Source organism: Micromonospora sp. NPDC003197, from assembly GCF_053590565.1.
The window spans coordinates 55640-113310 of the sequence record NZ_JBSFTE010000009.1; the positions used below are offsets into that span (position 1 = coordinate 55640).

The window sequence follows — 57671 nt, forward strand, 5'->3', positions numbered from 1 at the left end:
GAACGGGTCACCCTGTACGGCATTCCGCTGGTCACCGGGCGGAAGGTGAACTTCGGCCGGATCGACCCGGCGCTCTCCCGCGAACTGTTCCTCCGGCACGCGCTGGTCGAGGGTGACTGGCAGACCCACCACAAGTTCTTCCAGGAGAACCGGGCCCTGTTGGACGAGGTCGAGGAGTTGGAGAACCGGGCCCGTCGGCGCGACATCCTGGTCGACGACGAGACCCTGTTCGAGTTCTACGACCAGCGGGTACCGGCCGACGTGGTTTCCGGCCGGCACTTCGACAGTTGGTGGAAGAAGACCCGCCGGGAGCAGCCCGACCTGCTCACCTTCGACCGGGAAATGCTGGTCAACCAGGGCCGGACCGGGGTGGCCGCGACCGACTACCCCAACACCTGGCACTCCGAGGGGATGGCGCTGCCGCTGACCTACCGATTCGAGCCGGGCACCGCCGCCGACGGGATCACCGTCGACATCCCGCTGCCGATGCTCAACCAGGTTCCGGCGGAGAGCTTCGACTGGCAGGTACCGGGGCTGCGCGAGGAGTTGGTCGTCGCGCTGATCCGGTCACTGCCCAAGGCCGTACGGCGCAATTTTGTCCCCGTGCCGGACTATGCGCGGGCGGTGCTGGCCCGGCTGCAACCGGGCGCGGAACCGCTGCTCGACGCGCTGGCCCGGGAGCTGCGCCGGATGACCGGGGTGACCATCCCCCGCGATGCCTGGGACCTCGACCGGCTGCCGGCCCACCTGCGGCTCAACTTCCGGGTGGTCGACGAGGAGCAGAAGCCGGTCGCCGAGGGCCGGAATCTCACCGCGCTCCAGCAGCAACTCAAAACGGAGGTACGCCGGGTCGTGGCAGCCGCCGCACCGGACGTGCAGCGCACCGGGTTGCGAGAGTGGAGCATCGGCACCCTGCCCCGCTCGGTGGAACAGACTCGGGCCGGCTACCTGGTGACCGCCTATCCGGCGCTGGTGGACGAGGGCGACAGTGTCGGGGTCCGGGCGTTCGAGACCGAGGCCGAGCAGCAGTCGGCGATGTGGGCGGGCACCCGTCGACTGCTCCGGCTGACCATTCCCTCCCCGGCGAAGTTCCTCCAGGGTCGGCTCTCCAACGAGGCGAAGCTGGCGCTGAGCCGTAACCCGCACCGCAACGTGGTCGACCTGCTCGACGACGCGGCCGGCGCGGCCATCGACAAGCTGGTCGCGGACGCGGGTGGGCCGGCCTGGGACGCCGAGGGCTTCGCCGCGCTGCGCGACCGGGTACGCGCCGACCTGGTGGACACCGTGGTCGAGGTGGTCGACCGGGTACGCCGGGTGCTGACCACGGCGTACGCGGTCGAGCAGCGGTTGGGGCGGACCAACAGCCTGACCATGGTGGCGGCGTTGGCCGACATCCGGGCGCAGCTCTCCGGGCTGGTGCACCAGGGATTCATCACCGAGACCGGATACGGCCGGCTGGCCGACGTACCCCGTTATCTGGCGGGCATCGAGCGACGGTTGGAGAAACTGCCGCAGAACCCGCAACGGGACCGGGAGCAGCAGACCCGGATCGAGCAGGTGCAGAAGGAGTACCAGGAGATGCTGGCTGCCCTGCCGCCGAGCCGCCGCAACGACGACGCGGTCCGGCAGATCCGCTGGATGATCGAGGAGTTGCGGGTGAACGTCTTCGCTCAGGCGCTCGGCACGCCGTACCCGGTCTCCGAGCAGCGGATCTATCGGGCGATGGATCTGGCCGAAGGGCGCTGAACGGATCTTGGCCGGTGTCCTGAATCGATGGCCGGCGGCTACTGCTAATTAGCATGGCCGCCATGCAGCACGAGACGGTTGGCGGACCCAGCAAACGATCACCCTGGCGACATGTGGTTTCCGCCGTACTCCTGATCGCTCTGCTCGGAGTCTTCTGCTCCATCCCGATGGACAACGTGCTGCGGGTGGTCACCGGGGCAACGGCGACGGCGCAGGTCGAGGGCTGCGCCAGGAGGGCAAGTACAACGTCTGCCGGGGCTCCTGGGCACGACACCCGCGCTCTTCGGCACGATCCTGCTGGCCCTGGTCATCGCCGTCGGCGCGTCCTCACTCAAGCGGAAGCGGACCACGGGCTGACCGCAGGAGAGATGTTGGCGTCAACTGGCCCCTCCAGGGGCCAGTTGACGCCAACATCTTTCAGTCATCCCAACTGACGGAACGTAATTCCCGTGGCCTGGACGAGTACGGGCCGGTCCGGCACCACGGGAGATCGACCAGTCCTGGGCAAGAGCCCGACCGGGCGCAGGTCCCTGCGGCAAGGCAAGGGTTGTCCATCAAGGAGTCCGAGTACCGCCAACCGGTGTTGTTGGTAGCAGGGCAGGTATGGCGTTTATCGGATCCGCAAAGTTGATCAGGGTCCGCCAATTGTGATCAGGGCCTCTGGAGGTTACGACCGGTTGAATCGCCCCACCGTAGGCAGCACCTGATGGTTGGCCATCACGATCCACACGAGCGACCTAGCATGGCGGCTATGCGGCACGAGAAAGTTGGCGGGTCCACCAGTCTCTCCCTCTGGCGAGATGTCGTTCGCGCCATACTCCAGGCCGCCCTGCTCTGGTTCCTCTGCGCCATTCCGATGACCAGCATGATGTGGCTGGCCTTTGGGGAGGCAGTAACGGCACAGGTCGAGGGCTGCGCCAAGGAGGGCACGTACAACGTCTGCCGGGGCTCCTGGACATTCGATGACGGACGCAGCTACAACGGCTCCATCGACGGCGCCACAGGGGACGACGTCGGTCGTACCGTCGAGGTCTGGGCGACCGATGACCTGGCCACTACCAACCGACTCGCTTGGGCGGCACCTTACGCGCTCTTCGGTGCGATCCTGGTCGCCCTCGCCCTCGCCCTGGCCGTGGCGGTGGCCCGCTCCCGACGGGCCCGGGCGCGTTCCTAACGGCGCGCAACCGCGAGCCCGACGAACGCCCGCCACGTAGCCGGGTCGAAGGCCAGCGTGCCGCCATCGCGGTCCTTTGTGTCCCGGAGCACCACACCAGGCAGGTTGTCGGCGACCTCGACACAGTCACCCGTGTTACCGCTGCTCTTGCCGGACTTCCGCCAGACCGCCCCGGTCAGGTCCATGTCTGGTAGGCGAGCGTTCGATGCTTCAGCGTGGCGAGCGCCACTTTTTCCGTGCGGCGGAACAGTCCGACCGCGATGCTCCAGCCGATCGGCCGGGCCGGCGGTCTCACCCGTGCTCAGAGCCACCGTGCTCAGAGCTACCGCGTTAAGGGTTACCGCGTTAAGGGTTACCGCGTTAAGGGTTACCGCGTTAAGGGTTACCGCGTTAAGGGTTACCGCGTTAAGGGTTACTGCGCTCGGCACCTACTACACCCCCCAGCGATGGGCAGCAGTTGTGGATGGAAATCGCGGCGGTCGGCGAGGTGCGCCGGATCGACGGCCGACGGTGTGTGGAGGTCACCGGATGGGACATCGTGCAGCGCATACGCGGTCAGGAGACAAGTCATCCGGTCTACGTGTGACTGGACGTACTGACCTGTCCGGGCGTACTGATCCATCCGTCGGTGCCGACGATATGAGCATTCCGCACACCCCGATCCGTCGGCTCTGGATCTGCCGCAACTGCGCTGGCCCGTGGCCGTGCGGGGCTGCCCGGCTGAGCCTGCTCCGCGAGTTCGCCGACAACCGGCCGGGGCTATGCGTATACCTCGCCGGCCAGTACGTGATCGCGGTAGATGACCTCTACCCCACGCATCCCGCGCTGATCTACGGACGGTTCCTTGGGTGGGTGCCAAGAAGATCCTGACCGACGTTCCAGAAGTCGGCGTAGCGGCCACCTCTGCGCAACAGCTCGTCGTGGGCGCCCTCTTCCACGATCCGGCCGCCGTCCAGGAAGACGATGTGATCGGCACGCTGGACGGTCCGTAGCCGATGCGCCACCAGCACCACCGTACGGCCCGTCATCAGGCGCTCGATCCCCTCATGTACGGCGGCCTCGTTGACCGGGTCCAGTGCGGAGGTCACCTCGTCCAGCAGCACGATGGGCGCGTTCTTCAGCAGGGCCCGCGCGATCGAGACGCGCTGGCGCTCACCGCCGGACAGCAGGGCACCGCCCTCGCCGACGTTCGTCGCCCATCCACCGGGCAATCGCTGAATCACTTCGTCCAGCCGCGCTGCGGTGGCTGCCGCCCGTACCTCGGCCTCGCTGGCGTCGGGACGACCGAGTCGTACGTTCTCCTCGATCGTGCCGTCGAAGAGATAGACGTCCTGGAAGACGATGGCGATCTGCGCCATCAGCACCTCGGCCTCGATGTCACGTACGTCCACACCGCCCACCCGTACCGCGCCGGCGTCCACGTCGTAGAAGCGTGCGATCAACTGCAACAGGGTGCTCTTACCCGAACCCGACGGTCCGACGACGGCGAGCCGCTGTCCCTGCGGTAGCGACAGCGACACGTTGTCGATCACGGTGCGGTCGTCATGCCGGAAGGTGACGGAGTCGAACTCCAGGTCGTGGCGTTGCGGCCGGATCGGTTGGCGAGCCGTCGGCAGCGGCGGGGTACGCAACACCGCGTCGAGTCTGGTCAGCTCGGCACGCGCGACACGTAGTTGACCACCGAGTTCCGCCAGCGACAGCAGCGGATCCGCGCAGCGGGCGGCGAGCACCAGAATCGCCAGGACCTCCGCCGCGCCGATGCCCCCGCCGAGTGCGAGGTAGCTGCCCAGGACCAACAAGGCGGTGAAGGTCGCCTGCACCGTGAGCGCCAGGCCCAGTACGCCGGGCAGCGTCGCGAGCGTGGTACGACGGGACGCGCGCTGGAGTTCCGTCAGCGAGTCGTCGAGCAGTCGGAAGCGTTCGCCGGTCCGGCCGCCGGCTCGCAACACCGGCTGGGCCTGAAGATATTCGATGACTCGCCCGGTGGCCTCCTGCTCCCGTTTGGCGCGCTCCGCGTCGGCGGTGGCCATCGCACGTCCCGTCCACACCTGGATGGCCGCCACGACCGGTACGGCGACCAACGCGGCCAACCCCAGCTGCCAGTTGAAGGCAAGCATCACGACGACGATCGTCAGGGGCGTCACCGAGGCGGAGACCAGTGGTCCCAGCAGATGCGCGATGACGCTCATTGCCTCCAGGACACCCCGGCTGGCCAGGGTGGACACCTCCCCGATCCGGCCTGCGCCGTGCCAGCCAATCGGCAGTCGGGCCAGGTGCTCGCCGAGCCGGTGGTACATGCCACGCAACAGGGTGGTGCCGGCACGGAAGCCGAGCAGATCGCTGGTGTAGCGCAGCACGGCGTAGACCGCGACCGCAGCCCCGAACGCGATCAGCCAGGGCCACGCGTTTTCCGGGTTGTTTCCGAGCAGTGCTTGCAGGACGGGAACAAGCAGTGCGTAGGACAGCCCTTCGACCACTGCGGTAATCGTCATCAGGGCGACGGTGCGGCGCACCGGCGGGGCGTACCGGTGTCCCAGCACGCGTAGCAGCATTCGGATCATCGGGGCTCGTCTCCTTGCCGTACGCCACCGGGAACTTCGTACCCGTCGGCGATCGCCGATCGGTGGGATTGCCAGAACGCGGCGAACCTTCCGCCTCTGGCCAGTAGTTCGGCGGGCCGGCCGCGCTCGACGATCGCCCCGTTCTCCAGCATCACGACGGTGTCGGCGTCGGCGATCGTCTCCAGGCGGTGGGCGATGACCAGGATCGTCCGGTCGCCCTGCAGCGTCTTGAGCGCCTGGCGTACCGCCTGTTCGGTGTGCGGGTCGGCGAAGGCGGTCGCCTCGTCGAGCACCAGTACGGGCGCGTCGGCGAGCAGCGCGCGGGCGATGGAGATCCGCTGTGCCTCGCCGCCCGACAGTTTCGCCTCGTCACCGAGCACCGTGTCGTATCCGCGCGGCAGCTCAAGAATGCGGTGGTGAATGTTGGCCAGCCGGGCGGCACGAACCACGTCGTCAAGGTCGGCGTGCGGTACGGCCAGGGCGATGTTGTCCGCGACCGACGCGCGCAGCAGGCGAACGTCCTGGAAGACGAAGGCGACCCGCTGGTGGAGTTCCCGGCTGCCGATCTCGCGCAGGTCGACGCCGCCCAGGCTGATCGAGCCGTGGGTCGGGTCGAAGAACCGTGGCAGCAGTTGGACCAGTGTTGACTTCCCACTGCCCGACGGCCCGACGATCGCGGTGACCGTCCCTGGTTCGAGCGTCAGGTCGATGCCGCGCAGCACCTCGCGATCGGCTTCACGCTCGGGCTCGGCTCGCCCCACTCGCTGGTAGCTGAACCGGACGTCACGCAGTTCCACCCGGTGTCCCTGTGGTGCGATCGGGCGTGCTGGCTCCGGCAGCGACTGCACCGCGAGCACGTTCCGGATCCGTTCGACCGCACGCCGGGCAGCCTGCATGTCGTCGAAACCGTGACCGAGTGCCGCCACCGGTGCGGTCAGGCCCAGGCCGAGCAGCAGGAAGGGCAACAGGTCGGCCGGGGCCAACGTGCCGGACGTGATCAGGGCCACGCCGCCGGTCAGCACGACCAGCAGCACGAACGGCGGCGACAGCGCCAACTGCATCCCCGCGCCGATCCCGGCCATGCCGCGTACCCACCGGTTGAAGGTGGCAACGAAGTCTTCTACGGCCGTAAGGAACTTTCGGTGGGCACGCTCGCCGCCGCCGAACGCCTTGACCACCGAAATACCCTGTACGAACTCGATCACGGAACTCGCGATCCGCCCCATGGCCGCGTCGAACTCCTCCTGCTCGCCCAGCCGAGTCGGGGTCATCATCAGCGGGACCAGCGCCACTGCCAGCAGCACCGGAATCAGGGTGATCAGCGTGAGTCGCCAGTCGATGGTGAACAGGTAGACCAGCGACACCAGCGGCACCACAAACGCGGAGACCAGTTCGCCGGGGGTGTGGGCGATGAACGGGTGCACGGCCCCCACGTCCTCCCCCACCACCTTTGCCAGTTCGCCGGTCCGGCGCTGGGAGAACCAGCCGATCGGTACGTTCCCCAACCGCGCGGCCAACTGCCGGCGGAACGACAGCTGCACCCGGTCGTCGAGAAGATGCCCGATTCCGGACGACGCGGCCGCGAACAGCAGCCGCACCAGCAGACCCGCCGCACCCGCGATCACGACCAGCCAGACATGGCCGTGCTCGATCGGGCCGGGCGACAGCAGGGTACGACCCAACTCGACGACCGCCAGCAGCGGCGCCAGGCCCGCGACGGCACCGATCACCTGCAGCCCCACCACGGCGGCGAAACTCCACAGATGGGGGCGCAGCAGCCGCGCAACGCTCAGATCGGTGGTGCTCATCCCTCTCCTCGCAAGCGGCCACGCAGAAACGCCAGGATCTCGCGGCGGGCGGGGCGGGCGGCTGGGACCAGGCCGGGCATGCTGAGGAAGCTGTGAATCGCCTTGGGGTAGCAGGTCACGCGGGCATCGGTGCCGTCGACGCGGAGCCGTTCGACGTATCGACGTCCGTGGTCAGCTGCGGGATCCAGCCCGCCGGTGATGACCAGCGTCGGTGGCAGATCGGCGAGATTGTCGAACCTCATCGGAGACACGCTGTGCGGGTCGAGGGCCGGTGGCAGGCTCAGTTTGCGGGATGTGCGCAACCGAGACAGCGAGAGCCCGGGGTTGCCAGCGTTCGCGGTGACCGAGGGGTAATCCTCCATGGTGTCGGACCAGTCCGTGGCCGGGCAGGTCAGCACCTGGGCGCGTAGCGGCAGCCCGTCCTTGCGAGCGTACAGCGCAATGAGCGCGGCGATCGTGCCGCCAGCGCTTTCGCCGAGGACCGCGACGGCTGCGGGGTCGATGCCCCAGCCGGTGGGATCGTCGAGCAGCCGGACGAACGTGTCGTAACCGTCGTCGATCGCTGCGGGCAGCGGGTCCTTCGGGGCGAGGCGGTACTCCACCGACACGACCACCGCTGGGCAGCGGGCCGCGAGGTGACTGTTGAGCCAGTCGTTCTGCGCGCCGGTTCCCGCAATGAAACCGCCGCCGTGGAACGAGAGGATCAACGGCAGCCTCGGACCGGCGTTCTTCGGACGGTGTACCCGCAGCTGTAGGCGACGGCCCGGAAGGTTGATCGTGCGTTCCTCGATGCGAGCGCGACGATCGGGCAGGCCGGTGAGGAGCCGTATTGCGGGAGACGATCGCAGGCGCTTGGCCTTCTCGCTCGCGGCGATCACCTGATCCTCGGTGAGTGCCTCCCAGTCCAGGGTGTCTTTGAGGACGATCCGGGCACGCAGTGTGGCCTTGCTTGTCATGAGGTTTTCCTAGGTTAATTGCGCCGACCGCCTTCGCGGTCGTGTTGCGCACGGTGTACGAGCGTGGCTATGCGGGTGCGGCGACCTCAGGCGTCCATGGCACGGCGCAGGGCTGCACCGAGTTCCGCAATCTGCCGCTGCGAGACCTCGGCGGACGCGATCGCCTGCGAACCGTGGAAGGTCCCCGCCCACTGATGCAGCTCGACAGACACACCTGCCTGCAGCAGACGAAGCGCGTACAGGATGTCCTCGTCGCGGTTCGGGCAGAACTCGGCGCTGGCGATGTGGGCGGGTGGCAGGCCGGAAAGGTCCTCGGCCCGAGCCGGAGCGGCGTACGCAGTAGCGGGCGTCGAGCCGAGGTAGAGCCGCCACGCCGAGGTGACCTTGTCGCGGGTCAGCCAGGGCGTGTCGGTGAAGTTCCGCTGCGACCATGTCTCCTGCCGGTCGTCGAGCCCAGGCTCGTTGAGCAGCTGGAAGTGGATCGACGGCCCCTGCTCGTCACGTGCGCGCAGCGCCAACGCCGCCGCGAGCGTTCCGCCGGCGCTGTGGCCGCCGACCGCGATCCGGTCCGGCTCGAGGCCGAGCTCGGCCGCGTGCTCGGCGGCCCAGGTCAGGACGGCGTAGGCGTCGTCCAGAGCGGCCGGGAACCGGTTCTCGGGTGCCAGCCGGTATCCGACCGAGATCACCACCGCACCGGAGCCGGATGCGAGCCGAGCGGCCCACGGGTGCTCGGAGTCCAGGTTGCCCATGGCGAATCCGCCGCCATGGAACCAGAGGATGGCGCCCCGCGCCTCGCGCGGTCGGTAGATCCGTACCGGTACCTCCGGATCGGCGGGCACCATCCGGTCCTCGATCTCCAGGTCCGAGGTGTCCGGTGCCGGCCTCGCGGCCGCCAGCTCGGCGTACTTCCTGCGATCGGTGACCGGGTCGGTCAGGTCGGCCTGGGGGAACAACGGGATAAACGCTTCCAGTTCGGGATCCACGCCAATGACCCTAAAGACGATCATCGTCGAAAACGTCCGCCAGCTGTCGGGCATCCTACTCAGAATGCGCACCAATCGTTGCCTACACTTCCGCCATGGAAGCCTTGGCCCATCGACTGTCGCAGCTGGACACACACGTCGAAGGCGCGATCCGCGTCGTCGTCTACTACGACACGCTGATGCGCCGACGGGTGGACCTCCCGGCGCTCGCCCGGGCCTCGGCGGGCCTGGCCGAGTGCCCGGCCGGAATCCGGTTACACGGCACGGGCCGTACGATCCGCACCTCACCCGACGGCCGGCAGGTGCCTGTCCCGGCACCGCAGCCGTCTTCCACGTTGCCAATCACCCTCGACGAAGAGGAGATCGGCATGGTGTGGCTGGAACGTTCCGGCCCGCCCCGCGCGCTCGACGACGTGCTGCTGGACCGGCTCGCCATCGCCGCCGCAGCGGTCGTCGAAAGGTACGGTCCGGCCCGCACCACCATGGCGGACCCCGCCCTCGTCGAACTCGTGATCAGCCCCGACAGCAACGAGGCAGCCAGGGCCCGAGCGCTACGACTCCTGGGTTTCCCCGCCGACCAGCCCGTCCACGTCGTCGCCACACGGTCACCGTTTCCACTTGACCAGGTCGGCGGCCTGATCTGTCCGGCACACCTGGCGAAGGCAGCCACTCTCGCCGATGTGGGCGTCATCCTGGCCACCGCCGTGGACCCCACCCTGTTTCCGGCCGGCGTACGCGCGGGCATCGGCGCCGCCGATAGCCCCGACCGATCCTGGCGGCACGCCCGCACCGCCCTCCGCTTCACCACCCCACGCGAACCTGTCATCCGCCACGACGACCTGGGTGCGCTGGCGCTTCTGGCGGAGATACCCCAGGACGGCGTCCGAGACAACGCCGATGTAGCCGCGATCGCCCGCATGGCTGTCAGCCCGGAAGATCTGGAGACCCTGGACGCCTACTGCGCCACCGGCTCGCTACGCCGGGCCGCCGCCCTTCTCCACCTGCACCACACCAGCGTCGCCCGCCGACTCGAACAGATCGGAAAGACCCTGGGCATCGAAATCACCGAGCCCACCGGACTGATCCGGGCCAGGCTCGCCCTGACCGCATGGCGGCTACTCAACGACTGAGGAAGAAGCGACGTCTCGTCACCCCAGGTAACCGGTCTCCGGGTAGGGGGTGACCCGGAATCCGGTGGCGATCTCCGGCCGGATACGCAACACACAGTCAGCCGGGTCGGCCACGCCGCAATCCAGCAGCGCTTCGTAGCGTGCTCGGTCCAGCGGGTCCCGTACCAGCTGGGCGACACCGGTGACGACCACGCTCCATCCCGTACGGGTGTCCGCGTCGATGTCGTCGGCCTCGTAGGCGACCACCGGATCGGACTGATCCGTCGTCCCGATCATTGGGCTGGTCAGGCTGGTGCGGATGATGACGTCGCCGTCGTCCAGGATGTGGTTCACCGGGGGAATCGCCGGCAACGCCCGCTGGGTGAAGACCACCCGGCCCATGGTGACGCTGGCCAGCAGCCGCAGGGCCTCCTGTCGAGGCAGCTCCTCCAGCATCCGTCGGTCGTCCATCGTCCTCCTCCACCCCGCCACCACCGCTCACCATCCACAAAGGATCTGGCAGAGGTGGATCGCCGGGTCGGTTCCAGCCTGCCGGGACGCAGCGGCCCCGAATATGGCCAGAGGGCCCGAGCGGGGGGGACCAAAGGTCCCGTGCGTGTACATGGGCTGCGTTGCGGGACCTTGGGCCCGGCAAAGGTGCCCTCGGTCCCCTGGTCAGGCAGCGATCCGACCGCCCAGGGTGGAGAGGTGGCGCTGACACCAAACCGGGGCACCCACGCCCGCGACGTACGGACGCCCGGCCGCGAGGTACGGATGCCGAGGCACGACGCTGCCGACCGGCCGTTCATCGTGATCTGGGAGGCGACCCAGGCATGCCCGCTGGCCTGTCGGCACTGCCGTGCCACCGCCCGCCCCGAGCGTGACCCCGGCGAGTTGACCACCACCCAGGCAACCGAACTCATGGCCCAGGTGGCCGAGTTCGGCCGCCCGGCACCCTTGTTCGTCATCACCGGCGGTGATCCCTTCCAGCGGCCCGACCTGACGACGCTGGTACGCCGGGGCACCGAACTCGGGCTGGCCGTGTCGGTCTCCCCGTCGGGAACCCCCACGCTCACCCGCTCGGCGCTGGCCGAGCTACGGCAGGCCGGTGCCCGCGCCATCTCGCTGAGCCTGGACGCGGCCGGCGCCCCGGCCCACGACGGCTTCCGGGGTGTCCCGGGCGTGTACGAGCTGACCACCCGGGCCTGGGCGGAGGCCGTCGAACTGGGGCTGAAGGTCCAGATCAACACCACCGTCACCCGGGACACGGTCGGCGACCTGCCCGAAATCGCCGCTCAGGTGCGGGACCGGGGTGCGCTGCTGTGGAGCGTGTTCTTCCTGGTTCCCACCGGCCGAGGTCGAGCCCTGGCCGGCCTCGACGCGGCCGAGACCGAGGACGTGCTCAACATCCTGTACGACCTCGGCGAGAACGTGCCGGTCAAGACCACCGAGGCCCACCACTTCCGGCGGGTCTGCCTGCAACGTGCCGTGCTGGCCCGACGCGGGATCCCCGCCATTGAGGTTCTCGATCTGGGGCCGCTGTACCGACGACTGCGCACTCGGCTGGACGAGTTGGGTCTCACCGACCAGCCACGTCGTGCCCGACGTCCGCCCATGCAGGTCAGCGCCGGCAACGGCTTCGTCTTCGTCTCCCATCGGGGCGAGGTGCATCCCAGCGGTTTCCTGCCGGTGGGTGCGGGCAACGTACGACGGCAGCCGCTGACCGACATCTATCGCACTGCCGGGCTCTTCACCGGCCTGCGGGATCTCACTCGGCTGGGTGGCCGGTGCGGCGACTGCGAGTTCCGGGCCGTCTGCGGGGGTTCCCGCGCTCGGGCGTACGCGGTGACCGGCGACCTGTTCGCCGAGGAGCCGGCCTGCGGATACCAGCCCGGCTCGTTCCCGTACGCCTCGGACCTGGCGGAGCTGCTGTCGTGACCGCTGACGATCTCGATCTACCTACCGGTAGAGCGGGCTCCACCGCCCGGGAGAGAACCGGCAGGGGCACCCGGCCGGACGGTGACAAGCCACTGGTCTACTCCTGCTCGGGGTGTTCCAGTGCCGCGCAACTGGCCAACACCCTGGCGATCCGGCTGGATCGGTTGGGGCTGGCAGAGATGTCCTGCATCGCTGGCCTGGGCGGGGACGTACCGTCCCTGGTACGCCTCGCCCGGTCCGGCCGACCGATCCTGGCCCTGGACTGCTGCCCGCTCGTCTGCGTCCAGGCGACCCTGCGCCGGCACGACATCACACCCGACGGCCATGTCATCCTCAGCCGGTACGGCGTCCGTAAGCGTCGGCACGCCGACTTCGACGAAGAGGATGCGCAGCGGCTGTTGCCAGTGGCGACGGCAGCCACCGCCGCCCTTACCGCGGTGACGGCCGCCACCAACGGGTCGTCGGATGACGAGGGGGCAGGGACAAACCCGGCGAGCGGCTGGCAGAAGTCGTCACAACAGGACCTGTGACCATGCCGATCCCGGGACGTCGGGCTCTGCCCCGCGCGCGGGAGATGGCCTTCATGGGGCAGACCCTGCGCGGCGCGCTGCTCGGCGCCTACCAGGCCTGGCAGGTCACCCTCCTGGTGATCGGACTGGGCGCGCTGTTCACCGCTCTGGGGTTGGCGTTCCTGGCGCTTGCCCTGCTCGGGTCGTAACAGCGCCGAACCCGGTCGCACCGCCGGCAGACCACAGGCAGAGTCGCGTGACCGGGTGAGGTCCGGGCCGACCGACCCGAAGGACATCCGGCGACGGGACCTATGACTCTGCCGCACAGAGCCGGCGGGCCAGCACACTGCACCTGGCGGGTGTGCGGCCCTGCGGGGCGGGCGCAGCGCGGACATCGTGGTCGCGTCCTGCGACGCGGCGGCAGGAGGGACGAGAATGGCGGATGGCGCGGCAGCTGTGGCGATGCCCGGCCGTACCGGAGGAGAGCTGGCGGATGTGTGGCGGCTGCGGCACCGGCTGGCCACGCACTCCACCGACGATCGGGGGAACGGCTGATGTCCGCTGTCGAGATGGCGACGCCCGTCGCGCCACCGGCTGTCATCCAGGGCGGCATGGGTGTCGGGGTCTCCGGCTGGCGCCTCGCCCGGGCGGTAGCCAGTACCGGGCAGCTCGGTGTGGTCTCCGGCGTCGCCCTCGACGTACTGCTCGTACGTCGCCTCCAGTGCGGTGACGAGGGCGGCCACCTCCGGCGGGCCCTGGCCCACTTCCCGGTTCCCGCCATGGCGCAGCGAGTCATCGAACGGTACTTCGTACCCGGCGGGGTGCCGGACGACCAGGCCTTCCCGCCGGTGCCGAAGCTCGGGTTGCGTCCCCGACGCCGCCAGGAGGAACTGGCGGTACTCGCCAACTTCGTCGAGGTCTTCCTCGCCAAGGAGGGCCACGGCGGGCCGATCGGGGTGAACTACCTGGAGAAGATCCAGCTGGCCACCCCGGCGGCGCTGTACGGCGCCATGCTGGCTGGGGTGGACTACGTGCTCATGGGCGCGGGCCTGCCTACCGAGATTCCGCAACTGCTGGACGCTCTGGCGGAGCACCGCCCGGCCCGGCTGTCCGTGGCGGTGCACGCGGCCGAACCCAACGAGCGGCACCAGGTCACCATCGACCCACCGGATCTGCTCGGCGAGGTGCCGGCCGCACTGCGGCGGCCACAACTGCTGGCCATCGTGTCGTCCGCAGTACTCGCCGCCTATCTGGCCCGGGACGTGACCACCCGCCCGGACGGTTTCGTCCTGGAGGGCCCGGTCGCCGGTGGGCACAGCGCCCGCCCCCGGGGACCGCTGACCCTCAACGCCGACGGGGAGCCGGTGTACGGGCCCAAGGACCAATTCGACCTGGCCAAGGTTGCCAAGCTGGGGCTGCCGTTCTGGCTGGCCGGTGGGCAGACCGGCCCGGAGCGGCTGGCCGAGGCCCGGGCAGCGGGTGCCGCCGGGGTACAGGTGGGTACGGCATTCGCGCTGTGCCGGGAGTCGGGACTGGACCCTGCCCTACGCCGGCGGATGCTGGACGACGCAGCACAGGATTCGCTCGTCGTACGCAACGATGCCCAGGCCTCCCCGACCGGCTTTCCGTTCAAGATGGTGCACCTGTCTGGCACCACCGCCGACCCGGGCGTCTACTCAGACCGGCCCCGCAACTGCGACCTGGGATACCTGCGTACGCCGTTCCGCCGGCCCAACGGCCGGGTCGGTTTCCGCTGCCCGGCGGAACCGGTCGACGACTACGTAGGCAAGGGCGGATCGACGGCGGACACAGTGGGTAGCCAGTGTCTGTGCAACGGCCTCGTCGCTACGGTCGGTTTCGGCCAGCGTCGATCGGGCGGCTACGTCGAGCCGCAGTTGGTGACGCTCGGGCAGGACCTCACCTTCCTGCCTCACCTGAGGCTTTCGGGAGACAACGACTACACGGCGGCCGATGTCGTCGCGTACCTGCTCGGCCAGGCGGCGGCGGACACCGGGCGGCCGTGACCGGATTCGGACGGGCTGGGACCGGACCGGTCGGGCCGCCTGGACCGGACCGGTCCGAGTCGGTCAGCCGGTGGCGGCCAACGGTTCTACCCCCGCCGGCAGGTTGCCTCGTTCCGCTGGGGTACGGACGTAGTCGAGCAGGATCCGGCGTAGCGCCCGGGCCGCGTTGGTCGGCTCGGCCTCCCGCCGGCGGGCGACCGCGATGGTGCGCTGCACTCCCGGCGGGGCGAGCCGGGTGACCCGGATGGCCGGCCGGCGGGCGACCACGATGCCGGGCACCAGGGCCACGCCCAGTCCGGCCTCGACGAAGCTGAGCACGGCGTCCATCTCGCCGCCCTCGACGGCCAGGGTCGGCTCGAACCCGGCTCGGCGGCAGGCCTGGAGGGTGACGTCACGCAGGTCGTACCCGGCCCGGAACATGACCAGCGGCTGGTCCCGTAGATCCGCCAGGCGTACGGTGCCGGTGGGGCCGACCGTCGGCAGTTGGTGGACCGAGGCGACCACCAGGCTCTCCCGCAGGATCGGCTCGACCCGCAGTGCGGGGTCCAGGCCGTGCGCGGGCAGGATGATCAGCGCCAGGTCGAGTTCGCCTCGGAGCAGGTCACGGACGAGGTCTTGGGAGCCGCTCTCCTCCACCCGGAGGTCGACGTTGGGGTGGCTGTCCCGGAACCGGCGCAGCACCTCCGGTGCCAGCGAGGTGCACAGGCTGGGGGTCGCGCCGAGGCGTACCCGGCCACGGCGCAGACCGACGAGTTCCTGCACCTCTCGGCGAGCGGTCTCGACGTCGGCCAGGATCCGTTTGGCGAGCGGCAGAAGCACCTCGCCGGCGGCGGTGAGGGTGATGTTGCCCCGTACTCGTTCGAAGAGCGGCGCCCCGAGGTCCGCTTCGAGGGCGTGAATTTGCTTACTCAATGACGGCTGGGTGATGCCCACAACATCGGCGGCATGGGTGAAATGTCGTACTTCTGCGACGGCTACGAAGTATTTCAGCTGATGGAGCTGCACCTTAATAGCTTACAGCTATCGGAACTGCGCTGATGATGCATTGGACGACTGATGAGAGCTCTCCTAGCGTCACATGAGTGGTAATCATGTCCCGTTCGCCGCTCCGCTCCTCGATCGGTCTCAAGATCGTCATGGCGGTGACCGGCATCCTTCTGGTGCTCTTCCTCATCGCGCACATGTTGGGCAACCTGAAGGTCTTCGCCGGCCAGACGTCCTTCGATCACTATGCGCACTGGTTGCGTGAGTTCGGCGCCCCGATTCTGCCCGGCACCTGGTTCATCTGGATCCAGCGGGTGCTGCTGTCGGTTGCGTTGATCGGTCACATCGCGTCGGCCACCGTGCTCGCCAGGCGCTCCCGGGTGGCCCAGCCAGTCAAGTACGCCCACCGCCGGCCGGTCCGTACCGGCTATGCGGCCCGGACCATGCGCTGGGGTGGCGTGATCATCCTGCTCTTCGTGATCTACCACATCCTCGACCTGACCACCGGGACGCTCAACCCGGTGGGCGACCCGCAGCGGCCGTTCGCCAACGTCGTGGCCGACTTCGCGCCGAGCCGCTGGTACGTGACCCTGTTCTACACACTGTCGATCGTCGCCCTCGGCTTCCACCTGCGCCACGGCGTCTACAGCGCGCTGCGCACCCTGGGTCAGCAGACCCCCCGCGGGCAGCGCACCGCCAAGGCGGTCGCGCTCGTCTTCTCCGTCCTGCTCTGCGCCGGGTTCCTGGCGGTTCCGTTCGCCGTTCTCTTCGGATTGGTGCGCTGATCATGAGTCTCTACACCGAGGGCGACCCGATCGCCGACACCAAGGCACCGGATGGGCCGATCGAGAAGCGGTGGGGCAACCGCCGGTTCGGCGTCAAGCTGGTCAACCCGGCCAACCGCCGCAAGCTGACCGTCATCGTGGTCGGCACCGGCCTGGCCGGCGGCTCGGCCGCCGCCACCCTGGGTGAGCTGGGCTACAAGGTCAAGTCCTACTGCTACCAGGACAGTCCGCGCCGGGCCCACTCGATCGCCGCGCAGGGTGGCATCAACGCCGCCAAGAACTACCGCAACGACGGTGACTCCATCCACCGGCTCTTCTACGACACCGTCAAGGGCGGCGACTTCCGCGCCCGGGAGTCGAACGTGCACCGGCTGGCCGAGATCTCGGTGGAGATCATCGACCAGTGCGTAGCACAGGGCGTGCCATTCGCCCGGGAGTACGGCGGCCTGCTGGACACCCGGTCCTTCGGTGGCGCGCAGGTACAGCGGACCTTCTACGCCCGGGGGCAAACCGGACAGCAGCTGCTGCTCGGGGCGTACCAGGCGCTGGAGCGGCAGATCGCCCGCGGCACCGTGGAGATGAACTCCCGCCACGAGATGCTGGAGCTGATCATCGTCGACGGCCGCGCCCGGGGCATCGTCGTCCGGGACATGGTCACCGGCGAGATCAGCACCGAGTTCGCCGACGCGGTCGTACTCGCCTCCGGCGGCTACGGCAACGTCTTCTACCTCTCCACCAACGCCAAGGGCTGCAACGTCACCGCCACCTGGCGGGCGCACCGCAAGGGCGCGCTCTTCGCCAACCCCTGCTACACCCAGATCCACCCGACCTGCATCCCGGTCTCCGGCGACCACCAGTCGAAGCTGACCCTGATGAGCGAGTCGCTGCGTAACGACGGCCGGGTGTGGGTGCCGAAGCAGGCCGGCGACAAGCGCTCCCCCAAGGACATCCCGGAGAGCGAGCGCGACTACTACCTGGAGCGGATCTACCCGGCCTTTGGCAACCTGGTCCCCCGGGACATCGCCTCCCGGGCCGCCAAGAACGTCTGCGACGACGGCCGGGGGGTGGGACAGACCGGCCTCGGCGTCTACCTCGACTTCGCCGACGCGATCAAGCGACTCGGCCGGTCGGTCGTGGCCGAGCGGTACGGCAACCTGTTCGACATGTACCAGCGGATCACCGGCGAGAACCCGTACGAGGTGCCGATGCGGATCTATCCCGCGGTGCACTACACGATGGGTGGCCTCTGGGTCGACTACGACCTCCAGTCGACCATCCCCGGGCTGTACGTGGTCGGTGAGGCCAACTTCTCCGACCACGGCGCCAACCGGCTCGGCGCGTCCGCGCTGATGCAGGGCCTGGCCGACGGCTACTTCGTACTGCCGAACACCATCGCCGACTACCTCTCCGCCGGGCCGCTCCCGCCGATCGACGAGAACACCCCCGAGGTGGCGCAGGCCCGGGCCGACGTGGAGGACCGGGTCACCCGGCTGCTCGCCATCAACGGCGACCGCACCGTCGACTCCTTCCACCGGGAGTTGGGCCGCATCATGTGGGAACACTGCGGCATGGAGCGTACCGACGCCGGGCTGCGTAAGGCGCTGGACGAGATCCGGGCGCTGCGCGAGCAGTTCTGGCAGCGGGTCAAGGTGCCCGGCACCGGCGAGGGTCTCAACCAGGCGCTGGAGAAGGCCGGCCGGGTGGCCGACTTCTTCGAGCTGGCCGAGCTGATGTGCATCGACGCGCTGCACCGTACCGAGTCCTGCGGCGGTCACTTCCGGGGGGAGAGCCAGACCCCCGACGGCGAGGCGCAGCGCGACGACGCCCACTTCAGCTATGTCGCCGCCTGGGAGTTCACCGGGGCGGACCAGCCGCCGGTGCTGCACAAGGAAGACCTGGTCTTCGAATACGTCCACCCCACCCAGCGGAGCTACAAGTGAACCTGACCCTTCGTATCTGGCGCCAGACCGGCCCCGAGGACCGGGGTCGAATGGTCACCTACAAGGTCGAGGATGTCTCCCCGGACATGTCGTTCCTGGAGATGCTCGACGTACTCAACGAGCGCCTGACCCTGGACGGCGAGGAGCCGGTCGCCTTCGACCACGACTGCCGCGAGGGTATCTGCGGGGCGTGCAGCCTGGTCATCAACGGTGAGCCGCACGGTCCGGAACGGGCCACCACCACCTGCCAGCTGCACATGCGGCACTTCCGCGACGGCGAGACGATCGACATCGAGCCGTGGCGGGCCAAGGCGTTCCCGGTGATCAAGGACCTGGTCGTCGACCGCGAGGCGTTCGACCGGATCATCGCCGCCGGTGGTTACATCACCGCCCCGACCGGCAGCGCGCCGGAGGCGCACGCCCAGCCGGTGGCGAAGGCCAACGCGGACGCGGCGTTCGAGAACGCCGCCTGCATCGGCTGTGGTGCCTGCGTCGCCGCCTGCCCGAACGGCTCCGGCATGCTGTTCACCGCTGCCAAGGTCAGCCAGCTGGGTCTGCTGCCGCAGGGTCAGCCGGAGCGGTACACCCGGGTCATCGGCATGATGGCCGAGCACGACGCCTCCGGTTTCGGCGGCTGCACCAACATCGGCGAATGCGCGGTCGCCTGTCCGAAGGAAATCCCGCTGACCAGCATCGGTCGGCTCAACCGGGACTTCATGAAGGCATCGGCCATCCACAACGACACGCCGGGAACGTAGTTCGGGCCGACACTGTCCACATAGCTCTGAACTGGCCGTACTAGCCAGTCGATGGTCGATGGTCGCTCCCACGGGCGGCCATCGACCAATATTTTGCCTATCGTCACCCAGGCAGCACGATCACGGGGGAAACACACCCCTTCCAGAACGGGAGTGGCGACTTGGCAACCAGAATCAACCGTAGGGCAGCCTTGGGCATCGGAACGGCAGCGACTGCGGGGCTGGTGCTCGGCAATACCACGCCGGCCTCGGCGGCATCAAGCACCTCAGCCGTCCCCGAGCCAGCGGTTACCGGGACGCCCGCCCAGCAGGTGAAGACCGTCTACCAACACGCGGCGGCCTGGGCCGGTGGGCAGTGGCGGACCTACATCAGCATCGCCGGTACGGCCGGTGGCGTGACCCCGGTGATCGAGAAGAATCCGGACGACGTGGTCCAGGCGTACAGCGTGAACAAGATCGCGGTCGCCGCCGCGGTGCTGGACAAGGTCGACCGGGGACTGATCACGCTCGACCAGCGGATCGACGTGACCTCGACGCTGGTCATCCCGGGTGGCGACGGCATCTTCAGCCTCGACGGGGCCTACCCCAGCTCGGTGACGCTCGGCCACGGGCTCGCCGCGTTGCTGACCGTCTCGGACGACACGGCGGTCCGGATCTGCGGCCTGGTCTGCCCGACGCTGGAGATCAACCAGATCCTGACGGACAAGGGATACCCGAACACCCAGGTCCAGCCGGGCTCCAGCCCTAACCGGTTCTTCCTCGGCACCACCACGCCCCGGGAGACCCACAACCTGTTGCAGGCCCTGGTCAACGGCACCCTGTTGTCCGCAGCGTCGACCAACTTCCTGCTGACCGCGCTGCGCTCCCCCATCGCGTTCACCGATGGCATCCGCCGCAACATGTCCTCGGACGAACGGCTGCGGGTCGCCACCAAGGCCGGCTGGTACGCCGACGGCCGTAACGAGGTGGGCATCATCTTCAACCCGGCCGGCGCGGCGGTGCTGACCTACGCGATGTTCGCCGACGGTCAGGCTGAGCCGGACAACTACGGTGCCACCCACCCGGTCCGGCAGGCCAGCGCCGTGATGGGCCGCTTCTTCTACGACGCGGTCAAGGACCTCACCACGGCAACCATGGTGCAGCGGCAAGCCCCGGCGTACCGTCCCACCAACGGCGGCTGACCGGACGGCTGGCTGGTCCCATGGTCGAGTTGACAGTGGGACCGGCCAGCTTCACGGTGATCTACCGTGGGTTGGGTACAACAGGAAAGGCGGCAACGCATGGGGACGGACACCGGCACGGCGCGGACGCGGCACCGTCGTACCCGCCGGCTGCTGGCCCTGGCCGTACTCGGCGCAGCCGCCTGGACACTACGCGACATCCCGGCCGCGCTCGGCGGCCGACCTCGAGGTGCCCGCGCAGCCCGGATCCACCGCTCCCCACAGTTTCAGGGCAAGACCTTCCAGAATCCGGTCACCACCCGTATCGACCTGGCCGACACCAGCCGGAACACCCTGCGCGAACTTCTCTTCGGCGACCACCGCCGCCGACCGACCGGCACCGTGCCGGTCCGCACTCCAACCACCGCCGCTCCCGTGCCGGCCAGCGCCAGCGCCAGCGCCAGCGAACTGAACATCCTCTGGTACGGCCACGCGAGCACCCTGATCGAAATCGAGGGACGTCGGGTGCTGGTCGACCCGGTCTGGAGCGAGCGCTGCTCCCCGTCCCGGCTGGTCGGCCCGCGCCGTCTGCACCCGCCACCGGTGCCGATCGAGCAGCTCCCCCCGGTCGAGGCGATCCTGATCTCCCATGACCACTACGACCACCTCGACATGGCCACGGTCAAGGCGTTGTGCCGTACCCAGTCCGCCCCGTTCCTGGTGCCGCTGGGCGTGGGTGCCCACCTCGACCGGTGGGGCGTACCGGCAAGCCGGATCATCGAGCTGGACTGGGCGGAGAGTGTCACCCTGGCCGGGCTGACGCTGACCGCCACGGCAGCCCGGCACTTCTCCGGCCGGGGCCTGGCCCGGGACCGTACGCTCTGGGGCTCCTGGGTGGTCGCCGGCCCGACCCGGCGGGTCTTCTACACCGGGGACTCCGGCTACTTCGAGGGCTACGCCGCCATCGGGGCGACCCACGGTCCGTTCGACGCGACGCTGATGCAGATCGGTGCCTACGACCCGGCCTGGCCCAACATCCACATGTTCCCCGAGGACGCCGTCTCCGCCCACCTCGACCTACGCGGCGGCCTGTTCATCCCGGTGCACTGGGCCACCTTCAACCTCGCCATACACTCCTGGGCCGACCCCGTCGAGCGGCTGTTACGGGAGGCGACGGCCCGCGACGTGCGGCTGGCCGTACCCCGACCGGGTGAACGGGTCGTGGTCGACGACCCGCCCCCGGTCGACGGTTGGTGGCGGGCCATCGCCTGACCGGCTCAGCGGTCCGCAGCCCACGCCGTCCTCGCCTCAGCGGTCCCGCAATCCCGCCACCCGGTCGATCCGGTTGGTCCAGACGACACCCGAGTACCCCTCTGGTAGCCGGGACCACGCCTCGGCGTCGTCGAACCCTTCGGAGAACTCGCCCGAGCCGGCCACGATCACGACCCGGGTGTCCGCCTCCCGCATCCGGTCGAGGAACCTGTTCGGCCAGCCCCAGAGATAGGGGACGTACGACTCCGGAATGTGCAGCTGCCGGTGCGCGCAGGCCTCCGGCACGTATCCGGTCCAGCTGACGCCGACGTAGCTGAACAAACAGTCCTTGATGATCGCCTTCGACATCACCCGAAGCTGGGGCAGCCGGGCCGACACCGCCGCGACCAGCTCATCGCCGCCGTACACGGTGAGGGTGGTCAGCCGCTGCGCTGGCAGCGTGGCCAGGTACGCGGCCAGTCGTTCGCCTTCGGCCGGGTTCGCGTTCTTGGGGTGGATCAGCAGTTCCCGGCCGGGGAAGGCGGTGATCACTTCTTCGATGGTGGGCATCAGGCCGCGCCCCTTGCCCCGGAGCGGAAAACTGGCACCCCCGTCGGCGGTGTAGTTGTGACCCACATCGAGGCGACGTAGTTCGGCCATGGTGTGGTCGGCTACCTTCCCGGTGCCGTTGGTGCGGCACTCCAGCGTGGCGTCGTGGAAGACCGCGAGCTGGTCGTCCTTGGTCACCTGGACGTCGAACTCCACGATGTCCGCCCCGGCGTCGAAGGCGGCGCGCATCGAGTCGAGGGTGTTTTCCAGGTACGGATGTTCCGGCGGGTGGATCCGCTCCGCCGTACAGGTGTCGTTGGTCATCCCCTCGAATCCGAAGGTCTGCGCCAGCCCTCGATGCGCCAACAGCAGCGGCCGCCGACCGTCGCTACCAGCCAGCCAGGAACTGTTGTTGACGTAGACGAAGCCGGTCAACACCGGCACGCTGGCGAGCAGGATGTACAGGACACGCCGCCGTCGGGACATCGGCCGACGCGATGGTGCTTGGCGGCGGTGGGGTACGGGCGCAACCACGAAAAGGATCTCCTCGGTGCCAGTCGGATGGGCACCAGCATCGCGATGCTCGCCCGTCGCGGGAACCGGCGAAGGATGTAGTCGATCTACGTCTTTCGGGCCGGTCTGGGCGGTACAGCCCGCTGCCGTGGTCTACCTGAGAACCGCAGAATCGCCGCGCGCATCGATCTCTAGATACCGGAGTCGCCTGGCTCCGCGATAACACCCATACCCACTATGCCGCCTACGTCCGCCGGGATCTCGTCCCCGGCCTCGGCACCAAGAAGATCGCCCGATCTCGTCATCGAACGTCCGCAGTTCGTGGCCGACGGTCAACTTCGCCCCAGCCACCACGGCCAACCGCCGTACCCCACCGGCAGTCTTGCCACCCGATAACCAGCCGTTATGTACCCCCCTCTCCGGCGTCGAGAATGCGGCGGGCAATTCCGGCCATCATCTCGTCGAGATCGATACCTTGCCATCCGCCTGCCGGGCCGGTGACGCGCACCTCGGCCCGCACCAGAAACCACAACACGCTGATCAGTGCGGGATCGACGAACCCCATCTCTGCTATCCGCCTGAGCGCCAGCAGGTCGGCGTTGACCGCTGGCCGGCCCCCGTCGAGATCGACAAGGAGCCCGGCTAGGGCCTGGCCACCGGGCCCGACCTCCCCGGTGATCTCCCAGTGCGACCTCGCCGCACCGAGTGTCGCCCACGTGCCCAGTCCGGGCATAAGCTGTTCGAGGCGGCCGGCGTAGTCCGCACCGGCCGGTCCCAGCGCGCCGATCAGATGTAGAGCCGACGCCGACAGCGGTTCATCCGATCCGGCGTCAGGCAGCTCGGCGAGCACCGGTCCAACGTCGGCGGTGATCCGGGTGTACGCGCGAATCAACTCGATCCGGTCCACGCCCGGCACTGCGGATACCCGCTGGAACGCTGGTCGTAGCAGTCCGATCGGCACCTCGGACGCGCTCGCGCCGATTGCGGCGAGTGCAATGATCTCAAGGGTCGGGTCCTGTGTTGTCAGGCCGTCCACCAACACGGGCAGCGCTGCTTTGGCCTCCGGCCCCCACCCTGCGACGGCCCGTAGGAGCGCGCGACGCTCAGGGCCCGCTGGCGTGCTCGCCAACCGCTGCACGACGCCAGGAAGCAGCCTGTCGGACCACGCCGCCGCCTCCAGCAGGATCTCGTCTATGGACGGAAGGACGGGATGAGACACCGTCCCCTCGTACACCTGGTGAGGGCGGTATCCGAGGTGTTCAGACCGCAGGGACGACAGCAGGTGCGGCACACACCGGGAGTCGCCTATCCGGGCCAGTCCCCAGATCGCGGCCAGCCGCGGGTAGCCGTCCGGGCCCCCGGCGAGCTCCGCGAGCCGATCGGCGTGCTCAGGCTCGCGCGACCTGGACACCGCGAGCGCGAACAGCGCTCTGCTGCTGACGGGCTCGTCCGGATCGTCCAGCGCGTGGAACCCTGCGGCGGCGACGTCCACCATCGGGGACCGCCATCTCGACGCGACCCGCATCAGCACCTTGAACCCTGCGGTCCGGGTCGCCGCGTCGGCCGAGGCAACCAGCCCTTTCCCGAGGCCCAGGCGAAGGTCCCGGTCCTCCTGCAGCCGCTTGTCGACCCAGGACACGACCGACTGGCGCCGGCCGGGCACGCACCAGGTCCGCCGCCATTGTTCGACATCGGGCGCGCGGAGCGCGTCGAGAAAGACGTCGGCGCCAACCGGCTCGACCTGACGCAGCACGAAGGCACCCGCCATCCGCACCTGCGGCGACCCGCCCGACACGATCTCGGCCACCCGGCTGACCGCCGCGTCCCGCACGGCCACCGGGACCGCAGGCAGCAGGTCGGCGACGGCAATCAGCTGCCCCAGCTGCGCCGGCTCGTCCCGCTCCTCCGCGCACACATGCAGCAACCGCTCCAGGAACCGGTCCTGGTCGAACTCCGCCGAAGCCAACGGTGACGGAGCGACGCGCCGCACCTCGACGTCGCCATCGCGCAGCAGATCGGCCATCAGGGGCAGCCTCCCGCGCCACATCCGCGACCAGCGGACCTTCGTCTCCTGCTCTGGCCCGACCCGGGCGGCCTCCCGGGCGAGGTCACCGATCAACCGGACAATCGCTGGCCGGGCGGGACAGCTGTCTTCCAACACCATGTCCACGAGGATCGGGAGGGCTTCCACTGTCGCGGAGTACACCACGTAACCCTGGTGAACCAGTCGGTCGCGGAGCATCCCGACGATGTGTTCGGGATGCTCCGCTCCGCCGATCTCCCGCAGCAGCGCGGGAAGGTCCGCCGCGTTGTCGTACGCGTGCTCAAGCCGCGCCCACGCAACGTCCTCGAGTCTGCTACTCAGATCCACCCGCGCGCCGGCCTCTCGAAGGGACTAGAAACGGATTCCAAGCGCTCGCAGGAGTCGTTGGCAGCCTTGACAGGGTCTCGCCCCGCTACCATGCCTGCCGTTCAAATCCCCTACGTGCACTGTTCTCATACTGCCGCCTCGAATAGATTCAGGATCACCGCCCGAGGCCTCGAATGCCTTTGCCAGACACTTGACTTCCGAACACATCAACGACGGGTGACCAACCTCCGGCAACGCAGCCCGGAACTCCGGGCTGAGGTGGACGAACTCCGCGTTGTCCGCACGGAAGACGTTGCCGGATGCCGACGTGTACTCGGAGGCAAATTGGGCACCTGCATCTTCGGCCTCGTTCGCGACCTGCTTCAGGCTCGTGCACGGGCAGCCCGGGTCGTCACAGTTGTGTACGAGTACCGGTTCGTCACCGGCTAGCACATAGTACGTGTGGATATCGTCGACGGTCAGGTCGTATGTGACCTGGTTTGCCTGGTAGTGGCGGACCGCGCCGAGCTGCACGTGCGTGCCGGCGGAGGTACGGAGCAGCTCGCCGGGCTTGAGCTGTCCCGCCTCCACCCAGTCGCCACGCGTCACGGACCAGAAGCGGTGGTGATCGGTCGTGGTGATGGTGTCCGAACCACCGTCGTCGTCCACGACACTGAGGTCGACGTATTCCTTGTCGTCGTCCGTACGGATGGTGTGGCTGACCTGTCGTGCCTCCGTACGGCCGGACTCCGGATCGGTGGCGAGCACCGCGTCGCCCGGCTCGACACTCTCGATCGGTTTGCGGCTGCCGTCAGCGAGCAGGACCAGCGTGCCGGCTACGAAGCTGTTCCGGCACTTGCTGGGGCTTCCGCCATCATTGGGCTTGTCGGGATTATCGGACTTACCGGAGCCCTTCTTGGTTGCGGCCTTGGCCTTGGCCGCTTTGGCCTTGGCCGCAGCCGCTGCCCGAGCGGCCGCCTTCTTGGCTGCTGCCTCGGCTGCCGCCTTGGCTCTGGCCGCCTTCTCCGCCGCCGCCTTGGCGGCTGCCGCCGCCGCTGCCTTGGCCGCCTCGGCTGCCTTCTCCGCGCCCTGGATGATGGCCCGGGCCCACTTGATCTCCTGGAAGAAGGTGACGACCGCCTTACCGGCCCGGAAGATCGCCTCGGCGATCTTCTTCGCCTTGAAGATCTTCCCCCAGGGCAGCGCACCGATCACCATCGAGACGCAGGCGCCCAGATCGCCGTTGAGGCAGCTGATGATGTCGTTGATCCCGAGGAACTCCATCAGGATCTGGCCGCCGGCCTCCAGCACCACATCGAGCACGCTCTTGCTCTGGATCTGCTGTGCCTTGGCCAGTTCCTCCGGACTCGGGCCGGTGTTCGCTGTCGCCGGGGCCGGCGTACCGCCGTTGTCCGGGGCCGGTGCCATTCCGGTCGGATCCGTGTACGACGTCGGGTTGTTGTCGGCGTACGTGTAGGCCGACGTCGCCGCGCCGCCCTGCGCCATCGGGTCGGTCGAGCTGAACCGTCCGGTGCTCGGATCGTAGTTGCGCGCCCGGAGGTAGTAGTTGCCGTTACCGGTGCTGGAGTCCTGGTAGGCGCCGGTGAACTGGAGCGGGTTCTCCGGCGCGGTGGCCTGTGTGCCGGTTCCGCCACTCTCGGCAGGTGCCCCCGGCTGCAGGGTCGGGCCAGCACGCGGGTTGCCGAACGGGTCGTAGTCGTACCCGATCTCGGGGGTACCGGCCGGGGAGAGCATGTTCGCCACCCCGCCGAGCCAGTCGTGGCTGTACGAATGTGCGCCCGTGGCCGGGTCGAGCAGGGCCAACGGTTCGTCGTCCGGCCCGTAGGTGAAGCCCCGCTGTTCCACCGTCTGCCCGGCGGCGTTGGTGACGGAGTCGATGGCGATCTGCGGCAGGGTGCCGTTGACGTCCCAGGTCCAGCGCTGGGTGAACGTGTCCCCCTCGGCGCTGGTGGTGCCGGTCAGCCGCAGCCCGGCCGCGTCGTACGCGTAGGTCGTGTCCTGCCCGGCCACGGTCGCCTTGGCCAGTGAGTTGTCCAGGTGGTACGCCAGCCGGTCGGTGCCCGACCTGACCTGGTTACCGTTCAGGTCGTAGTCGTACTCCTTGGTGGTGACGTGCCGGGGCTCCTTCATCACCTCCTTGGTGAGCTGGTCGGCATCGTCGTAGAAGTAGGTGGTGACATCGTTGCCAGCGCTACCAGAACGCTTCTGGCTGGTCCGGTTGCCAACCAGGTCGTAGCTGTAGTCGATCCGCCCGACCGGCTTGGTCCGCTCACCGCAGGAGGCCACTCCGTAGCAGGCGGAGGTGAGCCGATCGACCTTGTCGTAGGAGTACGCCACCGACTCGGAGACCCCGGCCCGGGTGGTGACCACCCGCGTCGGGTTGCCCACCTCGTCCAGGTCCAACTGGTACGACGAGACCGGGTCCTGCGGTACCGCCACCGGCACCACCGGCTCCGAGGCGGCCGAGACCGGCCCGCTCCCCTTCTTGTCGTACGCGGCGACCGTGAAGGTGTAGGAGGTGCCGGCGTCCAGTCCGTTGACCACTGCGGTGCTGGCGGGCGCGTCCACGGTGACCGTGCGGCCACCGGGCGACGCGGTGACGACGTACCCGCCGATGTCGGACCGGCCGTGTTCCTTCGGCGGTTCCCAGGAGACCACTGCCAGTCCGGCCCCCGGCTGGGCGGTCACCTGGGTCGGCGCCCCTGGGACGTCGTCGCCGCCGCGGGCACGGGTACCGCCGGGCGCCTTCCCCTGCGGGGACTCGGCGATCCGTTCCGTACCGATGCTGGTCAGCCGGCCGGCGTCGTCATAGCCGCGCCGCTCGACCAGTCCGGTCACCGCCGGCAGAGTGGTGCTGGTCCGCCGACCGGCTACGTCGTAGCCGAACTGCCAGGTCGCCGGGTTCGGCCCGACCGCCCCACCGGCGGCGGTCAGCGCCGTGATTCGGCTGTCCGCGTCGTAGGCGGTGGTGACCCGGGTGCCGTCCGGGTAGGACCGGTTGGTGATGTTTCCTCGTACGTCGTAGCCGTAGTCGAACTTCTCGATGTCGCCGCCCGCCTCGGTGCGAACGACCTCGCTGATCTGGTCCTCGTCGTCGTAGGTCACCTTCCGCACGCCGAGCGGGTCGCCGTACGAGGTGGTCCGGTCCTTGGCGTCGTAGCCCCAGGTGTAGACCGGCCCTTCGCTGCCCAGCGTCCGCTTGTCCCGCCGCCCGACGATGTCGTAGCTGTCGACGATGGTCCGCTTGGCCCGCTGCTCGCGGGTGAGCTTTTCGTGTTCGCGAACGGTGATGGCGGAGACGACGTTGTTCTCGACGTCGTAGCCGATCTCGACGCGTCGGCCCAGTGGATCGGTCTGCTTGACCAGCCGGCCCGCCTCGTCGTAGGCCAGCCAGTTGCGATGCCCCTCCGGGTCGCGAACCGACGCCAACAGGCCGTCGCCGAAGTAGTCGTAGACGGTGGAGCGCTGCTCCGGGTGACGCGGGTCGTACGGCGAATCCGGGGTGTGCACCGTCCGGATCAGGTCATCCTCGCGGTAGGTGTAGTACGTGCTGCGCTTCTTCGCGTCGGTGACCGAGGTCAACCGGTTGTTCGCGTCGTAGCGGTAGCCGGTGACGTGGTCCAACGGGTCGGTGACCTTGACGGTGTTACCGGCCGCGTCGTACTCGTAGTGGGTGGTGAACCGCTCCCGGTCGGCACCCTCGACGTTGCCGCGTGGCTCGGTCGAGCTGACCAGCAGACCGTCGTCGTCGTACTCCCAGGTGGTCACGCCTCCGGTGGCAGAGACCGCCTTGGTCTTGTTGCCGGCTTCGTCGTAGGTGAACTTGGTGACACTGCCGCCCGGGTCGTTGATCCCGGTCTGCCGGCCGTTGCGGTCGTACTCCAGTTGGGACTTACGCCCCAGATTGTCGGTCGTGGACCGGACGTTGCCGGTGTTGTCCCGCTCGAACTGGGAGGTCTTGTTGAACTCGTCGGTCTTGGAGACCGTGCGGTCCAGGTCGTCCACGCCAATGTCCCGGCTGACCACCTGGCCGCCGGGGTACGGACGGTCGACCCGGATCGGGTTGTCGTTGGCGTCGTAGATGTAGGTGGTGGTGAAGTCGGCCGGGTTCGCGCCGGGCAGGTTGCCGCGTGGCGAGGTGACCTTCTGCAGCAGCCCCTTGCCGTTGTACGCATAGGTGGTCACTTGGTCCGGCCCGTGCTTCATCTCCACCGTGCTGGCCGCCCGCCGGCCAGCGTCGGTGTAGCGGTACGAGATGGTGCGGCGCGGATCGTTGACCGTGCGTAGCAGGGAGTTGTCGAAGTACCGGTATTCGGTCTTGATCCCGGTCGGGGTGGTCGTCCGGCTGGTGCGGCCCAGCTCGTCGTACTCGGTGCGCCAGCTACCGTGCTTGCCGGGCTGCCGTACCGCGACGGTCCGGTCCTGAGCATCGAACGTGTATCGGGTGGTGTAGTCGTCGCGATCCGCCCCGGCGACGGTTCCTCGGGGATCGATCGCGGCCACCGTCCGGCCGACCCGGTCGTACCGGACCTCCGCACGCCGCCCCTCGGGCGAGACGACCGCTTTCGGTAGTCCGGCGTTGGGGTCGCCGTCCGGAAGGTTCTCGTATCGGGTGACCTTGCCTCGCTGGTCGGTGCTCTCGACGAGCAGGCCACGGTCGTCGTACCGGTAGGTGATCGTGTTGCCTTCGGCGTCCTCGCTCTTCACCAGTTCGTTGAACTCGTTGTACGTGTCCCGCCAGCGGTTGCCCTCACCATCGACGTACTCGATCGGGTTGTTCCGGGAGTCGTACTTGGTGACCTCGGTGAAGTTGAGGGACTGCGGGGCGGTCTGCGAGGTCCGGTTGCCGGCCGGGTCGTAGCCGGCCTCATGCTGGTTGTGCTTGCCGTTGACCACCAGAGTGCGGTTGAGCGAGGCGTCGTAGCGGTGGTTGTCGGAGTCACGATTGCCACGCTGGCTGTAGACCAGCACGTTGCGGCGGTAGCCGTCCCGGATCACCACCCCGTCGGCGTCGGTGGTGGTGGCTTCCTGCGCAGCGGCGTCCCAGGCGAAGGTGGTCTCCTTGCCGAGCGCGTCGCGCTGCTTCACCACCCGGCCGGTGTCGGCGTACTCGTTGTGCACCTCGACCACACGCTTCGGGTTGACCACCTCGATGAGCTGCCCGGTCGGGCCATAGCGGTAGTGCCAGACGTATCCGCGGGCATCCTGGGCGGCGGTGAGGGCCCCGTTCTCGTAGGAGAACCGCACCCGGCGGTGGTCGGGCAAACTGATCTCACGAATCAGCCCAGACTCGATCTTGGCTACCGCCGTACGGCCGGAGGCGTCGGTGAGTGTCACCCCGAAGTCGGTGTAGGCCAGCGTGACGCCCTTGCCACGCGCATTGGTGATCGAGGCCAGCCGGCCCTGCGCGTCGAACCGGTAGGTAATCTGCGTCGGGGTGACCAGTTCCCAGCCTTCCCCGGCGCGGCGCAGCGTCGAACGGACCCCCGCCGGCCGCTGGTAGGCCCCGTCGACCAGCCGATACTGACCTTCTGCCCCGTCCTCGGCCCGAACCACCGCACCCTGCTCGTTCACGGTGACCCGCATCTCGTACGACCAGGCCCACCCCGGGCCGAATCCACCGGGGCTGGGGTTGGCCGAGGAGTAGGTGCGTACCGAGGAGAACGGCACGCCATAAGAACTCATCCCCAGGTCGGGCTCGACCCGGCTGAACGCGCCGGTACTGGTGTTGACCCCGATCGCCCGGTTCGCCGGTCCGGCGCCGGTGAGGGCGAGCGCGTTGCCACAGCCGCAACCTGCGGCCTGCGGGTTCGCGATCTCCGGCGGGTCTATGGTGACCCGGGGCCGGGCCTGGTCGGAGGGTGCCGAGACGACCTCGCCCCCGTCGTCGAGCAGCGCGGTGAAGGTGATGAAGTAGTTCTTCGCCGGGTCAACGGTCCAGCCGTCGCCACCACCGAACGAGCGGCAGTACTCCCGCTGCGCCGAGCAGGCGGCCCGGTCCAGGTCGGCCCGGGTCAGCGTGGTGGAGGCCTGCTCGGTGCCGGACTCCGCCTCGTAGAGGGTCGCTCGCCAGGATGACCAGGCGGGCGTTTCATCGCGCAGGTTGAAGTAGGCCACCAGCGAGGTATCCCCGATGACGAAACCAGGCCGCAGCAGCGCGTCGGTGAAGACCTCGTCCGCGGCGGCGACGGTACGGGTCGCGCCCGATTTCGGCACGCCAGCCCACTCGGCCGCCGAGAGCTTGCGGGCACCGCCACCGGCGGCAACGCCGAGCGGTACGACCGGCATCCGTTTCTCATCCGGCAGCGCCTCATTGGGCACTGCCGTGGCGGGCAGTGGACGTGACACAGGGCCGGCTCCGGGAACGGCCTTGGGCACCGGCCCCGGCGGCGCGGCCCCGGCCGCCGGAACGCCTGGTACCAGGGACACCACCAGGGCCAGTCCACAAAGGTGAACCAGCCACCGAGCACGGTGGACTCGCGCGTACATGGGCTTCACTACGACAGCTCCCCTCGCCGGGTGGGCATTCGGATCGGCGATACGCCCCGACAGCCTATGGAGCCAAATCCATGAAATTCAATACAATTGAGTGTCGCCCTGGCGACATCCGGGCATAAGTAGGCGCCCCTCAATTGTCTGGATCAAATCCGGAATCGGCGCTTCTTCGGATTTGATCAATGGATTAGCGATGCTCCGCAGTGGACGCACGCCGGGCAGACCTATCGCCGTAGGCCGGACAGGTCACGGGCCAGCAGGGCCGCCTGCGTCCGGCTGGTCACCCCGAGTTTGGCCAGCACGCTGCTGACATGGGTCTTCACCGTGCGTTCGGCAAGGTGCAGGGACCGGGCGATCTCCTGGTTCGCCAACCCCTCGGCCAGCAGGTCGAGGATCTCGCGTTCCCGTGGCGTCAACAAGGCGACCCGACCTGCGGGTGAGTCGAGCGGGTCGATCTCCGATCCGGGCCGAGGTCCATTCGCCCCGTTGCGTCGCCCCGGCCACAGGGCCTCCGCTGCTGAGGTGCTCAACGTGGTAACCCCGCCGTGGACTCCCCGTACCGCCGAGGCCAACTCGTCACCGGTGGCATCCTTGAGCACGAATCCGTCCGCCCCGGCGGCGAGCGCCCGCTGGATCTCCGCCGCCCGACCGATCGTGGTCAGCATCAGCACCCTGGCCGGGACCTGCGGAAACCCTCGACGGAGCCGCTCCAGGGTCTGCACCCCGTCGGCTCCGGGCAGGTAGAGGTCCAGCAGTACGACCTCGGCGGCGTCCGGCTGCCGGTCCACGAAGTCGAGCAGGGCCGGACCGTCCGGCAACGCGGCGACCACCTCGAGGTCCGACTGTGCGGCGAGGATGAGGGAGAGCCCTTCCCGGACCAGCGCCTGGTCGTCCACGATGACGAGTCGAATCACGGCCCGATGCTATGCCGGTGCGCCGGCGGGGCTTCGACGTGCCGACGCGACAGCCGACCAGGGGGCGGGGAAAATGGCGACGAGACAGCAGGTGAGCGGCTGGATACGAACCCGCTGGCAACTGGTGGCAGACCTCGCTATGCAGGGCCTGCTGGTCGGCCTGTTCCTGGTCAGCGGGGCGGTACCGGAAACCGGTGGACTTCTCGGGCTGCTCCTGGGCACGGCCCAGATCCTCCCCCTGCTGGTCCGCCGTCAGGCTCCCGGCGCCGTGCTCGCCGTGGTGGCACTGGCCACCTCGGCACAGATGCTGCTCGGCATGTCCCGCACCGTCGGCTACCTGCCCGCACTGTTGGCCATCTACACGGCGGCAGGCAGCCGATCATCACCGGTGCGCTGGTGGGTGTGTGCCGCGGCGACCGTGTCAGTCGCGGCAGCCAGTCTGCCCGGCCGGGGCCCGGTCGAGGGCTTCCTGCTGGCCGTGGTCGCGTTCACCCTGGCCTGGTTGGCCGGTGCCGAACGTGGGCAGCAGTTGCGCCGACGTACCGCGCTGGTCGCCGAACGCACCAGGCTGCGCCTGGAACAGCGGATCGCCGAGGAGAACCGCGTCGCGGCCGAGGAACGGGAACTGCTGGCCCGGCGACTACACGACACGCTCGCCCACACCCTCACCGTCATGGTGGTGCAGACCGAGGCGCTGCGCTGCACCGGCGAGTTGTCGCCCGCACAACGGGAACGCGTCGACCGGGTGCTCGACGCGGGACGCACGGCCCTCACGGAGATCCGGCACGCCATCGCCGACCTGGACACCCGGGCGACATCGACCGCAGGCGACAACCTGCGGGAACGACTCGACGAACTCCGGGCCGCCGGTCTCGACCTGCCGGCCGACCTACCGCCAATGCTGGCCGGGCTACCCGAGCCGCTCCGGCCGGTGCTGCACCGGCTCATCGGCGAGGTGACCACCAACGCGCTCCGGCACGACGGGCCGGGCAGCAGACTGGAGATCTGGGCTGAGCCGGCCACTGGTCAGCTCCAGGTGACCACGGTGAGTCACCGGAGCAACTCTTTCAGCAATGATCAGCGGGGTGTTGGCCACGCTGGTGAGTCGGGCGGGTACGGGCTGCGCAGCCTTGGTCAGGATGTCAAGGCGTACGGCGGCGAGCTGACTTACGGGCCGGTCGCGCCGGACCGGTGGCGGGTGACGGCCAGGTTCCACATACCGGCAGAATGCATACCGGAACCCATCCCCCAGAAGGCGGATCAGGATCTTGACATCCTCCCCCTCCTAAGGGAGGGGGATTCCCACCCTCGCGGGTGAGGGTTCCTGGTTCATCGCCGGTCGCATGGAAGGAGGTCCCCCATGTCTTATGCCAGCTCCGCAGGCGTTTTGTGTCTCGACCAGCCCGGCCGCGACAGCGATGTTCTGGGCCGCGTTGATATCCCTGTCATGCGGGGCGCGGCAGACGGGGCACGTCCAATGCCGTGTCCCGAGGCTCAACGCGGGCAGCAGGTAGCCGCACGCGGAGCAGGTTTTCGAGGACGGGTACCAGCGGTCAGCCACCGCCAGGTGCCGGCCGTCACGGTGTGCCTTATAGCCGAGCAGGGTACGGAATTCGGCCCAGCCGGTGCGGGAGATCGCCTTAGCCAGGGGCCGGTTCCGGACCATGCCGGACACGTTGAGGTCTTCGACCGCGATGGCGTCGAACCGGCGCACCAGGGCGGTGCTGGTCTTGTGCAGGAAATCGCGGCGGGCGTCGCGCACCCGCGAGTATGCGCGGGCAACGTGCCGTTTGGCCTTGGCCCGGTTGGCGGAGCCCTTCCGTTTGCGGGCCATCATCCGCTGGTACCGCTTCAACCGTCGCTCGCGGCGTTCCATGTGCCTCGGGTGAGCGATGCGTTCCCCGGTGGACAGGACCGCGAAATCGGTCAGCCCGAGGTCGACCCCGACAACCCGGCCAGCCGGTTCGAGTGTGGCCGGTGTGCCCGCATCGACCGCGAAGGTCACATACCAGCGGCCGTCCGGGTCACGCGACACGGTGACCATGGTCGGGTCGAGGGCGGCCACGTCGATGTCGGGCCACGACCACACGAACGCCAGCACCCCCGGTGTCTTGCCCAGGCGAAGAGCGCCGTCGCGCACTCGGAACGCCGACCGGGTGTAGGAGGCCGACTGCCGGCCCTGGCGGGACTTGAAACGCGGATACCGGGTGCGTTTCTGAAAAAACGCGGTGAAGGCCGTGTGCTGGTGTCGCAGGGTTTGCTGCAGCGGCACCGAACTGACCTCGTTGAAAAACGCCAACTCGGGCAGCTTCTTCATCTCGGTCAGCGCCCGGTCGGTTTCGGCGTACGACGTGGACTTCCGTTCGGTACGCCAGAGGGCGTGGCGGGCCGCGAGGGTACGGTTCCACACCAGACGCACACAGCCGAACATGCGGTTGAGCACCGCAGCTTGTTCGGGGGTCGGGTAGGCCCGACATTTGTACGCCACCCTCACGTCACTACCTTACTGCAAGGAGTAATCATGACTGAACACGGACACATCATTCCTCCCCGCCCCGAAGGACGAGGCATCCTGGCGGCACTTCGGTGACGACCTCTGTTCACCAGCGGATTGCCGACGAACTCGGCGTGGCCGAGCGGCAGGTACGCGCCGCTGTCGACCTGCTCGACGGCGGGGCCACCGTGCCCTTCATCGCCCGCTACCGCAAGGAAGCCACCGGCATGCTCGACGACGCACAGTTGCGTGCCCTGGAGGAGCGGCTGCGTTACCTGCGCGAGTTGGACGAACGGCGGGCCGCCGTACTGGAGTCGATCCGGAGCCAGGGCAAGCTGGACGAGGCGCTGGAAGCGCAGATCATGACGGCCGACTCGAAGGCGCGGCTGGAGGACATCTATCTGCCCTACAAGCCCAAGCGCCGGACCCGGGCCCAGATCGCCCGAGAGGCCGGGCTGGAGCCGCTGGCCGACCAGTTGCTGGCCGATCCGACGCTCGACCCTCGGACCACGGCGGCCGGGTTCGTGGCCGAGGACCGGGGCGTGGCCGACCCGACGGCCGCCCTGGACGGGGCGCGGGCGATCCTGGTCGAGCGGTTCGCCGAGGACGCCGACCTGATCGGCTCGCTGCGCGAGCAGATGTGGACCCGGGGCCGGCTGGTGGCCCGGGTACGCGACGGGCAGGAGCAGGCCGGGGCGAAGTTCGCCGACTACTTCGACTTCTCCGAGCCGTACACCAAGCTTCCCTCGCACCGGATCCTGGCGATGTTCCGGGGCGAGAAGGAGGGCATGCTCGACCTCACCCTCGACTCCGCGGAGGCGCCCGTCGACGAGACCGCTCCGATCGGACCAACCCGGTACGAGACGGAGATCGCCGCCCGGTTCGGTGTCGCCGACCAGGGTCGGCCGGCCGACCGTTGGCTGTCTGACACGGTGCGCTGGGCCTGGCGTACCCGGATCCTGATCCACCTCGCCGCCGACCTGCGGATGCGGTTGTGGCAGGCGGCCGAGGAGGAGGCGGTACGCGTCTTCGCCGCCAACCTGCGCGACCTGCTGCTCGCCGCACCGGCCGGTACCCGCCCGACCATGGGCCTGGACCCGGGCCTGCGGACCGGGGTGAAGGTGGCCGTGGTCGACGCCACCGGCAAGGTGGTGGCGACCGAGACGATCTATCCGCACGAGCCGCGCCGGCAGTGGGACCAGTCGATCGACATCCTCGCCCGGCTGGCCCGCGCGCACCACGTCGAACTGGTCGCCATCGGCAACGGCACCGCCTCCCGGGAGACCGACAAGCTGGCGGCGGACCTGATCCGGCTGCACCCGGACCTGAAGCTGACCAAGGTGATGGTCTCCGAGGCCGGCGCCTCGGTCTATTCCGCGTCGGCCTACGCCTCCCAGGAACTGCCCGGTCTGGACGTGTCGCTGCGGGGCGCGGTCTCCATCGCCCGCCGGCTCCAGGACCCGCTCGCTGAGCTGGTCAAGATCGACCCAAGGTCGATCGGAGTCGGCCAGTACCAGCACGACCTGGCCGAGAACAAGCTGTCCCGCTCGCTGGACGCGGTGGTCGAGGACTGCGTCAACGCGGTCGGGGTCGACGTCAACACCGCCTCGGCCCCACTGCTGACCCGGGTCTCCGGCATCAGCGCCGGCCTGGCCGAGAACATCGTCCTGCACCGGGACGCCAACGGCCCGTTCCGCTCCCGACGGGCGCTCAAGGACGTCCCCCGGCTGGGGCCGAAGGCGTTCGAGCAGTGCGCCGGCTTCCTGCGGATTCCTGGCGGGGACGACCCGCTGGACGCCTCCAGCGTGCACCCCGAGGCGTACCCGGTGGTGCGGCGGATCCTCGCCTCGACCGGTGGTGAACTGTCCGGGCTGATCGGCAGGAGCGCGCTGCTGAAGGCGCTACGGCCGACCGACTTCGTCGACGACACGTTCGGGCTGCCGACCGTCACCGACATCATCGGTGAGCTGGAGAAGCCGGGTCGGGACCCACGGCCGGCCTTCAAGACGGCAACCTTCGCCGAGGGAGTCGAGAAGATCAGCGACCTGACGCCGGGCATGCTGCTGGAAGGTGTCGTCACCAACGTCGCGGCCTTCGGCGCGTTCGTCGACGTCGGGGTGCACCAGGACGGGCTGGTGCACGTGTCGGCGATGTCGAACACCTTCGTCAAGGACCCCCGCGACGTGGTCAAGCCCGGTGACGTCGTACGGGTCAAGGTGCTCGACGTGGACATCCCGCGCAAGCGGATCTCGCTGACCCTGCGGCTGGACGACGAGGCCGACGCCCGACCCCAGCGCGGCGACGCTGGCACGGGCCGGGGCACCGGCGGTGGTGGACGTGACTCCGGCGGTGGACGCGGTGGCGACCGGGGTGGCGCGGACCGGCGTACCTCCCGGGGTGGCCAGCCGAGGCAGGGCCGGGGTGGTTCGGGTGCGGCGGCCCCGACCGGGGCGATGGCCGACGCGCTTCGCCGAGCCGGCCTCGACAAGGGGCTCGGTGGGCGGTAGGCCATCGGGACGGACTACGGTCAGCGCATGAGTGTCGACGAGCGGACGGCCTGGCGGACAGCACACCGCCAGGCCGTCGAACTGCGCACGGCGGCTGAGGAGCGGCGCCGGGCGGAGGAGACCGGGCGGGCTCGGAAACTCGTCGCCTGGTTCACCCGCCAGGCACAGCAGTGCGGTATTCGCCCCACCGTCCTGACCGCCGTCGGCTACAACGGGCGCACCCGCTACCGGACCGGGCTGACCGGCTGGTACGTGGACGTCGCCCACTCGCGGGCGGTCAGTGTGGCCGGGGACTACTACCTGCTCACCGTGGCCGGTGGGCTACGGGCCCGGCTGCTCGGGGCGAGCATTCAGCCGCAGGAGCCGAGACTGATCGTCGGCGAAGGCGGCCGCGACGGGCAGTCGGTGCCCCTGCGTGACCTGCTTCAGCGGCGACTGGCGGCGGGCGACGACTGGCCCTGACCCGGCGCAGGGCTCTGATCCGACGCGGACTGGCCCTGACCCGGCGTGGCTTGGCCCTGATCAGATCCGGCCTGGCCGGAGGGACGACGGGCCGCTGGGTACCGGCCGGTCCACCATCCCGCCGCATCGGGTCGAGTCGGGGACAACCGACGCGGTGGCGCGACCCGTCGCCACCAGAACCGCTGCACGAGCAGGGTCAGCACCCCGGCCATCACGATCGCGCAGACGTTGACCAGCAACTGGATAGCGGAGCCGAGCGCCTCGTCGTACACCGCGTAGGCGAGCGCGACCGCGACGTTCGCCGCCGCCGGCACCGTCGTGACGGAGATCAGGACCCCGACCAGCGGACCGGCGTTGTTCGACGTCAGCGACAGCATGCCGGCCACCCCGGCGAGCAGCCCCACCACCCAGGAGAGCGCGTCGGGCCGCCAGATGAAGTCGGTCAGTGGCCGCTCGGCCAGCAGCATCGACCGGTCGACCAGCCCGAGGGCGGTCAGCAGCCAGGTACTGAGCATGGTCACAGCCATCGCGACGAGGAAGCCGATCGCGAGCGTCGCCGCCGACCTGGCAGCCACCGCCGATCGACGGCGGACCACCGCCACGCAGAGCGCGGCCAGCGGCCCGAACTCGGGGCCGACCACCATCGCCCCGACGATCAGGATGGGCTGGTCGAGCAGGACCCCGATCCCGGCGAGGATGGTGGCCACCGTGATCAACAACAGATACGTCACGGACAGCCGGGTCTGTTCCCCGGTCTTGTGTGCTATCTCGTCCCAGACCACCGCGTCCGCGCCGAGTCCCGGCGTGTCCGCCGCGGCCCGGTCCGCCTCGCGGGACAGGGTGATGTCCACCCCGTCGACCGAGACTGCCCCGGTCTCGTCGATGTCGAGTGCCTGAAGCGCCTGGAGCACCTCGTCGGCGCCTTCCCGGGCGACGTCGCACATGACCACGTCACCGGCGGGTTTCCGGGCGGCACCGGGCAGTACGGCCAGATGGGCGACCGCCGGATCGGCGGTAAGCAGGTCGACCACTGCCGCAGCGCGCTCGGTCGGCACGATGATCCGCAGGTGCAGCACCCGTCCGCCCCTCCCCTACTCCACAGAGCTTCCCCGGCCCGGTCTCGTCGACCGCCAACCACCATTCGGCGGCCGGCGCCTCGCGACACCGGCGGCCGGCGCGCTCTGGCGACCGGCGAGAACTCTACTGTGATCGCATCGCCGACCGGTGTTCCCGGCCCCGCCCCCGATCGGCCTCCGCCAGGAGTTCGGAGACCGTCACGAACTCGAATCCCCGGGCGCGCAGGCCACGGATCATCTGGGCCAGGCCGTCGATGGCGACCAGCCGGTCGTCCGGTCCGGTGTCGTGGGCGAGCAGGATGGTGCCGGGGGTGCAGGTCGTCACGACGTAGTCGACCAGGCCGGGTGGGTTGGACCGGAAGTCGGATTCGAGCATCTGCCGGTTCCAGAGCACGACCTGGTAGCCGAGTTCGTTCGCGGCGAGCAGGCTGCTGCCGGCGATGTGCCCGTACGGGGGCCGGAAGAGCACCGGTTCCCGTCCCCAGAGCCTCGTCAACTGTTCGTGAGCCCGGCTCAGCGCCGGGTGGCACTGCTGGTAGTCCAGCTTGGCCAGGTCCTGATGGGCCCAGGTGTGGTTACCCACTTCGTGGCCATCGAGTCGGCCAGCCACGAGGTGGCCGTAGTCGCGGGCGTTGATTCCGAGCATGAAGAACGTGGCCCTGGTCCGGGTCTGTTCCAGGATCGACAGCACCTTCGGCGTCCAGTTCGGCCTGGGGCCGTCGTCAAAGGTCAACGCGATCAGCTTCTTCGTCGTGTCCACCCCCCAGATGGTCGGCACACCGGCCGATCTCGGTGGGCTCCTCCGCCCGGCATGGACTCCTGATGCGTAGCCGCCGTAGAAGGGCAGGGGTCGGTCCCTGGTCGCCACGGCGTACGCCTGCTCCGCCCCGAGGGCCAGTCCCGCTCCGACCAACGCAGCCGCGGAACCGGCCAGGAGCTGTCTGCGGGACGGCCGGCCCCGGTCTGGCCGGGGAACGGGGATGTCGGCAGGGGTGGTTCCAAGATCGGGCATGCCGGCAGGTTAGGGACCATGCGTTGAAGAATTGGTGAAGGAACCATCCGGGACTGGTTCCGGATACCGACCGAATGACCTCTCCATCGATACTTCATCGGTTCTTCACCACTCGCGCCCCGCCGGATCGCAGCTCGAAGCGACCTATCAGGATGAGGGCATGAGCGCGCGCATCCTGGTTGCCGAGGACGACCCGAAGCAGGCCAACCTGGTTCGGGTCTATCTGGAGCGTGAGGGGCACAACGTGCTGGTGGTCGGAGACGGTCGGGTCGCACTCGACCAGTTCCGGGCCCGCCGACCCGACCTGCTGGTGCTCGACGTGATGATGCCGGTCGTCGACGGACTCGACGTGTGCCGGATCTTGCGGGCAGAGTCGGAGGTGCCGATCCTGCTGCTGACCGCCCGCACCACCGAGGACGACGTTCTGCTCGGGCTCGACCTCGGTGCCGACGACTACCTCACCAAGCCGTACAGCCCCCGCGAACTGACCGCCCGGGTCCGGGCGCTGCTGCGTCGGGCCCGCGTGGTTGGTGCGGGGAATCAGACCGTACTCCGGGTGGGTGAGCTGGAGGTCGACACCGGCCGGTTCGAGGCCCGCGTCGGTGGCCGACCGGTCGCATTGACCGCGAAGGAGTTCGGCATCCTCGAAGTGCTCGCCCGGGAACCGGGCCGGGCCTTCACCCGGGCCCAGATCATCGACCTGGCCTTCGGGTTCGACCACTATGTACTGGAACGCACGGTCGATGCTCATGTGATGAACCTGCGGCGCAAGATCGAGAGGGACGCTGTCGACCCCCGGTTCGTGCAGACCGTGTTCGGCCGGGGATACCGACTGGCCGACCCGACACAGCCAGCGGAGACGGGTCTCGGCTGGGGTACCGGCAGGTGAGTTTCCGGCTTCGGGTGCTCGGGCTGGTCATGCTGGTCGCGGTGAGCGCGACAGCGGCGACCGCCTGGCTGACCCTGCGCCAGGCCACGCAGCAGATCAGCGAGTCAGCCACCGCCGACCGGGCGCAACTGGACCAGATCACCGAGCGGATCAGGGCGTACGGCGTCCAGCACGGTACCTGGGAGGGGGTCAGTGATCTCGTCATGAATCTGCACCAGCAGACCGGTCAGCGGATCCACCTGGCCTCCGTATCGGGCGTCGTCCTGGTGGACACCGACACCCAGCGCGGTCAGACCGCTCGCCCGGTGGGTTCCATGAGCTCCGTCATCGATCCCCGGCCGATCCTCGACCTGCCCAACAGCTCCACCGAGGCGACCAGAGTCACTCTCGAAATGATCCGGAGCTATCGTGCCGGAGTGCGGCTCGCGGCCTGCCTGACCCGCGAGGGCATCGATGTCGCGATCATCGAAAACCGCTTCGGAATACCAAGTTTCGCCGCCGTCCCACGAAACGACAGCCAGAGCGAACCAACGCCCGGACCGGCCGGCGAGCTACTGGAGGAACAGGCCATCATCGCCTGCCAGAAGATTGCCGCGAAGGAACTGACGGGGTCCGTGCGCGAGAATCATCTAGCCGTCTGCGACGCCAAGGCAGAGGCCGACTCGGTACAGCAGTGTCTGATCGGCGCGTTCATGTCCTACACCAGCGACGTGGCCCCCGTGCCGGTGCAGGTGTATCTCGGCTCGCGTGACGACGCGACGTCGGTACTCGCCGCCGGCCCGCTGCTGACCGCCGCCGCCGGGGTGGCGGCGGTCGCCATCATCGGCACCGCCGTACTGAGCCGGCAGGCACTGCGCCCGATCGACACGCTCACCACCGCCTCCCGCCGGCTCGGCCGTGGTGACCTCACCAGCCGGGTACCGGTGCGGGGCAACGACGAGTTGGCCGAGTTGGCTCGATCGTTCAACTGGATGGCCGACTCACTGCAACAGGGCGAGGAACGCCAACGGCGCCTGGTCGCCGACGTCGCGCACGAGCTGCGTACCCCGCTGGCGAATCTGCGTGGCTACCTCGAAGCGCTCAAGGACGGCGTGATCCCCGCCGACGCGGACCTGTTCGCCTCGCTACACGAGGAGGCGGTCCTGCAACAACGCATCGTCGACGACCTCCAGGACCTGGCTCTGGCGGAGGCGGGCACGCTGGCCTACCACCGGAGCACCGTCGACCTGGCGGAGTTGCTGGCGAACTGCCGCACCGCGCACGCCGCGCTCGCCGACGCGGCCGGGGTCGACTTGGTCGTGATCGCCGAATCGGTGACTGTGGACGCCGATCCGGACCGGCTCCGACAGGTGGTCGGCAATCTGATCACCAACGCGGTCCGGGCCACCGGGGCGGGCGGGAGCGTGAGCCTGCACGCGGACCGGGCCGGTACCAGTGCGGTGGTCCGGGTGGCCGACACCGGCTCGGGGATCGAGTCGGATTTACTGCCGTACGTCTTCGACCGGTTCTGGCGGGCCGACTCCGCCCGAGGCCGGCGCACCGGCGGCAGTGGCCTCGGGTTGGCCATTGCCCGGCAGATCGTCACCGACCATGGCGGGACCATCCGGGTGACCAGCGCGGTCGGAACCGGCACCACCTTCACCATCACCCTGCCGGGCTGCTGACTGCATTCGCGAAAGCAATTCAGGTCCATATCTGGCTAATCTTGCAGATTAGCCGCTTCAAGCCATCGCGTCCCGAGTATCACCAACACGACCTAAACACGCGGTTATCCCGTGCTCGATCTGATACAACCCTTTTGGTCGTTTAGTTGGCTACCACGCGGAGGCTCCCCCCGATGACCAACCGGATATATCTGTCGCCTCCCGACGTCGGCCCCCTGGAAGACGCCTATGTCCGCGCCGCCCTCCGCTCCGGCTGGGTCGCCCCGGTCGGGCCAGAGCTGGACGCGTTCGAGCGGGAGATCGCCGACCGGGTGGGCACCGGGTACGCCGTCGGGGTGAGTTCGGGAACCGCCGCCCTGCACCTGGCCCTGCTGAGCCTCGGCGTCGGACCGGGGCAGGTGGTGGTCGTACCGACCCTGACCTTCGTGGCCACCGCCAACGCGGTCGGCTACGCGGGCGCCCGGCCGGTGCTCGTCGACGTCGACCCGGCGACCGGCAACATCGACGTCGGACTGCTGTCCGAACTGCTGGACCGGCTCCGCCACGCCGGAGAGCACGTCGGTGCGGTGATGCCGGTGGACATGTTCGGCACCTGCGCGGACTACGCCACGCTCCTGCCCATCTGTGCGGCTGCCGGCATACCCGTGGTGGAGGACGCGGCCCAGGCGCTCGGCGCCACCTACCAGGGGCGGCCGGCCGGGTCGTTCGGCCGGATCGCGGCGCTCTCCTTCAACGGCAACAAGATCATCACCACTTCCGGCGGCGGCATGCTGGTCTCCGACGACGCGACGCTCATCGACCGGTGCCGGCACCTGGCGACCCAGGCCCGCGAGCCGGTGGCGCACTACGAACACACCGAGGTCGGCTACAACTACCGGCTCAGCAACGTACTCGCCGCGCTCGGCCGGGCACAGCTGCGCCGCCTGGAGGAGATGCTCGCCCGTCGCCGGTTCCTGCGCGAGCACTACGCGAAGCTCTTCGCCGCCGTACCGGGGGTGCGCCTGCTCGCCGACGGTGACCCGGGCTCGAACTGCTGGCTGACCTCGATCATCGTCGACCCGCACCAGGCCGGCTGGCGGGCCGAGGAACTCGGTGCCCACCTCGGCCAGCGCGACATCGAGACCCGGCCGATGTGGAAACCCATGCACCAGCAGCCGGTCTTCGCCGGCACCGAAGCCGTCCTCACCGGTGCGGCGGACCTGCTCTTCGCCAACGGGATCCAACTGCCCAGCGGTTCGGCGTTGACCGAGACGCAGATCCAGCGGGTGCTCGACAGCATCGGCGAGTTCCTGGCGGCAGGCCGGTGAGATCCGACCCCTGCCGGTACGACCGGACCAAGCGTGCCCTGGACATCGCCGTCGCCGCCGTACTCCTGATGCTGACCGCCCCCCTGATGGCCGCCGTGACGGTGGTGATCGCGGCGACCAACGGCCGGCCCGTGCTCTTCCGCCAACACCGCCCCGGCCGGCACGGCCGGCTCTTCGAACTGGTCAAGTTCCGCAGCATGCGACCGGTGGACGCGGCGACCGGGCGAATCGACGACGGCGATCGGCTCACCCGGCTGGGCACCTGGCTGCGGGCCACCAGCCTGGACGAACTCCCCACCCTGTGGAACGTGCTACGCGGCGACATGAGCCTGGTCGGCCCCCGCCCGCTGCTGGTGCGCTACCTGGACCGGTACACCCCGACCCAGGCCCGCCGGCACGAGGTCCGGCCCGGCATCACCGGACTGGCGCAGGTACGCGGCCGCAACACGCTGACCTGGGAGGACAAGTTCATCCACGACGTGTGGTACGTCGACCACCGCAGTCTCCGGTTGGACCTGCGGATCCTCGTCGCGACCGCTGGCATCGTGCTGCGCCGCGACGGCATCTCGGCACACGGCAGCCCGACCGCACACGAATTCCTCGGCAGCCCCGAACTGACCGTTCGGATCGACGCCGGCACCAGCCGCACCGGTGGCGCAGCAGCCCGGGTGGCCCGGAGCGTTGGCGGTACGACACAACAGACAGGCAGGTCGATCACGTGAGTCTGGACATCGCGATCGTAGGCTGCGGTGGGCACGGCCGGGAACTGTTCGAGATCATCCGGGCGATCAACGCGGCAACCCCGACCGGGCCACGATGGCGGGTGGTGGGTTTCGTCGACGACCGCCCCGCCGAGGTCAACCTCAAACGGATCCAACGGCTGGACGCGTCGTACCTAGGGACAATCGACTGGTTACGCGAGGCCGGGTCCGGCACGCACGTCGTCATCGGTCTGGGCGACCCACGGGTACGCCGGACCGTCGCGCAGCGAATCGAGGCGTACGGGCTGCCGGTGCCGAGCCTGGTACACCCGGCCGCGACCCTGGCACCCGACCTCGTCGCCGGTGAAGGGCTCGTGGCCTTCCCCGGTGCCCGAGTGACCACCAACGTGACCTTCGGCCGGCACGTCCACCTGAACCAGAACGCGACCGTCGCCCACGACTGTGCGCTGGCCGACCACGTCTCGGTCAACCCGCTGGCCGCCGTCTCCGGTGACTGCCGGGTGGAGAGCGGGGTCCTGATCGGCACCACCGCCGCGGTGTTGCAGGGCCTGCACATCGGCGCGGACGCGACCGTGGGTGCTGGTGCGTGTGTCGTCCGGGACGTGCCCGCCGGGGCCGTGGTGAAGGGGGTGCCGGCCCGGTGACCGGTGACCGGATGGCCATGGGGCGCCGGAGACTCCGGGTGACCGTACTGCTGAAGACCAACGACGGGGGGCGCTGGATCCTCCCCCAGGTCGCCGAGCTGCGGCGCCGTGGGCACGAGGTCGTCGTGGTCCTCCCGCCCGGCACGGGTCGACTGACCGCCGAACTCACCTCCCGAGGCGTGGCAGTACGTAGCTCCCCGTTCGACTTCCGGCTCCGACCGACCCTCGGCACGCTGCGTGGCCTGTGGCGGCTGCGCCGACTCATCCGTGCGCTCCGACCGGACGTCGTGAAATACCACCTGTACGCCTCGGCGCTGGCCGCCCGGCTCAGCACGGTCGGACTCCCGGTGCGCCGCGCGCACATGGTCGCCGGGCCGCTCTATCTCGAGTCCCCGGTGATCCGCCCGGTCGAGCGTCGACTGTGGCGACTGGACCATGTGACCATCTGCGGCACCGACTACACCGCCCGACTCTACGGCGAACTCGGCTGCCCCCCGGACCGTCGGCCGGTGGCCACCTGCGGGGTCGACACCGACCACTTCGATCCCGTCCCGCTGGCCGGTCCCCGTACCGGCCCGGTCCCGCCCAGCATTCCCCGGCCTCGCATGACCGACCTGCGGGCCAAGGCACGCGCCGAACTCGGGATCCCGCAGGACGCCTTCGTGGCCATCATGGTGGCGTACGTCTATCCGCCGAAACGCCTGGCCCACCAGGGCCGGGGCATCAAGGGTCACGACGTGCTGCTCACCGCCTGGCGCTCGTTCCAGGCCCGCACTCCCCGGGCGCACCTGCTCCTGGTCGGCGGCGGCTGGACCGAGAGCGGCGTGGCCCACCGACAGGAACTGATCGACCAATTCGGGGTACGGACCGACCCGAGCATCACCTGGGTCGAGTCGGTGCATGACGTACGCCCCTGCTACCAGGCCGCCGACGTGAGTGTCAGCCCGTCCCTGTCCGAGGGGCACGGTGCCTCCGTCGAGGCGGGCTCGATGGGCGTCCCGGGCATCGTCAGCGACGCTGGTGGTTTGCCCGAGACCGTGGATGACACCTGCGGTTGGGTGGTGCCCCGAGGTGACGCGACGGCGCTGGCAGCGGCGCTGGGCGCGGCGTACCAGGAATTCGAGGCCGGGAAGCTGACACCCCGGGGTCACCTCGCGCGGCAGCGCGTCGTCCGGCTCTTCGACAACCGGGTGGCCGCCCAGCGGGTCGCCGACGTCATCGAGCAGATCGCGGACGGGGTACGCCGGCAATGAGGGTGGTGGTGACCGCCGAGACCCGGTTCGTCCAGACCCCCGACGGGGCGGTGTGGACAGCGACCGCACCGAGCTATCGGTTCTGGACGCGCTACCTGTCGGTCTTCGACACCGTCCGGGTGGTCGCCCGCGTGCAGAACGTCGCCGCGGTACCGGAGGGAGCCCATCAGGTCGACGGGCCGGGAGTCGAGGTGTGGCCGGTGCCCTACTACGTGGGGCCCCGGGAGTACCTGCTGCGCCGGTCCGCCGTCGGCCGGGCCGTGACCGCTTCGGCGGATCCTGCGGACGCCGTCATCCTGCGGGTGCCCTCGGCGATCGGTTCACTACTGGCCCAGTCCCGGGACCGACGACACCTGCCGTACGCCCTGGAGGTGGTGGGTGACCCGTACGACGTGTTCGCCCCTGGCGTCGTACAGCACCCGCTGCGCCCGATGCTGCGGCACTGGTTCGCGACGAAGCTACGCCGGCAGTGTCGCTCGGCCAGCGCCGTCGCCTACGTGACGGAACGGTCGTTGCAGGCCCGCTACCCGGCCACCCGAATCGCGCCCACCACCGCCTGCTCCAGCGTGGACCTGCCGGCGGAGGCGTTCCTGCCACAGGGGCGGTCCCCCGAGCGGTGCGCCCGGTTCACCTCCCTGATCTCGATCGGCTCGCTGGACCAGCTCTACAAGGGCGTCGACACGCTGATCGAAGCGCTCGCCTGGCTGGTCGCGGCCGGACTGCCGGTGCGGCTGGTACACGTCGGCGATGGGCGGTTCCGCCACCAACTCGAACAGCTCGCCGCCCGGCTGGGGGTGGCCGACCGGGTCGAGTTCACCGGCGCGCTGCCCGCCGGGGAGGCGGTACGCCAACAGTTGGACGCCGCCGACCTGTTCGTCATGCCGTCGCGCACCGAAGGACTTCCTCGCGCCCTGATCGAGGCCATGGCCCGAGCCCTGCCCGCCATCGGCACCACCGCTGGTGGCATCCCCGAACTCCTCCCCGCCACCGACCTCGTCCGCCCCGACGACCCCGCCACCCTCGCCGTCGCCATCTACAACATGCTCACCAACCCGCACCGCATGGCCGGCGCCTCCATCCGGAACCTCTACCGCGCCCACGACTTCTCCGCCGACACCCTCACCCCTCGCCGGAATGCCTACTACCACGCCGTACGCGACGCCACGGAACGTCGGATGTCAGTGAGGAGTCAGGTTTGTTGAGTTCGGTTCAGCGCAGGAGCACCATCGAGGCCCCCCCGGCCCCACCAGCCCTATCTCATCCCGTCCAGGTCGCCCACGTCATCGGTAGCCTGGACCGGGGCGGGGCCGAGATCGTCTCCCTCGACGTCTGCCGGGCGGTACCGGCCACCGAGGTCGAGCAGACCTTCATCACGCTGGCCGGTCGGGAAGGGAGCCTGGCCGGGGAGTTCCGTGCCAACGGAGCACTGATCCAGCAGTGTCCGCTGCGCCCGGTCACCTCCTTCCCCCTGCGGCTATGGCGCTTCCTTCAGTCGCACCGGCCTGATGTCGTCGTCTCCCACATCAGCCTGGCCAGCGCGGTGGTGTTGCTGGCCGCCCGGATCGCCAAGGTTCCGGTCCGGATCGCTCGTATGCACAGCGAGGGAGATGGGCGGCGCAACACCCCGGTCCGGCGACTCCGCCGATGGCTGCTGCGTCACCTGCTCCGACACACCGCGACCGACGTACTGGGGGTCACCGGGGCGGCACTCGACTTCGCCGGACCGCCCGCTGGGGATGCCCGGTACCGGGTGCTCTACAACGGTGTGAACACCGCCCGGGTGTCGGGCTGGGACCGATCGACCGCACGCCGACACTGGAAGATCCCCGAGGACGCCCATGTGATGGTCCACATCGGGCGGCCGGCACCAGCGAAGAACCGACCATTCCTGATCGACGTACACACCGCGGTGCGGGAACTCTGGCCGGACACCGTACTACTCGTCGTCGGTCCCGGCGGAACCGACGATTTCACCTCTGCTCGGCCGGAAATCGTGGACGACCCGCTGGTGCTGCTCGCCGGTGAGGCCGAGGAGATCGCCTCGGTGTTGGCCGCCGCCGACGTGCTGCTGCTGCCCTCCCGATGGGAAGGGCTACCCGGGGTGATCCTGGAGGCACTGGCCGCCGGCGTTCCGGTCGTCGCGACCGACCTGCCCTGTCTGCGAGAACTCTCCGCCCAGCTACGTGGGCTCACCCTGTTGCCGTTGGCCGAGGGCCCGCTGCGCTGGGCCGACGCCACGATGTGCCAGGCCCAGACGAGTTCCGCCCGACGGCAGGAAATCCGGCAGAGCCTGCATTCCTCCGCGTTCCTCCTCGACCGCGCCGTACGGCAATGGCGAACCCTGTGGCAGGTTGGCCAGCGGTGACCTCCGGCCGGCGCTTCGCCCTGGCCTTTCTCACCGGTAACAGCCTCGCCCAGGCAGCCAGCTACGCGTTGAGTGCGGTGCTGTCCACCACGCTGCTCGGCCCACATAACCGGGGCCTGATGGTGCTGGGCGTCTCCATCGCCAGCATCACCCCGCTGTTGGCCGGCATGGGCACCGGTGCCGAGCTGCGCTCACGACTACCCAATGTGGGCAACGGGGCGGCTCGGCAACGGCTGCTCTCGTCGTACGCCTGGTGGTCGTTGCTGGCCGTGGGCACGGCCGGCGGCTTGGCGGTGCTGGTCACCGCCGGTTCGGCGACCCTGATCGACCCGGGGCTGGCCGACCCCGCCTTCCTGCTCGCCGTACTCGTGGTGACGGCGGGCTACACCGCCCTGACGCAGTTCCCCGACGCCTGGTACGCCGCCGGACTCTTCCGGGCAGGTAGCGCGTGGGCGGCGGCGGTCGCTGCCGGTGGGCTGCTCGGCATGCTCGTCGGGGCGCTGCTGGAGCGCACCGCCTGGATGCTGTTGCTCGCCCAGGGTGCCGGGATGGTGGCGGTCGCCGTCGGGCAGGCGACCCGGCTGCGCGCCGCCGGGCTCTTGCCGGTACGTGGTCCCGGCCGGCGGGAGTTGACCCAGCTGCTCCGAGCCGGCGCTCGGGCGCTCGGTCTCACCGTGGGGCTGGCCCTGACCCTGCGGGCCGACCGCTACCTGCTCGGTACGGTCGCTGGCGCAGCCGCCGTCGGTGTGTACTCCCTGGCCGCCACTCTGAGCGAGGCGCCCCGGGTGATCCCCACCGCGCTGGGCCAACTCGTCAACCGGGACGTCGCCCTGGGCTCTGACCTCGCTCGGGTCCAACAGTCCCGGCGGCTGGCGCTCATGGCGTCGACCGCGATGAGTCTGCTGGTGGCCGCCAGCGGTTGGTGGCTGATCGTACCCATCTTCGGTGCCGAGTTCGCCGAGGCGAGGCCGCTGTTGCTGGTGCTGCTGGTGGCCGAAATCGTCTTCGCGCCGTACGCGGTGGCCAGCCGGGGCCTGCTGGGCGGGGGTTGGATGGGCACGGCGGGCGCACTCGGCCTGCTGGGCAGCGTCGCCGCCGCCGCGATGTACGGCCTGGCCATCCCAATTTGGGGCAGCTACGGGGCGGCGCTGGCCTCGGTGACGGTCTACGGCGGACTGTCCTGGGCCTCGTGGGCATTGCTCCGACACCGCCTGGATCGTTCCTCCTTCCAGACCCCGCACGCCGCAGGTGTGCTGGTAGGCCGTGCCGGGACCAACGGCCGCCAACCCGGAGGACGGCACCGATGGACCATGTGACCAGCCCAGGCACCGGTTCTCTGGTCGCCCGAGTTCGGCAGCAGCCGCTCGTTCGAGCCCGGAGGGAACCGCTCGCTCAGAAACGGAAGAAGCGCCGCCATCGCTTCGCTGGCCCTGATCGGACGGCTGGATCCACCGGCAGGATCCGGTCCGTGGGACTGGCTATCGCCGTCGTGCTCTTCGGCGTGGTGGCGGTGAAGGCCGATGCGCTCGGCTCCTCGCCCCGGCTCGCCGCCAGCGTCGCCACCGCAGTCGCTTGTTTCGGCATCGCCGTCCTGACACTGTCCCTTCCGGGTCGGCGAATCACCCTCGGCTCGGTCTACTTTCTGATCTTCGCCCTGTTCCACGTTGGCCTGTGCCCGTACATCGCCGTCGGCCAGGTGCCGAGGCTGCTGGTCGAGGCATCCCCGGTGAACTCTGCCTGGTACCACAGCCCGATGCTCGCGCCCGCGCTGACCGCCATCATCCTCGGGATGCTCGCCCTCCTGATCGGTTACCTCGGGATCGTCTCCATCGTGGGCTGGCAGCACACCATCGCCGTGCGGTCCGTTGTCGCGGACCGGGCCGGACAGCCCGGCCTGGAGATCGTCGGATTCGGAATGCTCGCGACCGGGGTACTGCTCTGGTTCGTGTTCGCCGCCACGCAGGGCTCGACCTTCTTCCTGACGCAGAGCTACGAATCCTTCCGTACGGCGACCGCCGGCAAGCCGCTCCCGTACCTCTATCTGTTCATCGGTTTGGGCATGGGGCTGCTCGGCCTCGGGCGGTGGACCAGGCTGCACCGCTGGGGCCTTGTGATCTTCGCGGTCTTCGCCATCCCTGCCGGCATCATCGGCGTCCGCAACATGCTGTTCATCCCGCTGGCTGCCTGGCTGGTGGCGGCCGCCAGCCGGCGAACGATCCGACTCCGGCCATGGCTGGTACCGGCACTGTTGGTGGGACTCGCGGCGGGGTCACTCGCCCGCCAGATCCGGCAGACCGGGCTCTCCGGGGCGCAGTCCGACAGCGTCACCATCAATCCACTCGACGGCTTGGCGGAGCTCGGCACCACCCTGCGCACCATGGTCGTCGCCTACCAGTGGCATGCCGAGTGGAACGAACCCTTCGTCGGCTGGGGCACCTACTGGGCACCGCTGGAACGAATCGTGGTCGGCCGGCTGTTCGGAGCGGCGGTCACCCCCACCTTCTTGGACATCCGGGTCTTCTCCGCAACAGTCTTCGACCGGGTCGGTGCGATCGGCGGCTCGCCCGCCGCAGAGGCGTACCGAGCCGCCGGGCTCGTCGGCGTGGTAGTCGTGATGTTACTGATCGGGGCGCTGATCGCATGGATCGACCTCCGCCCGGCCGGTTCGATTCTGGGTTCGGCGACCGGGATGATCGGCTACATCCTGCTGGTCTGGATCCGCAACGACTTCACCCCGGTCGTCGTGCAGTGCCTCGCCGCTGGCGCCGCGATGGCCCTGGTGATGTTGGTCGACCGGTACCGGACGGCCCGCCGAAACCTGACCGGTACGCCGTTGTCAGCCTCGGAAGCTGGTGCGGTACGACCTCGGGGTGGTGCCGACGTGCCGGGAGAAATGGTGCCGCAGGGTTTCCGGTGATCCGAACCCCACTTCGTGCGCAATCCGATCCACCGGCAGGTCGGTCGTCTCCAACAGTTCTCTGGCCCGTTGCAGACGTCGCTCGAGTAGCCAGCGCAGCGGGGTGGTGCCGGTCTGTGCGCGAAACCGTCGGGACAGGCTACGTGTGCTCATGGTCGCTCGGGTTGCGATGTCGACGATCGCCAGTGGCCGGTCGAGGTTGTCCTGCATCCACTGCAGCGTCGGGCCGAGGTCGTCGGAGTCGTCGACCGGGTCACGATGCTGGATGAACTGTGCCTGACCTCCCACCCGCTGCGGAGCCATAACGATCATCCGCGCGGTGTCGGCTGCAACCGCCGCGCCGTGGTCACGCCGAACGATGTGCAGGCACAGGTCGAGTCCTGCGGCAATGCCGGCGGAGGTGAGGATCTGCCCCTCGTCGACGAAGAGAACGGACGGGTCCACCTGCACATCAGGGAAGGCCTTGGCCAGATACCCGGCAAGTCGCCAGTGAGTGGTCGCCCGGCGCCCGTCGAGCAGGCCCGCGGCTGCGAGTACGAACGCCCCGCTGCAGATCGACGCCACGCGTGCGCCCCGTGCCGCCGCCGCCCGGATCAACCGCACGGTGTCCGGATGCGGCGGTCGGTCCGGATCCGCACCGGGCACGATCAACGTATCGGCGTCACGTGCATCGTCCACGCCGTACCGGGACGAAAGTTGGAAAGGCTCCTGCTCGGCAGCGGTTGCGGTGACCATCCCCTCGGCGCACACCCGAATCTCGTAGGCAGGTGTGCCGTCCGGGCGACGCACGGCGGCGAACACCTGACACGGGATAGTCAGATCGAAGGCCACCACGCCGTCGAAGGCAAGGACCGCCACCGCACCGACGCCGGCCGGCGAGCCGCGCCCTACGCCACTTCGGATGCATATCGTGCTGTACGACGGAGTCGAGGACCAGGACTTCGTTGGCCCGGTCTCGGTTCTCGGCATTGCTGAGAACGTCGAACAGACCTTCGTCACCGTCGACGGCCCAAGCACGGTGACCGCTTCTTCCGGTATCGAGATCGTGGTCCGCGCGCCGTGGTCACCCCGGTCCGCCGACGTGATCCTGGTTCCGGGTGGCGGCTACGGTGCGGGGTCCGGGGTGAGCGAGCAGATCTCTCGCGGCGTGCTACCCAAGGCACTGGCCGACGCGCGGCGGCCCGGCTTGCTCCTGGCATCGGTCTGCACCGGGACGCTCCTGCTCTCCGCCGCCGGAATCACCACCGGACGGCCCTGCACGACCCATCACATCGCGAAGAAGGAGCTACGGGCGCAGGGCGCGACCGTGGTCAGCGGACGTGTCGTCGACGACGGTGACCTGGTCACGTCCGGCGGAGTCACCTCCGGCATCGACCTCGGCCTGTGGCTCACCGAGCGCTTCTTCGGCCCGGAAGCCGCCCTACTCGCCGAGATGGTGCTCGAGTACGAACGGCGCGGCACCGTCTGGCGAGCGGCACCATACGGTCGGGGTGCCGGGTTGGCGAACGCATTGTGACGCCCGGCGATGGCTACCGGTCCGGGCGAGCGGCGTAGACGTAGTAACGGACCCAGGGGCGGCTGTCGTGTGGCCGGGTACGGACGGTGAACCCAGCGTGCCGGAGCAGCGCGGTCACCGGGCCGAAGGTACGGCGCCAGTCCTGCGCGGACCCGCGCCAGTCCGCCCCCTCGTCTCCACCGGCTGCCGCCGCCCTCTCGTCTCCACCGGCTGCCGCCGCCCTCTCGTCTCCACCGGCTGCCGCCGCCAGCCTCGCTCGCTCGGCGAGGAAGTCGTGACAGGAGATGGTCAGGTGGTCCACCGACTTGAGTACGTCGAGGGAGGCTTCGAGTACCGCCAACTCGGCACCCTCGATGTTCATCTTCAGCAGATCGACATGGTCGACGCCGAGTGATTCCATGATTTCGTCCAGCCGCCGGCCGACCACTGCGATGCCGTTGGTCGAGTCGCTGGTCAGTCCGTTATCGATGTGCCGGTCCGGGTGGTCCTCCAGGTAGACCGGTCCGGGGGTACCGACGACGGCGCACTCTACCGGCGTTACATTGGTCAGCCGGTTCAGCTCGACCGTACGACGTAGGCACTCGAACGTCGTCGGGTGCGCCTCGATACTCACCACTCGGCCGCGCTCCCCTACCAGCCGGGAGAAGAGCCGCACCTCGCCACCCACACCGGCCCCCACATCGATGACGGTATCCCCGGGTCGCGGCTGGTAGTCGTAGAGGAAGACGTCCTGGGCCGCCTGGTCCTGTCCTTCAGGCGAGAGGCCACCGATCCGAGTGTTGACCACCACGCTGTCCGGGTACCGGTGGATCCACCGTCCGGCGTAGTACCGGACCGAACATCGGGCCCGGGTCCGGGCCGAGAGGTACACCGAGCCCAGGTGTGCCACGGCGTGTGGGGAGAGCCGGCCGTCCAGCGCGTGCAGGAGTCGACCCTTGAGCGTTGTTCCCATGCCTGTCTTCCCCTCACACCGCCCGGTCGTCCCGGTAGCGGCTCAGGTTGCCCGGATCGAGGAACCACTCGACCGTCGACCTGTGCCCGTCGTCCATCTCGTCTTCCCTCAACAGTCACGTCCGGGTGTCTCGCGGTGCCCGGGGCGATCCGCCGGGTTGTCCCGGCTGGGGCTGTCGCCGACCGGGACCAGGCATCGGGCGCGGGCTGGGGCTGGGGCTCGGTTGGCCGGTCCGGTCGGCCCGGAAGTCACCACCGGACCAGAGCGCCTTGACCGAATCCGCGAGGTCGTGGGTGGGGACCCAGCCGAGCGCCGAGGCGGCGCGCCGAATGTCTCCGCACATCCAGTCCACCACCGTCGAGTGCTCCGGCGCACGACCGTCCTCCCGGATCTCACCAGAGAATCCGGCGGTCTCGGCGAGCAGTCGTACCGCCGTCCGGGCGGGGACAGCCCGACCGCTGGCGATGTTGTAGATCCGGTCGGGCAGGGTGGGAACGGCCAGCGCGGCGGCCACGGCGCTGGCCACGTCCCGGACGTCGATGAAGTCCCGATACGCGCCGAGCGCTCCCATCGAAACCTGCGGCGTCTGCTGGGTCGTTGCCCGACGCAGCAGGTGCGCCGCCCGGCCGAGCACGTTCTCCTCGGGCAGCCCTGCGCCGATCGGGTTGAACACCCGAAGCACCACCCCGTCGACCCGACCGGCGACGATAGCGAGTTCCAGCAGCCGGGTGGCGGCGAGCTGGCTTACGCCGTACACCCCGACCGGCGTCGCCGGGTCGTGCTCGTTGACGGCATGTCCGGGCGGCACCGGGCCGTACTCGGCCGCCGAGCCGAGCCGGACGAGCCGGGCGGCTGGCGCGTGTGCCGCGACGGCTTCGATGAGCCGGGCGGTCACCAGGGTGTTGGCCCGGATCAGGGTCGGAGCATCACCGGTCACACCGCCGGCGCAGTTGACCACCGCGTCCGGGCGTACCGTGCGCAGCAGGCTCGCCAGCGCATCGTCCGTAGAGTTGGCCAGGTCACACTCGGCGCGGGTCGGGCAGGTGAGTTCGGCATCCGGGGCGAGCGCCCGGCGTACGTGCCCGCCGAGAAAGCCGTACGCGCCGAACAAGAGCACTCTGGTCATACCGGCTCCGGGATCGGAGTGGTCAGCAGGATCGGCTTGAGCGGCTCGAATCTGCGGTTAGCCGCGTCGTAGTCCGCGGTGCGGTCGATGGGCACCAACGGTTTCGGCAGAATGTGCATCTCGTCCTCCTGTCTGCTGGCCGGAGCGGGGTCAGGTCTCCGGCCAGCGCAAGATCGGGTCTGCTACCCGCGCAGGGTCGGGCGGGTCACCGTGCCGGGGTGTTCTCCTGCGCCGGGGTGTTCTCCTGGGCCGCGAGGTGGGCTTCCAGCCAACGCACGGTGGCCTGCAGCCCGTCGGTCAGGGACGCGGCCTTCACCCCGGGAAAGAGCTCGCACAGCAACTGGCCGTCGGCTGCGGAATGCCGGATGTCACCGGCGCGGGGCGGGCTGTTCCGGCGCTCGATCGGGCGCTCCAGGATCTGCTCCAGCTCCGCCACGACGGTGTGCAGGCTGGTACGGGTGCTGAAGGCCAGGTTCACCGGTTGTGGGTGCTGCACCCGGCGACGCAGGGCGTCCAACAGCACCTCGCACACCGTCTCCACGTAGGTGAAGTCGCGGGTCTGCGCCCCGTCGCCGTGGAAGACGACCGGTTCTCCCCGGAGCGCCGCGTGCACGAACTTCGGGATGACCGCGGCGTACGGGTGGTCGTGCCGCTGCCCCGGGCCGTACACGTTGAAGAACCGGAACGCGAGGGTGGGCAGCCCGTACGACGACTGGTAGGCCAGGGCGTACGCCTCGGTGGCCAGTTTGCTGGCCGCGTACGGGCTCATCGGCCGGGTCCAGGCCAGCTCGTCCTTGGGCAGGGCGGGGTTCGCCCCGTACACCGAGGACGACGAGGCGACCACGACGTGGTCCAGCCGGTGCCGACGGGCGGCTTCCAGCACGCAGAGCGTGCCGGTGGCGTTGGCCTGGTGGAACGCGACCGGCTCCCGGATGGAGCGGGGCACGCTGGGCAACGCGGCGAGGTGCACCACCGCGTCCCGCCCGGCCATCGCCCGGTCCAGCGCGTCGTCGTCGAGGATGGAGCCGGTGACAAGATCGACGTCGAGGCCGGTGAGGTTGGCGCTGCTGCCGGTGGACAGGTCGTCGATGACCCGTACGTCAGTGATCGACGGGTCTTCCAGGGCGGCCCGGGTCAGATTGGCACCGATGAACCCGGCGCCGCCGGTGACCAACAGTCGCATGTATTCGATACCCCTTACTCCGGCATGGTCGCGGACGACCGCTCGGGGCGGTCGCGCGCACGGCTTGGCGTCGTGTCCGGTTGCGACACTTCGGTCAACGACAGGATAACCGTCAAGTCACGCAAAGAAGATGAGTCGGACTAAAAAGCATCAAAACACGTGGCGGGTGTTAGGAAGGGGCCCTTCCTTCCACACATGCGTAACGGGCAGGGAGAACCGGACGACCCGCTCATTGACGGATCCGATCTGGCACAGGAAGCTCGGGCACAGATATTCGTCAATTAAGGGGGCGCGATGAGGAGAACCCGGCTGGCCATCGTCGGCGTGTTCACTCTGGTCGGCGCGATGGCGCTGACCGCACCGGCCGGCGCGCGACCACCGTCCGAACCGGGCGGCCACGACGGCCTGGAGGTGTACGTCGGTTCGCTGAACCCGAAACAACTCGACGAGTTACGCGGCATCGGCGTCGACCTGACCGGGGTGACCGGTGCTCGGGACGCTGCCGGGAACACCGACGTCGAGGCGGTGCTCAGCGGGTCGCAGGCCGCCAAGCTGGCCGATCGGGGCGTCAAGCTGACCGTCAAGAAGGTACGTGGCAAGGACGCCTCCCGGACGTTACAGGAGCAGTCCGCCACCGGCTGGTCGGCGTTCCGGTCGTACAGCGAGCCGGGCGGTATCCGCGACGAGTTGACGGCGACGGCGGCCCGGTTCCCGAAGCTGGCCAAGCTGCAGAGCATCGGCACCACCACCCAGGGCAAGCCGATCCTCGCGGTCAAGGTCACCAAGAACGCCACCCGGGTCAAGGACGGCCAGCGCCCGGCGGTGCTCTACGCCAGCAGCCAGCATGCCCGGGAGTGGATCACGCCGGAGATGACCCGCCGGCTGCTGCACCACGTGCTGGACAGCTATGGCACCGACCCGGCGATCACCCGGCTGGTCGACACCACCGAGCTGTGGTTCGTGCCGGTGCTCAACCCGGACGGATACGACTTCACCTTCACCGACGGCAACCGGTTGTGGCGCAAGAACCTGCGGGACAACAACGGCGACGGGC

48 protein-coding genes (2 of these 48 running past the window's edge) are annotated in these 57671 nt (G+C 69.2%); 29 read left to right on the top strand and 19 right to left on the bottom strand.

The window, feature by feature from the left end; all coding sequences use genetic code 11:
* Together hrpA and ACWDV4_RS12335 are read left to right on the top strand one after the other, a co-directional pair.
* Window positions 1–1746: the 3' portion of an ATP-dependent RNA helicase HrpA gene (gene hrpA / locus ACWDV4_RS12330; protein ID WP_449977371.1), read on the top strand. It extends 2343 nt beyond the left edge of the window; 1746 of the gene's 4089 nt are visible here — the last part of the coding sequence; its start codon lies off the left edge, out of view; it ends in the stop codon at window positions 1744–1746.
* Window positions 1747–2497: 751 nt separating this feature from the next.
* Window positions 2498–2920 (top strand): hypothetical protein, encoded by a 423-nt coding sequence (locus tag ACWDV4_RS12335; RefSeq protein WP_449977373.1) that lies wholly within the window; start codon window positions 2498–2500, stop codon window positions 2918–2920.
* Here ACWDV4_RS12335 and ACWDV4_RS12340 read toward each other — a convergent pair.
* Window positions 2917–3105: a DUF397 domain-containing protein gene (locus tag ACWDV4_RS12340; protein WP_449977376.1), complete on the bottom strand. Its 189-nt coding sequence runs from the start codon at window positions 3103–3105 to the stop codon at window positions 2917–2919. The genes ACWDV4_RS12335 and ACWDV4_RS12340 overlap by 4 nt on opposite strands.
* A gap of 278 nt (window positions 3106–3383) precedes the next feature.
* Here ACWDV4_RS12340 and ACWDV4_RS12345 point away from each other — a divergent pair, with 278 nt between their 5' ends.
* The gene (locus ACWDV4_RS12345; protein ID WP_449977379.1) at window positions 3384–3506 is read left to right on the top strand and encodes a hypothetical protein; all 123 of its coding nucleotides are present in this window, start codon (window positions 3384–3386) and stop codon (window positions 3504–3506) included.
* Window positions 3503–3790, top strand: coding sequence for a hypothetical protein (locus ACWDV4_RS12350; RefSeq protein WP_449977380.1), 288 nt, complete (start codon window positions 3503–3505; stop codon window positions 3788–3790). Before ACWDV4_RS12345 ends, ACWDV4_RS12350 begins: the two co-directional genes overlap by 4 nt.
* Here ACWDV4_RS12350 and ACWDV4_RS12355 read toward each other — a convergent pair.
* The 4 genes from ACWDV4_RS12355 to ACWDV4_RS12370 all read right to left on the bottom strand — a co-directional run bounded on the left by ACWDV4_RS12355 (window position 3751) and on the right by ACWDV4_RS12370 (window position 9228).
* Window positions 3751–5481 carry an ABC transporter ATP-binding protein gene (locus tag ACWDV4_RS12355; RefSeq protein ID WP_449977382.1) on the bottom strand — a complete coding sequence of 577 codons (1731 nt, stop codon included), beginning with the start codon at window positions 5479–5481 and terminating at the stop codon, window positions 3751–3753. The two genes, ACWDV4_RS12350 and ACWDV4_RS12355, sit on opposite strands and share 40 nt — an antisense overlap.
* On the bottom strand, window positions 5478–7289 hold the full coding sequence (locus tag ACWDV4_RS12360; RefSeq protein ID WP_449977384.1) for an ABC transporter ATP-binding protein: 1812 nt from the start codon (window positions 7287–7289) through the stop codon (window positions 5478–5480). Before ACWDV4_RS12360 ends, ACWDV4_RS12355 begins: the two co-directional genes overlap by 4 nt.
* Window positions 7286–8245 carry an alpha/beta hydrolase gene (locus ACWDV4_RS12365; protein ID WP_449977387.1) on the bottom strand — a complete coding sequence of 320 codons (960 nt, stop codon included), beginning with the start codon at window positions 8243–8245 and terminating at the stop codon, window positions 7286–7288. The genes ACWDV4_RS12360 and ACWDV4_RS12365 overlap by 4 nt, the downstream gene beginning before the upstream one ends.
* Before the next feature lie 86 nt (window positions 8246–8331).
* Window positions 8332–9228: an alpha/beta hydrolase gene (locus ACWDV4_RS12370; RefSeq protein ID WP_449977390.1), complete on the bottom strand. Its 897-nt coding sequence runs from the start codon at window positions 9226–9228 to the stop codon at window positions 8332–8334.
* Between the two features lie 95 nt (window positions 9229–9323).
* Between ACWDV4_RS12370 and ACWDV4_RS12375 the strand changes: the two genes are divergently transcribed.
* Window positions 9324–10358: a PucR family transcriptional regulator gene (locus ACWDV4_RS12375; RefSeq protein WP_449977392.1), complete on the top strand. Its 1035-nt coding sequence runs from the start codon at window positions 9324–9326 to the stop codon at window positions 10356–10358.
* 18 nt (window positions 10359–10376) lie between these two features.
* On the opposite strand, the gene ACWDV4_RS12380 is transcribed toward ACWDV4_RS12375, so the two are convergent.
* A complete protein-coding gene (locus ACWDV4_RS12380) occupies window positions 10377–10808 on the bottom strand; it encodes a pyridoxamine 5'-phosphate oxidase family protein (RefSeq protein ID WP_449977395.1) in 432 nt (143 codons plus the stop codon).
* A 303-nt stretch (window positions 10809–11111) separates the two neighbouring features.
* On the opposite strand from ACWDV4_RS12380, the gene ACWDV4_RS12385 reads away from it, so the two are divergent.
* The 4 genes from ACWDV4_RS12385 to ACWDV4_RS12400 all read left to right on the top strand — a co-directional run bounded on the left by ACWDV4_RS12385 (window position 11112) and on the right by ACWDV4_RS12400 (window position 14808).
* Window positions 11112–12275: a TIGR04053 family radical SAM/SPASM domain-containing protein gene (locus tag ACWDV4_RS12385; protein WP_449977757.1), complete on the top strand. Its 1164-nt coding sequence runs from the start codon at window positions 11112–11114 to the stop codon at window positions 12273–12275.
* Complete coding sequence (locus tag ACWDV4_RS12390; protein ID WP_449977397.1) at window positions 12272–12805, top strand: putative zinc-binding protein; 534 nt, start codon at window positions 12272–12274, stop codon at window positions 12803–12805. The genes ACWDV4_RS12385 and ACWDV4_RS12390 overlap by 4 nt, the downstream gene beginning before the upstream one ends.
* Before the next feature lie 2 nt (window positions 12806–12807).
* Window positions 12808–12993: a hypothetical protein gene (locus ACWDV4_RS12395; RefSeq protein WP_449977399.1), complete on the top strand. Its 186-nt coding sequence runs from the start codon at window positions 12808–12810 to the stop codon at window positions 12991–12993.
* 345 nt (window positions 12994–13338) lie between these two features.
* A complete protein-coding gene (locus ACWDV4_RS12400) occupies window positions 13339–14808 on the top strand; it encodes a nitronate monooxygenase (protein WP_449977400.1) in 1470 nt (489 codons plus the stop codon).
* A 63-nt stretch (window positions 14809–14871) separates the two neighbouring features.
* Here the strand turns inward: ACWDV4_RS12400 and ACWDV4_RS12405 are convergent, their stop codons facing one another.
* Window positions 14872–15819 carry a LysR family transcriptional regulator gene (locus tag ACWDV4_RS12405; protein WP_449977760.1) on the bottom strand — a complete coding sequence of 316 codons (948 nt, stop codon included), beginning with the start codon at window positions 15817–15819 and terminating at the stop codon, window positions 14872–14874.
* 80 nt (window positions 15820–15899) lie between these two features.
* Between ACWDV4_RS12405 and ACWDV4_RS12410 the strand changes: the two genes are divergently transcribed.
* From ACWDV4_RS12410 to ACWDV4_RS12430, 5 genes are all read left to right on the top strand, one after another.
* On the top strand, window positions 15900–16577 hold the full coding sequence (locus ACWDV4_RS12410; RefSeq protein ID WP_449977403.1) for a succinate dehydrogenase cytochrome b subunit: 678 nt from the start codon (window positions 15900–15902) through the stop codon (window positions 16575–16577).
* 2 nt (window positions 16578–16579) lie between these two features.
* A complete protein-coding gene (locus ACWDV4_RS12415) occupies window positions 16580–18517 on the top strand; it encodes a fumarate reductase/succinate dehydrogenase flavoprotein subunit (protein WP_449977406.1) in 1938 nt (645 codons plus the stop codon).
* Entirely contained in the window at window positions 18514–19275 is a 762-nt protein-coding gene (locus ACWDV4_RS12420) for a succinate dehydrogenase/fumarate reductase iron-sulfur subunit (RefSeq protein ID WP_449977409.1), read from the top strand. Before ACWDV4_RS12415 ends, ACWDV4_RS12420 begins: the two co-directional genes overlap by 4 nt.
* Before the next feature lie 161 nt (window positions 19276–19436).
* Window positions 19437–20456, top strand: a complete 1020-nt coding sequence (locus tag ACWDV4_RS12425; protein ID WP_449977412.1) for a serine hydrolase — start codon at window positions 19437–19439, stop codon at window positions 20454–20456.
* A 99-nt stretch (window positions 20457–20555) separates the two neighbouring features.
* The gene (locus ACWDV4_RS12430) at window positions 20556–21707 is read left to right on the top strand and encodes an MBL fold metallo-hydrolase (protein WP_449977415.1); all 1152 of its coding nucleotides are present in this window, start codon (window positions 20556–20558) and stop codon (window positions 21705–21707) included.
* 36 nt (window positions 21708–21743) lie between these two features.
* Here ACWDV4_RS12430 and ACWDV4_RS12435 read toward each other — a convergent pair whose 3' ends face one another.
* From ACWDV4_RS12435 to ACWDV4_RS12450, 4 genes are all read right to left on the bottom strand, one after another.
* Entirely contained in the window at window positions 21744–22721 is a 978-nt protein-coding gene (locus ACWDV4_RS12435; protein ID WP_449977417.1) for a glycerophosphodiester phosphodiesterase family protein, read from the bottom strand.
* A gap of 430 nt (window positions 22722–23151) precedes the next feature.
* Window positions 23152–25119, bottom strand: a complete 1968-nt coding sequence (locus ACWDV4_RS12440) for a HEAT repeat domain-containing protein (RefSeq protein WP_449977420.1) — start codon at window positions 25117–25119, stop codon at window positions 23152–23154.
* A 24-nt stretch (window positions 25120–25143) separates the two neighbouring features.
* The gene (locus ACWDV4_RS12445; protein ID WP_449977423.1) at window positions 25144–31467 is read right to left on the bottom strand and encodes a polymorphic toxin-type HINT domain-containing protein; all 6324 of its coding nucleotides are present in this window, start codon (window positions 31465–31467) and stop codon (window positions 25144–25146) included.
* A gap of 371 nt (window positions 31468–31838) precedes the next feature.
* Window positions 31839–32528: a LuxR C-terminal-related transcriptional regulator gene (locus ACWDV4_RS12450; RefSeq protein WP_449977425.1), complete on the bottom strand. Its 690-nt coding sequence runs from the start codon at window positions 32526–32528 to the stop codon at window positions 31839–31841.
* 73 nt (window positions 32529–32601) lie between these two features.
* Between ACWDV4_RS12450 and ACWDV4_RS12455 the strand changes: the two genes are divergently transcribed.
* Window positions 32602–33846, top strand: a complete 1245-nt coding sequence (locus ACWDV4_RS12455) for a sensor histidine kinase (protein ID WP_449977427.1) — start codon at window positions 32602–32604, stop codon at window positions 33844–33846.
* Here ACWDV4_RS12455 and ACWDV4_RS12460 read toward each other — a convergent pair.
* Window positions 33814–35022 carry an RNA-guided endonuclease InsQ/TnpB family protein gene (locus ACWDV4_RS12460; protein WP_449977430.1) on the bottom strand — a complete coding sequence of 403 codons (1209 nt, stop codon included), beginning with the start codon at window positions 35020–35022 and terminating at the stop codon, window positions 33814–33816. The two genes, ACWDV4_RS12455 and ACWDV4_RS12460, sit on opposite strands and share 33 nt — an antisense overlap.
* Window positions 35023–35114: 92 nt before the next feature.
* Between ACWDV4_RS12460 and ACWDV4_RS12465 the strand changes: the two genes are divergently transcribed.
* Together ACWDV4_RS12465 and ACWDV4_RS12470 are read left to right on the top strand one after the other, a co-directional pair.
* Entirely contained in the window at window positions 35115–37529 is a 2415-nt protein-coding gene (locus ACWDV4_RS12465) for a Tex family protein (protein WP_449977433.1), read from the top strand.
* A 27-nt stretch (window positions 37530–37556) separates the two neighbouring features.
* The gene (locus ACWDV4_RS12470; RefSeq protein WP_449977436.1) at window positions 37557–37991 is read left to right on the top strand and encodes a hypothetical protein; all 435 of its coding nucleotides are present in this window, start codon (window positions 37557–37559) and stop codon (window positions 37989–37991) included.
* Here ACWDV4_RS12470 and ACWDV4_RS12475 read toward each other — a convergent pair.
* Together ACWDV4_RS12475 and ACWDV4_RS12480 are read right to left on the bottom strand one after the other, a co-directional pair.
* Window positions 37955–39067 (bottom strand): DUF389 domain-containing protein, encoded by a 1113-nt coding sequence (locus ACWDV4_RS12475; protein ID WP_449977439.1) that lies wholly within the window; start codon window positions 39065–39067, stop codon window positions 37955–37957. The genes ACWDV4_RS12470 and ACWDV4_RS12475 overlap by 37 nt on opposite strands.
* A gap of 124 nt (window positions 39068–39191) precedes the next feature.
* Window positions 39192–40079 carry a polysaccharide deacetylase family protein gene (locus ACWDV4_RS12480; protein WP_449977441.1) on the bottom strand — a complete coding sequence of 296 codons (888 nt, stop codon included), beginning with the start codon at window positions 40077–40079 and terminating at the stop codon, window positions 39192–39194.
* A gap of 160 nt (window positions 40080–40239) precedes the next feature.
* Here ACWDV4_RS12480 and ACWDV4_RS12485 point away from each other — a divergent pair, with 160 nt between their 5' ends.
* The 10 genes from ACWDV4_RS12485 to wzy all read left to right on the top strand — a co-directional run bounded on the left by ACWDV4_RS12485 (window position 40240) and on the right by wzy (window position 51840).
* Window positions 40240–40968 carry a response regulator transcription factor gene (locus tag ACWDV4_RS12485; protein ID WP_449977443.1) on the top strand — a complete coding sequence of 243 codons (729 nt, stop codon included), beginning with the start codon at window positions 40240–40242 and terminating at the stop codon, window positions 40966–40968.
* Window positions 40965–42632, top strand: coding sequence for a sensor histidine kinase (locus ACWDV4_RS12490; RefSeq protein WP_449977445.1), 1668 nt, complete (start codon window positions 40965–40967; stop codon window positions 42630–42632). Before ACWDV4_RS12485 ends, ACWDV4_RS12490 begins: the two co-directional genes overlap by 4 nt.
* A 173-nt stretch (window positions 42633–42805) precedes the next feature.
* Window positions 42806–43939: a DegT/DnrJ/EryC1/StrS family aminotransferase gene (locus ACWDV4_RS12495; protein ID WP_449977448.1), complete on the top strand. Its 1134-nt coding sequence runs from the start codon at window positions 42806–42808 to the stop codon at window positions 43937–43939.
* Window positions 43936–44661 carry a sugar transferase gene (locus tag ACWDV4_RS12500; protein ID WP_449977450.1) on the top strand — a complete coding sequence of 242 codons (726 nt, stop codon included), beginning with the start codon at window positions 43936–43938 and terminating at the stop codon, window positions 44659–44661. Before ACWDV4_RS12495 ends, ACWDV4_RS12500 begins: the two co-directional genes overlap by 4 nt.
* A complete protein-coding gene (locus ACWDV4_RS12505) occupies window positions 44658–45305 on the top strand; it encodes an acetyltransferase (protein ID WP_449977452.1) in 648 nt (215 codons plus the stop codon). Before ACWDV4_RS12500 ends, ACWDV4_RS12505 begins: the two co-directional genes overlap by 4 nt.
* A 38-nt stretch (window positions 45306–45343) precedes the next feature.
* The gene (locus tag ACWDV4_RS12510; protein WP_449977455.1) at window positions 45344–46558 is read left to right on the top strand and encodes a glycosyltransferase; all 1215 of its coding nucleotides are present in this window, start codon (window positions 45344–45346) and stop codon (window positions 46556–46558) included.
* Window positions 46555–47760: a glycosyltransferase gene (locus ACWDV4_RS12515; protein WP_449977458.1), complete on the top strand. Its 1206-nt coding sequence runs from the start codon at window positions 46555–46557 to the stop codon at window positions 47758–47760. Before ACWDV4_RS12510 ends, ACWDV4_RS12515 begins: the two co-directional genes overlap by 4 nt.
* A complete protein-coding gene (locus tag ACWDV4_RS12520; RefSeq protein WP_449977460.1) occupies window positions 47757–48923 on the top strand; it encodes a glycosyltransferase in 1167 nt (388 codons plus the stop codon). Before ACWDV4_RS12515 ends, ACWDV4_RS12520 begins: the two co-directional genes overlap by 4 nt.
* Window positions 48890–50239, top strand: coding sequence for a lipopolysaccharide biosynthesis protein (locus tag ACWDV4_RS12525; RefSeq protein WP_449977462.1), 1350 nt, complete (start codon window positions 48890–48892; stop codon window positions 50237–50239). The genes ACWDV4_RS12520 and ACWDV4_RS12525 overlap by 34 nt, the downstream gene beginning before the upstream one ends.
* Window positions 50240–50391: 152 nt before the next feature.
* The gene (wzy, locus tag ACWDV4_RS12530; RefSeq protein ID WP_449977463.1) at window positions 50392–51840 is read left to right on the top strand and encodes an O-antigen polysaccharide polymerase Wzy; all 1449 of its coding nucleotides are present in this window, start codon (window positions 50392–50394) and stop codon (window positions 51838–51840) included.
* Here the strand turns inward: wzy and ACWDV4_RS12535 are convergent.
* Complete coding sequence (locus ACWDV4_RS12535) at window positions 51760–52698, bottom strand: GlxA family transcriptional regulator (RefSeq protein WP_449977465.1); 939 nt, start codon at window positions 52696–52698, stop codon at window positions 51760–51762. The genes wzy and ACWDV4_RS12535 overlap by 81 nt on opposite strands.
* Window positions 52699–52741: 43 nt before the next feature.
* Between ACWDV4_RS12535 and ACWDV4_RS12540 the strand changes: the two genes are divergently transcribed.
* Window positions 52742–53356 (top strand): DJ-1/PfpI family protein, encoded by a 615-nt coding sequence (locus tag ACWDV4_RS12540; RefSeq protein ID WP_449977468.1) that lies wholly within the window; start codon window positions 52742–52744, stop codon window positions 53354–53356.
* Between the two features lie 13 nt (window positions 53357–53369).
* On the opposite strand, the gene ACWDV4_RS12545 is transcribed toward ACWDV4_RS12540, so the two are convergent.
* The 4 genes from ACWDV4_RS12545 to ACWDV4_RS12560 all read right to left on the bottom strand — a co-directional run bounded on the left by ACWDV4_RS12545 (window position 53370) and on the right by ACWDV4_RS12560 (window position 56617).
* On the bottom strand, window positions 53370–54308 hold the full coding sequence (locus tag ACWDV4_RS12545; RefSeq protein WP_449977470.1) for an FkbM family methyltransferase: 939 nt from the start codon (window positions 54306–54308) through the stop codon (window positions 53370–53372).
* Between the two features lie 115 nt (window positions 54309–54423).
* Window positions 54424–55434, bottom strand: a complete 1011-nt coding sequence (locus tag ACWDV4_RS12550; protein WP_449977471.1) for an NAD-dependent epimerase/dehydratase family protein — start codon at window positions 55432–55434, stop codon at window positions 54424–54426.
* Window positions 55431–55553, bottom strand: coding sequence for a hypothetical protein (locus tag ACWDV4_RS12555; RefSeq protein WP_449977473.1), 123 nt, complete (start codon window positions 55551–55553; stop codon window positions 55431–55433). Before ACWDV4_RS12555 ends, ACWDV4_RS12550 begins: the two co-directional genes overlap by 4 nt.
* 86 nt (window positions 55554–55639) lie before the next feature.
* Window positions 55640–56617 (bottom strand): NAD-dependent epimerase/dehydratase family protein, encoded by a 978-nt coding sequence (locus tag ACWDV4_RS12560; protein WP_449977476.1) that lies wholly within the window; start codon window positions 56615–56617, stop codon window positions 55640–55642.
* A 294-nt stretch (window positions 56618–56911) separates the two neighbouring features.
* On the opposite strand from ACWDV4_RS12560, the gene ACWDV4_RS12565 reads away from it, so the two are divergent.
* Window positions 56912–57671 carry the 5' end (the start) of a M14 family zinc carboxypeptidase gene (locus ACWDV4_RS12565; RefSeq protein ID WP_449977479.1) on the top strand. It continues 2354 nt past the right edge of the window, so 760 of the gene's 3114 nt are visible here — the first part of the coding sequence; it begins with the start codon at window positions 56912–56914; its stop codon lies beyond the right edge, outside the window.

Excerpts from the sequence above, each read along its gene's own strand:
- ACWDV4_RS12555 (WP_449977473.1), bottom strand. The coding sequence starts at position 55,553 with ATGCACATTCTGCCGAAACCGTTGGTGCCCATCGACCGCACCGCGGAC.
- ACWDV4_RS12415 (WP_449977406.1), top strand. The coding sequence starts at position 16,580 with ATGAGTCTCTACACCGAGGGCGACCCGATCGCCGACACCAAGGCACCG.
- ACWDV4_RS12335 (WP_449977373.1), top strand. The coding sequence starts at position 2,498 with ATGCGGCACGAGAAAGTTGGCGGGTCCACCAGTCTCTCCCTCTGGCGA.
- ACWDV4_RS12540 (WP_449977468.1), top strand. The coding sequence starts at position 52,742 with ATGCATATCGTGCTGTACGACGGAGTCGAGGACCAGGACTTCGTTGGC.
- ACWDV4_RS12375 (WP_449977392.1), top strand. The coding sequence starts at position 9,324 with ATGGAAGCCTTGGCCCATCGACTGTCGCAGCTGGACACACACGTCGAA.
- ACWDV4_RS12410 (WP_449977403.1), top strand. The coding sequence starts at position 15,900 with ATGTCCCGTTCGCCGCTCCGCTCCTCGATCGGTCTCAAGATCGTCATG.
- ACWDV4_RS12560 (WP_449977476.1), bottom strand. The coding sequence starts at position 56,617 with ATGCGACTGTTGGTCACCGGCGGCGCCGGGTTCATCGGTGCCAATCTG.
- ACWDV4_RS12480 (WP_449977441.1), bottom strand. The coding sequence starts at position 40,079 with ATGCCCGATCTTGGAACCACCCCTGCCGACATCCCCGTTCCCCGGCCA.
- ACWDV4_RS12455 (WP_449977427.1), top strand. The coding sequence starts at position 32,602 with ATGGCGACGAGACAGCAGGTGAGCGGCTGGATACGAACCCGCTGGCAA.
- ACWDV4_RS12380 (WP_449977395.1), bottom strand. The coding sequence starts at position 10,808 with ATGGACGACCGACGGATGCTGGAGGAGCTGCCTCGACAGGAGGCCCTG.
- ACWDV4_RS12340 (WP_449977376.1), bottom strand. The coding sequence starts at position 3,105 with ATGGACCTGACCGGGGCGGTCTGGCGGAAGTCCGGCAAGAGCAGCGGT.
- ACWDV4_RS12360 (WP_449977384.1), bottom strand. The coding sequence starts at position 7,289 with ATGAGCACCACCGATCTGAGCGTTGCGCGGCTGCTGCGCCCCCATCTG.
- ACWDV4_RS12355 (WP_449977382.1), bottom strand. The coding sequence starts at position 5,481 with ATGATCCGAATGCTGCTACGCGTGCTGGGACACCGGTACGCCCCGCCG.
- ACWDV4_RS12395 (WP_449977399.1), top strand. The coding sequence starts at position 12,808 with ATGCCGATCCCGGGACGTCGGGCTCTGCCCCGCGCGCGGGAGATGGCC.
- ACWDV4_RS12345 (WP_449977379.1), top strand. The coding sequence starts at position 3,384 with ATGGAAATCGCGGCGGTCGGCGAGGTGCGCCGGATCGACGGCCGACGG.
- ACWDV4_RS12515 (WP_449977458.1), top strand. The coding sequence starts at position 46,555 with ATGAGGGTGGTGGTGACCGCCGAGACCCGGTTCGTCCAGACCCCCGAC.
- ACWDV4_RS12365 (WP_449977387.1), bottom strand. The coding sequence starts at position 8,245 with ATGACAAGCAAGGCCACACTGCGTGCCCGGATCGTCCTCAAAGACACC.
- ACWDV4_RS12430 (WP_449977415.1), top strand. The coding sequence starts at position 20,556 with ATGGGGACGGACACCGGCACGGCGCGGACGCGGCACCGTCGTACCCGC.
- ACWDV4_RS12385 (WP_449977757.1), top strand. The coding sequence starts at position 11,112 with ATGCCGAGGCACGACGCTGCCGACCGGCCGTTCATCGTGATCTGGGAG.
- ACWDV4_RS12545 (WP_449977470.1), bottom strand. The coding sequence starts at position 54,308 with ATGGGAACAACGCTCAAGGGTCGACTCCTGCACGCGCTGGACGGCCGG.
- ACWDV4_RS12435 (WP_449977417.1), bottom strand. The coding sequence starts at position 22,721 with ATGTCCCGACGGCGGCGTGTCCTGTACATCCTGCTCGCCAGCGTGCCG.
- ACWDV4_RS12525 (WP_449977462.1), top strand. The coding sequence starts at position 48,890 with ATGGCGAACCCTGTGGCAGGTTGGCCAGCGGTGACCTCCGGCCGGCGC.
- ACWDV4_RS12400 (WP_449977400.1), top strand. The coding sequence starts at position 13,339 with ATGTCCGCTGTCGAGATGGCGACGCCCGTCGCGCCACCGGCTGTCATC.
- ACWDV4_RS12470 (WP_449977436.1), top strand. The coding sequence starts at position 37,557 with ATGAGTGTCGACGAGCGGACGGCCTGGCGGACAGCACACCGCCAGGCC.
- ACWDV4_RS12550 (WP_449977471.1), bottom strand. The coding sequence starts at position 55,434 with ATGACCAGAGTGCTCTTGTTCGGCGCGTACGGCTTTCTCGGCGGGCAC.
- ACWDV4_RS12495 (WP_449977448.1), top strand. The coding sequence starts at position 42,806 with ATGACCAACCGGATATATCTGTCGCCTCCCGACGTCGGCCCCCTGGAA.
- ACWDV4_RS12485 (WP_449977443.1), top strand. The coding sequence starts at position 40,240 with ATGAGCGCGCGCATCCTGGTTGCCGAGGACGACCCGAAGCAGGCCAAC.